The 55,046-nt window shown below is 63.1% G+C and carries 61 protein-coding genes and 1 pseudogene (2 of these 62 cut by a window edge); 39 read left to right on the top strand and 23 right to left on the bottom strand.

Annotated elements, in window-relative coordinates; all coding sequences use genetic code 11:
- Both EN862_RS01495 and EN862_RS36015 read right to left on the bottom strand, forming a co-directional pair.
- Window positions 1-322 carry the start of a nucleotidyltransferase gene (locus EN862_RS01495; protein ID WP_127864131.1) on the bottom strand. Its footprint begins 485 nt before the window's first position, so only the first 322 of its 807 coding nucleotides appear in the window; the start codon lies at window positions 320-322; its stop codon lies off the left edge, out of view.
- A gap of 118 nt (window positions 323-440) precedes the next feature.
- Complete coding sequence (locus EN862_RS36015; RefSeq protein ID WP_189400996.1) at window positions 441-602, bottom strand: hypothetical protein; 162 nt, start codon at window positions 600-602, stop codon at window positions 441-443.
- Between the two features lie 281 nt (window positions 603-883).
- Here EN862_RS36015 and EN862_RS01490 point away from each other — a divergent pair, with 281 nt between their 5' ends.
- Entirely contained in the window at window positions 884-1,282 is a 399-nt protein-coding gene (locus tag EN862_RS01490) for a gamma-glutamylcyclotransferase family protein (RefSeq protein ID WP_245519468.1), read from the top strand.
- 231 nt (window positions 1,283-1,513) lie between these two features.
- Here the strand turns inward: EN862_RS01490 and EN862_RS01485 are convergent, their stop codons facing one another.
- Window positions 1,514-1,780, bottom strand: a complete 267-nt coding sequence (locus EN862_RS01485) for a hypothetical protein (RefSeq protein WP_127877176.1) — start codon at window positions 1,778-1,780, stop codon at window positions 1,514-1,516.
- 546 nt (window positions 1,781-2,326) lie between these two features.
- Window positions 2,327-2,716 (bottom strand): response regulator, encoded by a 390-nt coding sequence (locus tag EN862_RS01480; protein ID WP_189400999.1) that lies wholly within the window; start codon window positions 2,714-2,716, stop codon window positions 2,327-2,329.
- Between the two features lie 109 nt (window positions 2,717-2,825).
- On the opposite strand from EN862_RS01480, the gene EN862_RS01475 reads away from it, so the two are divergent.
- Together EN862_RS01475 and EN862_RS01470 are read left to right on the top strand one after the other, a co-directional pair.
- Window positions 2,826-3,569 (top strand): Crp/Fnr family transcriptional regulator, encoded by a 744-nt coding sequence (locus EN862_RS01475; RefSeq protein WP_127864128.1) that lies wholly within the window; start codon window positions 2,826-2,828, stop codon window positions 3,567-3,569.
- On the top strand, window positions 3,569-4,657 hold the full coding sequence (locus tag EN862_RS01470) for an HWE histidine kinase domain-containing protein (RefSeq protein ID WP_127864127.1): 1,089 nt from the start codon (window positions 3,569-3,571) through the stop codon (window positions 4,655-4,657). Before EN862_RS01475 ends, EN862_RS01470 begins: the two co-directional genes overlap by 1 nt.
- Before the next feature lie 178 nt (window positions 4,658-4,835).
- On the opposite strand, the gene EN862_RS01465 is transcribed toward EN862_RS01470, so the two are convergent.
- From EN862_RS01465 to EN862_RS01455, 3 genes are all read right to left on the bottom strand, one after another.
- Window positions 4,836-5,777 carry a hypothetical protein gene (locus EN862_RS01465; RefSeq protein WP_127864126.1) on the bottom strand — a complete coding sequence of 314 codons (942 nt, stop codon included), beginning with the start codon at window positions 5,775-5,777 and terminating at the stop codon, window positions 4,836-4,838.
- 399 nt (window positions 5,778-6,176) lie between these two features.
- The gene (locus EN862_RS01460) at window positions 6,177-6,773 is read right to left on the bottom strand and encodes an isochorismatase family cysteine hydrolase (protein WP_245519467.1); all 597 of its coding nucleotides are present in this window, start codon (window positions 6,771-6,773) and stop codon (window positions 6,177-6,179) included.
- A gap of 5 nt (window positions 6,774-6,778) precedes the next feature.
- Window positions 6,779-6,994 (bottom strand): hypothetical protein, encoded by a 216-nt coding sequence (locus EN862_RS01455; protein ID WP_127864125.1) that lies wholly within the window; start codon window positions 6,992-6,994, stop codon window positions 6,779-6,781.
- A 504-nt stretch (window positions 6,995-7,498) separates the two neighbouring features.
- On the opposite strand from EN862_RS01455, the gene EN862_RS01450 reads away from it, so the two are divergent.
- From EN862_RS01450 to EN862_RS01440, 3 genes are read left to right on the top strand one after another with little or no spacing between them, the layout of a single operon-like run.
- Window positions 7,499-8,182: a DUF4142 domain-containing protein gene (locus tag EN862_RS01450; protein WP_245519466.1), complete on the top strand. Its 684-nt coding sequence runs from the start codon at window positions 7,499-7,501 to the stop codon at window positions 8,180-8,182.
- A gap of 14 nt (window positions 8,183-8,196) precedes the next feature.
- The gene (locus EN862_RS01445; protein WP_127864123.1) at window positions 8,197-8,796 is read left to right on the top strand and encodes a hypothetical protein; all 600 of its coding nucleotides are present in this window, start codon (window positions 8,197-8,199) and stop codon (window positions 8,794-8,796) included.
- A 49-nt stretch (window positions 8,797-8,845) separates the two neighbouring features.
- Entirely contained in the window at window positions 8,846-9,058 is a 213-nt protein-coding gene (locus EN862_RS01440) for a hypothetical protein (RefSeq protein WP_127864122.1), read from the top strand.
- Here the strand turns inward: EN862_RS01440 and EN862_RS01435 are convergent.
- The 4 genes and pseudogenes from EN862_RS01435 to EN862_RS37495 all read right to left on the bottom strand — a co-directional run bounded on the left by EN862_RS01435 (window position 9,052) and on the right by EN862_RS37495 (window position 13,254).
- Window positions 9,052-9,345 (bottom strand): hypothetical protein, encoded by a 294-nt coding sequence (locus tag EN862_RS01435; protein ID WP_127864121.1) that lies wholly within the window; start codon window positions 9,343-9,345, stop codon window positions 9,052-9,054. The genes EN862_RS01440 and EN862_RS01435 overlap by 7 nt on opposite strands.
- 251 nt (window positions 9,346-9,596) lie before the next feature.
- Window positions 9,597-11,711 (bottom strand): catalase, encoded by a 2,115-nt coding sequence (locus EN862_RS01430; RefSeq protein WP_127864120.1) that lies wholly within the window; start codon window positions 11,709-11,711, stop codon window positions 9,597-9,599.
- Window positions 11,712-12,058: 347 nt separating this feature from the next.
- Window positions 12,059-12,247 (bottom strand): hypothetical protein, encoded by a 189-nt coding sequence (locus EN862_RS01425; protein WP_127864119.1) that lies wholly within the window; start codon window positions 12,245-12,247, stop codon window positions 12,059-12,061.
- A 110-nt stretch (window positions 12,248-12,357) separates the two neighbouring features.
- Window positions 12,358-13,254, bottom strand: a pseudogene (locus tag EN862_RS37495) (alpha/beta hydrolase).
- Between the two features lie 148 nt (window positions 13,255-13,402).
- Here EN862_RS37495 and EN862_RS01415 point away from each other — a divergent pair.
- The 4 genes from EN862_RS01415 to EN862_RS01400 all read left to right on the top strand — a co-directional run bounded on the left by EN862_RS01415 (window position 13,403) and on the right by EN862_RS01400 (window position 17,899).
- The gene (locus EN862_RS01415; RefSeq protein ID WP_127864118.1) at window positions 13,403-15,163 is read left to right on the top strand and encodes a thiamine pyrophosphate-dependent enzyme; all 1,761 of its coding nucleotides are present in this window, start codon (window positions 13,403-13,405) and stop codon (window positions 15,161-15,163) included.
- 11 nt (window positions 15,164-15,174) lie between these two features.
- The gene (locus EN862_RS01410; RefSeq protein WP_127864117.1) at window positions 15,175-17,166 is read left to right on the top strand and encodes a protein-L-isoaspartate(D-aspartate) O-methyltransferase; all 1,992 of its coding nucleotides are present in this window, start codon (window positions 15,175-15,177) and stop codon (window positions 17,164-17,166) included.
- 53 nt (window positions 17,167-17,219) lie between these two features.
- Window positions 17,220-17,423: a hypothetical protein gene (locus EN862_RS01405; RefSeq protein ID WP_127864116.1), complete on the top strand. Its 204-nt coding sequence runs from the start codon at window positions 17,220-17,222 to the stop codon at window positions 17,421-17,423.
- Between the two features lie 167 nt (window positions 17,424-17,590).
- Complete coding sequence (locus tag EN862_RS01400) at window positions 17,591-17,899, top strand: hypothetical protein (protein WP_127864115.1); 309 nt, start codon at window positions 17,591-17,593, stop codon at window positions 17,897-17,899.
- A 597-nt stretch (window positions 17,900-18,496) separates the two neighbouring features.
- Here EN862_RS01400 and EN862_RS01395 read toward each other — a convergent pair.
- Window positions 18,497-18,808, bottom strand: coding sequence for a hypothetical protein (locus tag EN862_RS01395; protein ID WP_127864114.1), 312 nt, complete (start codon window positions 18,806-18,808; stop codon window positions 18,497-18,499).
- Window positions 18,809-18,968: 160 nt separating this feature from the next.
- Between EN862_RS01395 and EN862_RS01390 the strand changes: the two genes are divergently transcribed.
- Complete coding sequence (locus EN862_RS01390; protein WP_127864113.1) at window positions 18,969-19,172, top strand: DUF2934 domain-containing protein; 204 nt, start codon at window positions 18,969-18,971, stop codon at window positions 19,170-19,172.
- A gap of 8 nt (window positions 19,173-19,180) precedes the next feature.
- A complete protein-coding gene (locus EN862_RS36010; RefSeq protein WP_189401002.1) occupies window positions 19,181-19,318 on the top strand; it encodes a hypothetical protein in 138 nt (45 codons plus the stop codon).
- Window positions 19,319-19,439: 121 nt separating this feature from the next.
- Here the strand turns inward: EN862_RS36010 and EN862_RS01380 are convergent, their stop codons facing one another.
- Together EN862_RS01380 and EN862_RS01375 are read right to left on the bottom strand one after the other, a co-directional pair.
- A complete protein-coding gene (locus EN862_RS01380; RefSeq protein WP_127864803.1) occupies window positions 19,440-20,042 on the bottom strand; it encodes a diguanylate cyclase in 603 nt (200 codons plus the stop codon).
- Window positions 20,043-20,052: 10 nt separating this feature from the next.
- Window positions 20,053-20,247: a hypothetical protein gene (locus tag EN862_RS01375; protein WP_127864112.1), complete on the bottom strand. Its 195-nt coding sequence runs from the start codon at window positions 20,245-20,247 to the stop codon at window positions 20,053-20,055.
- A 247-nt stretch (window positions 20,248-20,494) separates the two neighbouring features.
- Here EN862_RS01375 and EN862_RS01370 point away from each other — a divergent pair, with 247 nt between their 5' ends.
- The gene (locus tag EN862_RS01370; RefSeq protein ID WP_245519463.1) at window positions 20,495-21,070 is read left to right on the top strand and encodes a response regulator; all 576 of its coding nucleotides are present in this window, start codon (window positions 20,495-20,497) and stop codon (window positions 21,068-21,070) included.
- A 69-nt stretch (window positions 21,071-21,139) separates the two neighbouring features.
- Here the strand turns inward: EN862_RS01370 and EN862_RS01365 are convergent, their stop codons facing one another.
- Together EN862_RS01365 and EN862_RS01360 are read right to left on the bottom strand one after the other, a co-directional pair.
- A complete protein-coding gene (locus EN862_RS01365; RefSeq protein WP_127864110.1) occupies window positions 21,140-21,571 on the bottom strand; it encodes a hypothetical protein in 432 nt (143 codons plus the stop codon).
- Window positions 21,572-22,095: 524 nt separating this feature from the next.
- The gene (locus EN862_RS01360) at window positions 22,096-22,290 is read right to left on the bottom strand and encodes a hypothetical protein (RefSeq protein WP_127864109.1); all 195 of its coding nucleotides are present in this window, start codon (window positions 22,288-22,290) and stop codon (window positions 22,096-22,098) included.
- Window positions 22,291-22,687: 397 nt separating this feature from the next.
- Between EN862_RS01360 and EN862_RS01355 the strand changes: the two genes are divergently transcribed.
- From EN862_RS01355 to EN862_RS01345, 3 genes are read left to right on the top strand one after another with little or no spacing between them, the layout of a single operon-like run.
- Window positions 22,688-23,743 carry a chemotaxis protein CheB gene (locus EN862_RS01355; protein WP_127864108.1) on the top strand — a complete coding sequence of 352 codons (1,056 nt, stop codon included), beginning with the start codon at window positions 22,688-22,690 and terminating at the stop codon, window positions 23,741-23,743.
- A 37-nt stretch (window positions 23,744-23,780) separates the two neighbouring features.
- The gene (locus EN862_RS01350; RefSeq protein WP_189401005.1) at window positions 23,781-27,269 is read left to right on the top strand and encodes a CheR family methyltransferase; all 3,489 of its coding nucleotides are present in this window, start codon (window positions 23,781-23,783) and stop codon (window positions 27,267-27,269) included.
- Window positions 27,270-27,308: 39 nt separating this feature from the next.
- Window positions 27,309-27,680 carry a response regulator gene (locus tag EN862_RS01345; RefSeq protein ID WP_245519462.1) on the top strand — a complete coding sequence of 124 codons (372 nt, stop codon included), beginning with the start codon at window positions 27,309-27,311 and terminating at the stop codon, window positions 27,678-27,680.
- Between the two features lie 24 nt (window positions 27,681-27,704).
- Here EN862_RS01345 and EN862_RS01340 read toward each other — a convergent pair whose 3' ends face one another.
- Together EN862_RS01340 and EN862_RS01335 are read right to left on the bottom strand one after the other, a co-directional pair.
- Window positions 27,705-28,067 (bottom strand): response regulator, encoded by a 363-nt coding sequence (locus EN862_RS01340; RefSeq protein WP_189401008.1) that lies wholly within the window; start codon window positions 28,065-28,067, stop codon window positions 27,705-27,707.
- Between the two features lie 297 nt (window positions 28,068-28,364).
- The gene (locus tag EN862_RS01335) at window positions 28,365-28,859 is read right to left on the bottom strand and encodes a hypothetical protein (protein WP_127864105.1); all 495 of its coding nucleotides are present in this window, start codon (window positions 28,857-28,859) and stop codon (window positions 28,365-28,367) included.
- Window positions 28,860-29,070: 211 nt separating this feature from the next.
- Between EN862_RS01335 and EN862_RS01330 the strand changes: the two genes are divergently transcribed.
- Complete coding sequence (locus tag EN862_RS01330; protein WP_127864104.1) at window positions 29,071-29,388, top strand: hypothetical protein; 318 nt, start codon at window positions 29,071-29,073, stop codon at window positions 29,386-29,388.
- Between the two features lie 260 nt (window positions 29,389-29,648).
- Here the strand turns inward: EN862_RS01330 and EN862_RS01325 are convergent, their stop codons facing one another.
- A complete protein-coding gene (locus tag EN862_RS01325) occupies window positions 29,649-29,957 on the bottom strand; it encodes a hypothetical protein (RefSeq protein ID WP_245519461.1) in 309 nt (102 codons plus the stop codon).
- 44 nt (window positions 29,958-30,001) lie between these two features.
- Between EN862_RS01325 and EN862_RS01320 the strand changes: the two genes are divergently transcribed.
- Window positions 30,002-30,787, top strand: coding sequence for an SDR family NAD(P)-dependent oxidoreductase (locus tag EN862_RS01320; protein ID WP_127864103.1), 786 nt, complete (start codon window positions 30,002-30,004; stop codon window positions 30,785-30,787).
- An 87-nt stretch (window positions 30,788-30,874) separates the two neighbouring features.
- On the top strand, window positions 30,875-32,053 hold the full coding sequence (locus tag EN862_RS01315) for a zinc-dependent alcohol dehydrogenase (protein WP_127864102.1): 1,179 nt from the start codon (window positions 30,875-30,877) through the stop codon (window positions 32,051-32,053).
- Between the two features lie 364 nt (window positions 32,054-32,417).
- On the opposite strand, the gene EN862_RS01310 is transcribed toward EN862_RS01315, so the two are convergent.
- On the bottom strand, window positions 32,418-32,690 hold the full coding sequence (locus EN862_RS01310) for a hypothetical protein (RefSeq protein ID WP_127864101.1): 273 nt from the start codon (window positions 32,688-32,690) through the stop codon (window positions 32,418-32,420).
- Between the two features lie 189 nt (window positions 32,691-32,879).
- Here EN862_RS01310 and EN862_RS01305 point away from each other — a divergent pair, with 189 nt between their 5' ends.
- From EN862_RS01305 to EN862_RS01265, 9 genes are all read left to right on the top strand, one after another.
- Window positions 32,880-33,986, top strand: a complete 1,107-nt coding sequence (locus tag EN862_RS01305) for an SDR family NAD(P)-dependent oxidoreductase (protein ID WP_127864100.1) — start codon at window positions 32,880-32,882, stop codon at window positions 33,984-33,986.
- The gene (locus EN862_RS01300; protein WP_127864099.1) at window positions 33,983-35,056 is read left to right on the top strand and encodes an NAD-dependent epimerase/dehydratase family protein; all 1,074 of its coding nucleotides are present in this window, start codon (window positions 33,983-33,985) and stop codon (window positions 35,054-35,056) included. The genes EN862_RS01305 and EN862_RS01300 overlap by 4 nt, the downstream gene beginning before the upstream one ends.
- Entirely contained in the window at window positions 35,053-36,345 is a 1,293-nt protein-coding gene (locus EN862_RS01295) for a TIGR04295 family B12-binding domain-containing radical SAM protein (RefSeq protein WP_127864098.1), read from the top strand. The genes EN862_RS01300 and EN862_RS01295 overlap by 4 nt, the downstream gene beginning before the upstream one ends.
- Window positions 36,330-37,430, top strand: a complete 1,101-nt coding sequence (locus EN862_RS01290) for a glycosyltransferase family 4 protein (RefSeq protein WP_127864097.1) — start codon at window positions 36,330-36,332, stop codon at window positions 37,428-37,430. The genes EN862_RS01295 and EN862_RS01290 overlap by 16 nt, the downstream gene beginning before the upstream one ends.
- A 2-nt stretch (window positions 37,431-37,432) precedes the next feature.
- On the top strand, window positions 37,433-38,560 hold the full coding sequence (locus EN862_RS01285; protein ID WP_127864096.1) for a glycosyltransferase: 1,128 nt from the start codon (window positions 37,433-37,435) through the stop codon (window positions 38,558-38,560).
- Window positions 38,557-39,651 carry a glycosyltransferase gene (locus EN862_RS01280; protein ID WP_127864095.1) on the top strand — a complete coding sequence of 365 codons (1,095 nt, stop codon included), beginning with the start codon at window positions 38,557-38,559 and terminating at the stop codon, window positions 39,649-39,651. Before EN862_RS01285 ends, EN862_RS01280 begins: the two co-directional genes overlap by 4 nt.
- Window positions 39,648-40,757, top strand: a complete 1,110-nt coding sequence (locus EN862_RS01275) for a glycosyltransferase (protein ID WP_127864094.1) — start codon at window positions 39,648-39,650, stop codon at window positions 40,755-40,757. The genes EN862_RS01280 and EN862_RS01275 overlap by 4 nt, the downstream gene beginning before the upstream one ends.
- Before the next feature lie 23 nt (window positions 40,758-40,780).
- On the top strand, window positions 40,781-41,815 hold the full coding sequence (locus tag EN862_RS01270) for a UDP-glucuronic acid decarboxylase family protein (RefSeq protein ID WP_127864800.1): 1,035 nt from the start codon (window positions 40,781-40,783) through the stop codon (window positions 41,813-41,815).
- 80 nt (window positions 41,816-41,895) lie between these two features.
- Window positions 41,896-42,081, top strand: a complete 186-nt coding sequence (locus tag EN862_RS01265; RefSeq protein ID WP_127864093.1) for a hypothetical protein — start codon at window positions 41,896-41,898, stop codon at window positions 42,079-42,081.
- A 15-nt stretch (window positions 42,082-42,096) separates the two neighbouring features.
- On the opposite strand, the gene EN862_RS01260 is transcribed toward EN862_RS01265, so the two are convergent.
- Window positions 42,097-43,830, bottom strand: coding sequence for a hypothetical protein (locus tag EN862_RS01260; RefSeq protein WP_127864092.1), 1,734 nt, complete (start codon window positions 43,828-43,830; stop codon window positions 42,097-42,099).
- Between the two features lie 154 nt (window positions 43,831-43,984).
- Between EN862_RS01260 and EN862_RS01255 the strand changes: the two genes are divergently transcribed.
- From EN862_RS01255 to EN862_RS36005, 11 genes are all read left to right on the top strand, one after another.
- Window positions 43,985-45,088 (top strand): inositol-3-phosphate synthase, encoded by a 1,104-nt coding sequence (locus tag EN862_RS01255; RefSeq protein WP_127864091.1) that lies wholly within the window; start codon window positions 43,985-43,987, stop codon window positions 45,086-45,088.
- A complete protein-coding gene (locus tag EN862_RS01250; RefSeq protein ID WP_127864090.1) occupies window positions 45,085-45,681 on the top strand; it encodes a histidine phosphatase family protein in 597 nt (198 codons plus the stop codon). Before EN862_RS01255 ends, EN862_RS01250 begins: the two co-directional genes overlap by 4 nt.
- 15 nt (window positions 45,682-45,696) lie before the next feature.
- A complete protein-coding gene (locus EN862_RS01245; protein ID WP_127864089.1) occupies window positions 45,697-46,797 on the top strand; it encodes a glycosyltransferase in 1,101 nt (366 codons plus the stop codon).
- The gene (locus EN862_RS01240) at window positions 46,797-47,600 is read left to right on the top strand and encodes a nucleotidyltransferase family protein (protein ID WP_127864088.1); all 804 of its coding nucleotides are present in this window, start codon (window positions 46,797-46,799) and stop codon (window positions 47,598-47,600) included. Before EN862_RS01245 ends, EN862_RS01240 begins: the two co-directional genes overlap by 1 nt.
- A 2-nt stretch (window positions 47,601-47,602) precedes the next feature.
- Window positions 47,603-48,364, top strand: a complete 762-nt coding sequence (locus EN862_RS01235; protein WP_127864087.1) for a TIGR04290 family methyltransferase — start codon at window positions 47,603-47,605, stop codon at window positions 48,362-48,364.
- Window positions 48,357-49,292: a beta-xylosidase gene (locus EN862_RS01230; protein WP_127864086.1), complete on the top strand. Its 936-nt coding sequence runs from the start codon at window positions 48,357-48,359 to the stop codon at window positions 49,290-49,292. The genes EN862_RS01235 and EN862_RS01230 overlap by 8 nt, the downstream gene beginning before the upstream one ends.
- 18 nt (window positions 49,293-49,310) lie before the next feature.
- Entirely contained in the window at window positions 49,311-50,372 is a 1,062-nt protein-coding gene (locus EN862_RS01225; protein WP_127864085.1) for a glycosyltransferase, read from the top strand.
- Window positions 50,372-51,364: a GNAT family N-acetyltransferase gene (locus EN862_RS01220; RefSeq protein WP_127864084.1), complete on the top strand. Its 993-nt coding sequence runs from the start codon at window positions 50,372-50,374 to the stop codon at window positions 51,362-51,364. Before EN862_RS01225 ends, EN862_RS01220 begins: the two co-directional genes overlap by 1 nt.
- A gap of 20 nt (window positions 51,365-51,384) precedes the next feature.
- On the top strand, window positions 51,385-52,275 hold the full coding sequence (locus tag EN862_RS01215) for a methyltransferase domain-containing protein (RefSeq protein ID WP_245519460.1): 891 nt from the start codon (window positions 51,385-51,387) through the stop codon (window positions 52,273-52,275).
- A gap of 75 nt (window positions 52,276-52,350) precedes the next feature.
- On the top strand, window positions 52,351-52,569 hold the full coding sequence (locus tag EN862_RS01210) for a hypothetical protein (protein ID WP_127864082.1): 219 nt from the start codon (window positions 52,351-52,353) through the stop codon (window positions 52,567-52,569).
- 462 nt (window positions 52,570-53,031) lie between these two features.
- Complete coding sequence (locus tag EN862_RS36005; RefSeq protein ID WP_189401010.1) at window positions 53,032-53,199, top strand: hypothetical protein; 168 nt, start codon at window positions 53,032-53,034, stop codon at window positions 53,197-53,199.
- A gap of 7 nt (window positions 53,200-53,206) precedes the next feature.
- Here EN862_RS36005 and EN862_RS01200 read toward each other — a convergent pair whose 3' ends face one another.
- Complete coding sequence (locus EN862_RS01200; protein WP_127864080.1) at window positions 53,207-53,767, bottom strand: sigma-70 family RNA polymerase sigma factor; 561 nt, start codon at window positions 53,765-53,767, stop codon at window positions 53,207-53,209.
- A 155-nt stretch (window positions 53,768-53,922) separates the two neighbouring features.
- A protein-coding gene (locus EN862_RS01195; RefSeq protein WP_127864079.1) for an APC family permease crosses the window boundary here: on the bottom strand, window positions 53,923-55,046 show its 3' portion. 802 nt of this gene lie beyond the right edge of the window; the window shows 1,124 of its 1,926 coding nt (coding positions 803-1,926); its start codon lies beyond the right edge, outside the window — the gene reads right to left on this strand; its stop codon occupies window positions 53,923-53,925.

The raw sequence follows: 55,046 nt of genomic DNA, 5'->3' as shown, positions 1-55,046 counted from the left end.
AATGCGGGCCCTCGAAGACCTTGCCCAGCCAGCGGTCGTCCTCGATCTCGACGGCGTAGCCGATATCCTTGAAATGGGCGAGGATGCGTGGGCAATCGCCGGGCTTGCAGAAGATGTCGAGGTCCTTGGTCTGGCGCACGACGCCCGTATAGGCACTTACCGCATAGGTGCCGGCAACCAGAAAAGGAATGTCGGTGGCGGCGAGCTCGCGGATCGCATGCGTGTAGAATGCCTCCGCCTCCGCACTCTTCAGCGTCGGCTCCGCCTTTGCATCGATCACCGGCAGCGTCGCCAGCACTCCCGGCAACTCGTCGTTGGCCATCAACCGTTTGCTCCGGCTTTTGATCCTCATTCACATGTTTCGATAAACAGCGGTAATCCGGCGTTGTTCCGCGCTCTACGTCACGCTTTTTGTGACGAGCTTCGCCAGGACAGAGGCGCTAGTCGCCTTCCTCCCGGTACAGGCGTTCGACCGCCCGGTCGCTCTCGCGCCGTTCCGCCGGTCCGCGGCGACGGCGGGTGAGAAGAACGTAGACAATCACGAGCAAGAGAATGAGCGGACCGCCCGCGACGACGATGAACCACAAGACGGTGCCTGACATTGATCTTCCTTCCCGGATCGAAGGCTGTGCTTCCGCAAGCAGTGTCGCCGGTGGTGCTCTAACCGGTGAAAGGGTCAAATGTTCCGCTGTCGGAACGGCGTTACCTCGGGGGGTGTCGGCGGCTAGGGCCGGATCGGCAGGCCATATCGACCAAGCTCGGAACCCTGACGCCATGTTCTGCGGCGCTGGAACATAGTGGTGGCGCAAGGGTTGGAGATCAAAGCAAGATCAAGGCCGAGTCCACCGTCAAAACCCGTCCGTTGAGAACGTCGAGTCGATCATTGGCTGAGAACGTGTTCGTGTTCGGCACTTTGAAAAGAGGCTTTCCGCTCCACGATGAAGGCTTATCGAGCGCGCAATTCATCGGCCCGCGCCGGACCAAACAGCGATATCCGATGCTGATTGCAGGGCCGCGCTTCGCTCCAATGATGTTCAATGAGCCCGGAAGCGGCCTTCATGTCAGCGGCGAGCTTTATGCCCTGGATGAACGCGCTCTGGCGAAGCTCGATAGCATTGAGTCCGTTGGCAAGCCGGGGAACTTTCGCATTCTGGTCGAGGTCGAACCTCTCGCGGGCGGGCCAGGCACGCTGGCATTTGCCTACATGAAATCTCGCAGCCTTGCTGATCCGATCCACTCCGGATTGCTCGATCGCTATGAGGATCGGCGTTTCACTCTGTAGGATCCTGCCGGCCGCATAGCAAAGCCCGGCCTGCGATTTCGTCCGAGACACAGGAGTGCAGGCCGGGCCTAGCCTAAGTGAGGGGACAAAGGCCAACCTATGTTGCACAAGGATGGCGCCGCTACCTTAACATGGGTTGCTGATGGCAGCGGCAATTGCGCGCTCCTGTTTTGGGCGAAATGGTCAGCGGAGCGATCGTGTGCTCAGAACGCAGCAAGACAGCTATCACGGCTAATGGTTTTCTGTTTGCCCGCTGGCCGGGTGCTGCAACGCTTGCTTGACGGCTTCAATCAACGCCGGTGGGCAGGGTTCGCCTTCGTACAGATCTTCGTAAAGCGACCGGACTATGTCCTCTATCGGCACGGACGGATCGGACTGCAAGAGCTCGCGCGCAACAGCCTTGATGTCGGAAAAGTCATAGCCATTGGGAGCGGTTACCATTTCGGCTCTTCTTATCGCTTGGCTGAGCGCCTCGCGGGCGACCCAGGCGCCATTCAAGCGGGTCCGCCGGGCGACGCTCAAGATATCTGCGCCCGGCGCAGGTCCCCGACAATAACGCAGGTTAAAGCGACTCTTTCCAGGCTCGGATAAATTTCGGCCCTGGCTTACAAGGTGGTAGCAACCAAAGAGAGCCGGAGGGCCCGCCTAACTCTACCCCCAGGCGAGGCGGGCCCTTTCTTGCGATCGGGTCCTGACCGCTCCGAAGCTCAAAAAAATTTCCACCTGTTTTCATGGGTTAATGCGTGGCCGCGAGGCGGGGCGCAATTGTCGGCTGCGAAGCCAACAAAAGCGCGGCTAAGGGAGGTTGCGGCGTGATCAAATATCATCCTGTGCGGCTCAACGAACTCATCGACCATTATATGGAAACGCGTTCCCCTCACCGATCGCCGGTGTCTGTGGCCGCGGCGACCAGAGCAATCCTGACAGTGATGCCGGACTGCTTAGTCGAGAGGCCGCAGTTGAGCAACATGATCGCGCGATCGGCCGTCAGGCATGGCCACGCCGTAAGCTTCGATTTGATGGCTTAGTCCGGTACCAAACCCATCATCGACCGCCAAGGATCGGCAGTGACTTGCGCGTCAACTCCAGAAGGTGGCGCGCCAGTTCCGTTGCGTCGCAAGGTTTTTCGAAACTGCGGATCTCGGCAAAGCGTGGCGGAATGGCGGCGGCGTCGTAGCCGGTGGCGAACACAAATGGAAGCCGCCTGGCCAATAGCGCGTCGGCCACGGCAAAGTCGATGGCGCCAGCCAGATCAAGATCAAGTATGGCGGCGTCGACGTGATCCAGGTCTAGGGAATGCAAGGCCTGATCGCTGGTCGCGAAGGGACCGATGACCGTCAGACCAAGCCCCGAGACGGCTTTTGTGATATCCTCAGCCAGAAAATACTCGTCTTCCATGATCAGAACACGAGCGCCGGCGACTTTCTCATCCATGGCAAGCCTCCCGAAGGCAGCCATTTGATACGTCTTACGCAGTCCGACATTAACATAGGTAAGGTCGCTTCCGCATCATTGTGTGTATCACGGGGTCAAGAGGACTGGGATGAGGCGACCTCTGATCCGCAAGCTTGAGAAATTCACGCGGCTTTCGCGGGCCGACAAGGAGATGCTGGTCAGAATTGCGGCGCAACGTGTCCGACGCTTCGCCGCGCGAGAAGACATCATCCACGAAGGCGAAAAGCCTGAATTCATCAATCTGATCAACGAGGGCTGGGCCTGCCGCTACAAGACCCTCGAAGACGGGCGGCGGCAGATCATTGCTTTCTTCCTCCCCGGCGATCTGTGCGATCTCAACGTCTTCATCCTCAAGGAAATGGATCATTCGATCGGTGCGATCACGCCGGTCTCGGTCTCGGAGATTTCGCGCGCTGCCTTCGACGAGATGATGATCGGACATCCGCGCATCACTCAGGCGCTGTGGTGGGAATCGCTGGTCGCGGCGGCGATCCAGCGCGAATGGACGGTCAATCTCGGCCAGCGCGATGCGCTTGAGCGGATGGCGCATCTGCTGTGCGAACTGTTCATCCGGCTGGACGCCGCCGGCTGCACAAGCGACAGCAGTTGCGAATTCCCGTTGACGCAGACGGAACTGGGCGAGACGCTGGGCATGTCGACGGTTCACGTCAATCGCACGCTGCAGGAATTGCGTGCCTCGAACCTGATCGTGCTGAAGGACAGGACGCTGACCATTCCAAATCTTCAGGCCCTGCAGGATGTCGCGCTGTTCAATCCCAACTATCTGCATCTCGATCGCGAAGGCAGGCATCTCGATGCCAACGAGGAGTGATGTCCAAGGGCCCGCCCAACAAGCCGCTTGAACCCGGTCCGGCAGATGTCAAAGCAGCACTGCGCGGGCATCCGCGTGCCGAGGACCGCCGGAGCGAAAGCGGAGAGATCCTGCGCGGTTTCGCGGATGCCACTTCCGACGTGCTCTGGGTCCGCAATGCAGACACGCTGCAGTGGGAATACCTGGCGCCCGCCTTCGACGCCATCTACGGGATGAGCCGCCAAAAGGCCTTGGCCGGCGACAACTTCGCCACCTGGATCGACCTTATCGTGCCCGAGGATCGCGAGCATGTGCTCAGCCAGATCGAGTGCATACGCGACGGCGAACGCGCAACCTTCGAATACCGAATATGCCGGCCGGCCGACAACGAGATACGCTGGCTGCGCGATTCCGGCTTTCCGATCTGCGATGAGGCGGGAAAGCTCGCTCATATCGGTGGCGTCGGCCAGGACATCACGCACCACAAGCAAGCCGAGGAACAGCAGCAGGCTCGCTTCGCCGGATTGCAGCATCATATGCGCAACACGCTGGCCGTGATCCGCTCGATCGTGCGGCGTACGATGGAGAAAAGCGAATCCCTTGACGAAGCCGCGGCTCACCTGGAAGGTCGCATCAACGCTTTCGCCCGCGTGCAGGCGGCGATCACACGCCATCCGTCGATCGAGATCAACCTTGCATCGATAGTCGCCGACGAATTGCGCGCCGCCGGGGGCCGCGAGGGCGACAACCTGACGATCGAGGGCCCGCCGCTGACGCTCGCCCCCAGGGCCGCCGAGACGATGGGCCTAGCCATCCACGAATTGGCAACGAACGCATTGAAATACGGAGCGCTTGCAAGCTCGAGCCGGACTGGCCGCATCGACATCGAATGGCGTTTGGAGGAAGACCTGCTCCGCTTCGTGTGGGCTGAGAGCGGTGTTGACGATCTAAGACAGACCGAACGGCGCGGCTTCGGATTCGAGGTGCTTGAGCGGACCTTACCTTACGAGCTCGGAGCGACGGTGGACTTGCGGTTCGCTCCGAGCGGTCTCAATTTCAAGGCTGCCGTCCCGCTTCGGGCCCTTAGAGCAATTTCAGGAAAAGTGTGAGCGGCTTCCGCTGGAAATTGCGTCAAAAGACAGAGATAGAGTGGGTTCGCCGGTTCCGTGAAGCGGCGGACCACTCTAAAGCGGGTCGCAACCTGTCAGATTCGCCCCATGCGCTTAGGTTTTTTGATTTACGCATGTCTTTATCCCGAAACCGGTTCTCTCTTTCGGGAGACATGCTTTAGCCGACGGCGGTCGTAACCGGCCGGGAGTTGCTCCGCAAATAGCCCGCCTCGTCCTCGTCTCTTTGGCGGCCCCCAAGCACTCCGGCGACTGCAGCAATGAACGCACCGATCACCAGCGACAGCGCGCCAACCAGTGCAGCGGTAGCGCTCGCCTTGCGAGCTTTGTCGGCGGCGGCCTTGGCTTTGTTCTTGGCATCCTCGACCTGCGCCAGAACCTGGTCGACCCGCTTCTGCGCCTCAGCCTGAGGGAGGCCAGTGCGGGATGCGACGAGTTGGGCTAGATACGCCTTGTCTTCCGGGCTCATTTCGCCGTTCGCAGCGCTGATTGTCAGTATGCGTGCTGCCTGCGCTGCGGGGTCCGCGTTGTTCTGGGGCGTTGCCGCCGCTGTAGGCGCGGCCGTGTTGCCGGCCGGCCGGAAGAGTGCGTCCACGAAATAGCCGGCGAGATCGTTAGCGGACGGAGTTTGCGCCGAAGAAGCCTGCGAAGCCGCACCGGCGGCCGCGCCGCTCAGCAAACCAGTCGTCGCCTGGACGCCCGTCCCCGCGATTCCGGAGACCGCCGAGCCGAGGACCGTGGCCACGAGCAGCGTAGCCAGGGCCCAGGCCAGGAATCCATGCGCGGTGTCGCGGAAATACACCTCGTCGGTGTGCACGTTGACCCACTTCGTGCGAAGCCGCCCGGCGACGTAGCCGCCCAACGCAGATGACAGCCATTGCACGACGACCAGCCAGACCGCGGTCGACACCGCAAATGTCGTCAGGGTAGGGCTACCCCATGGCGACATCATCGCCAAACCGAGTCCGGAACCGACAAGCATGAGGATGACGGTCAAAGTGGCCGCCGCAAAAGCGCCGGCCACGATTGGTCCCCAATTGACGGCGGAGGATGATGTCTCAATCGTTGCGGGTTCGTCCATTGTCGAATAGGCGTCGGTCATCGTCGGCTCCTAACGTGCGAAAAGCATCAAAAGGATGATGATCGGAATTGGAACGCCAAGCAGCCAGAGCAGAATACCTCGTCCCATTTCGTCCTCCTGCAAGTAATGTTCGAATGCTTGTACCTAATTCCCGGATCTCGCTTTCGTTCCGCCTGAACTACGTCTTTCAATCAGCTGTTAAACTCAGGGCCTGACGCGAACGCCATCACGGCTCGCAAATCTTGGACCGACGGAAGGCTCGCCCGCAAAAGGGGGTGAACGGGCGAGCCTTTCGATAGGACGCCTGACGCCCAAGGCGGCGCATTCGGGACGAGGAACGCACCGGCGCCGACCGAACTAAGAAAATAGCGAGATGTTCCGAACGAAAGCAGTGCGCTGGTCGGGGGCGCCGCCTCTCCGCTATCGCCAGCACTCGAGGATGGCATCAACCGGCGCGACCTCGACATGGTGGGAGTACCGCTTGGTGAAGAGCTTCAGGATGTTTTCGTAGGCCTCATCGGATGCGCTGCAGATGGCGTCCTCCGCGAGGATCGTTCGATAGCCCAGATCGATGGAGCCAAGCAGGGTCGCCAAAACGCACATATCGGCCTCACCGCCGCTGACGATGACCTCCTCGACGCCTTCGGACTGAAGCACGCCAGCCAGTTCGCCGCTCAGCCACGGCGAATAGATCGGCTTGTCGAACACGCGCGCCGGCGGAACATGGACGGCAAGCTCGGGCAGAAGTTCGACCATCTCCTTGCCCGCCCTTGCAATCGTCATGTCCGCCCAGTGCTCATAGTATTGTCTCCATCGGCCATGACCCTCGCCGGGATTCCGCGCGGGGATGAACCTGGTGAAGATCGTGGCTTCGGGTCGCTTGCGGACCAGCCTCTGAACTTGTGGCAGGATCACGGGCAGCCATTCGACAGCCCAAGGCATGGGCGGCATGAACATCTGCTGCATGTCCACGCAAATGTGGACGGCTTTCGCCGAGATCGGTGAGAGTGCGGTCAAGGCCATCACACCGCGGCGCATTCGATATTGCCAGATGCAGTTCGCGTGTCGAATTCCTGCGTCAGGCTGGACTCTTTGATGCGACATGCCAGGGCACGCATTGCGCGTGCGACGGGATACATCTTGATGCGTTCGAACTCCCTCGCTTCCGCCTCGGCGAGCGCCGCGCATCGTTCGCGTTCGGCGATTTCAGGACAAAGATTTTCGGCAGTGTATTCCATGTTGGATTTCTCCATCGCATTGTCTGCCGCTAAACTCCGATTAAAGTCCTCCGTTCCATCAAGGTAAGCGCTTGCCGTGCTTTTCGAAAAGCGCTCGCGCTGGCCGGCCTCGATTTGACAAGACACAATAACAAATGATGTTTTTTGGCCGCTCCGCGGCAAAATTCTTTGAACGTTTCGCCCGCTACAAGGTTTGTTGCCATTACCGGCATCATCAAGAAGGGGGAGATCGTGGACAAGGATAAGACGACGCCCCCCTCTCCAAGCTCGCCGGAGCCAGAGCCACGTGGCGGCCGACGCTGGCTGATTTGCCGTCCAGGCAACTTCCCGCCGAGCGGATTCAATCCAAATCCGCCTGGCCGGCCGGGCGATTTCTATCGGGCCAAGGAAACGAGGTCCTTGGGGAACAAAGGGCCGGAATGGTGGTTCGGTGCCACCAAGACAAAGGAGCCTTGCCCCATGAGCATGCGGATATCCCTTATCCCATCGGCGACTGCCTTATTGATGCTCGCCCTTCCGGCCCTCGCGGCCGATGACGCCCAGACCTTCGTCAACAAGGCTGCAATCGGCGGGATGTTCGAAGTGGATTCGAGCAAGATCGCGCAGGACAATGCGAAGGATCAGCAGATCAAGGATTTCGCCAAGCGCATGATTGCCGATCACGGCGCGGCGAACGCCAAATTGCAGAAGATCGCCGGCGAGCAGAAGCTGAAGGTGCCCACGCAATCCGATGCCGAGCATAAGAGCGATCTGGAACGGCTGCAGAGCACGACAGCCTCGCTGGACCAGCCTTATGTCGAGATGCAGCGCAAGGCGCATGCGGATGCGGTCGGCCTGTTCGAGGCTTACGCCAAGGAGGGAGATAATCCCGCTCTCAAATCCTTCGCGGCGGAGACGTTGCCGACACTGAAGATGCATCAGGACATGATCGAGAAGATCGCCGCCGCCAGCGCGAGCATGCCGGCGGTCAAATCGGCATCGACGCCCAAGCCACCTGCTCCGGTCCCCGGCGCGAACAGCTTCACGGAAGCGCAGGCGAAGACGCGCATCCAGGATGCCGGCTATGCGGACGTCTCCGCCCTCGCCAAGGACGAGCAGGGCATCTGGCGCGGCCAGGCGACGAAGGACGGCAAGGGCACCTCGGTTGCCCTCGACTACCAGGGCAACGTCTTTGCCGGCCAACAATAGACAGGAGAACCGACATGCAAACGATCACCGCGCTGTTCGACGACTATGACGAAGCCGCTGACGCCGTGGGCGCGCTGGAGTCCATCGGCGTTCCGACGTCGGACATCAGCATCATGGCCAACAATGCCCGCGGCTGGTACCGGAACACGCAATCGCCCGCAGCCGAGGATGCCGCCAGCGGCGCCGGAATCGGCGCGGTCGTGGGCGGCGCCGGCGGCCTGGCGACGGGCCTGGGCGCCATGGCGATACCGGGCGTGGGGCCGGTGGTCGCGGCCGGCTGGCTGGCGGCGACAGCCGCGGGCGCCGTCGCCGGAGCGATCGTGGGCGGCGCCGCCGGCGGCATCGTCGGCAGCCTGACCGACGCCGGCGTGCCGGAGCAAGACGCGCATGTCTATGCCGAAGGCGTCCGCCGTGGCGGCACGCTGGTGACGGCGCGTGTCGAGGACGACCTCGCCGCTGAAGCCGATGAAGTTCTCCGCAGCTCCGCGTCGGTCAACATCGCCGACCGCCGCAGCGAATACCAAGCGGACGGGTGGGCAGAATTCGATCCGGCTGCCGGGGACTATTCGGCCGACGAGGTCGAGCGCGAGGCCGCGCGACGGCGGCAAGCATGAGCGTCGTCAGCGCCTGCGGCGCAACGGCAAAGCCCGTCAGGAGTTCGGCATGAAACGGGTGCTTTTGCCGCTGCTACTGTTGCTGGTGGTCATGGCGCTTTGCTACTGGGCCTTCGTTGAAGTCGGCAGCGGCTCATCTTCGGCGCCATGGAAACGCACATCCGAACAAAACCAGGGCGGGAATGCGCCGCAGGATACCTCGCCAGCAGCCGGCATCACGAAGAACCCTCAGGATGCCAGCAAGATGCCGCGCGTTCAGTAACCGGCGATGTCCTCAGTTCCCGGATCACTACGCGGGACGAATTCGTTGAAGCGGCTGGGGCTGCCCTCCGCGGTCATGTCCTGGTGGACGAACGCCAGGTTGTTGTCGTCCAGGACTTTGAAGAAATCTTCCCATTCGATCGGCCTAAGATCCTCATCGCCCTCGCCGAAATCGACCCGCAGCGTCGCGGCCTTGCCCGGCGCCGCGACGACGGCAGGCCTGCCATGGCGCGCCTCGATCCACGCTCGGATCACTTCGTGATTTGAGGTCGTCATAGCCTCGCTCATTGCGGCCTCCTGTTTGACGGTTCCCCTCTCTCGAAAGGAACCCCGAAGATATCCCGCTTGTTCCCGGGGGGTTCCAGCGCGCGGAATATCCCCAGACGAAGAAAGGCCCGCTGCCTGCATGTGGCAACGGGCCTTGATGGGTCTTGATGGGACCCCGGATCGCTGGAGGGAGGGCGATCTTCTCTCGAACAGGCAGGCGTTCAAAATGTTCCGTCAAAAGTCCTTTGTTTCTAGCTGGTCGGATGAACACCTCAGAGTTTGACGGCGCCTTCCCTCGCCCAAAGCCGCAGCTTGCGGCAAGCCTCGACGAACGGACGCGCGGAACTGCCGCCTGTGAGCTCGATGAGCCCCTCGTCCGCATCGGCCGCTACCCCGGCGCTTGACAGCAGAGGTCCGGCGTCCGCGACGAAGCCAATGAACTTCAGGTGCGCAAAGGCGTCGGACACGAAGTCCTTTGCCGCAGCATCCCGGGACAGCATCTCGGCGCCTTCCTGGGAAACGAGCAGCACCACCGCATCGAAAAGAACCGACGGTCCGCCGTCGATCATGTGGTTGGCTCCGATCCAGCTGCCATCGCCGGCTTCGACACCGCCCACCCGGCGCGCCACGATTTCCACCTTGGCGCCTTCCGCTTGCGCCGCATCCCGTATCGCTTGCAGAAGGCCGGAATCGATGCCGTCGCTGACGAGCACGCCGATCTTGCGGCCCTTGAAGCTGTCCGGCCCGTTGTTGACGATGCTGAGCGCGGGCGACGGGTCGAGGTCATCGCGCGTCGGCACGGCCGCGTCGGCAGGCGCCGGCATGGTCTTGATGCCGAGCTTGTCGGCAACCGTGGTCGCCAGCGTCTCGTCGATGTTGAGCAGATGGGAGATCATCCGCTCGCGGATGACCGGCGTCTCGACCTTGCTCAGTTCGAACGTCAAAGCCATTGCGATGTGACGCTGCTCGGGCTCGGTCTGGCTGATGAAGAATTGGCGGGCCTGGCTGTAGTGATCGGCGAAGCTCTCCGCCCTTAGCCGGACCTTCTGCCCCTCCTCCGCATCGGCAAAGGAGCGGAAGCCTTGGCTAGGCGACTCACGCGGCCCCTCGCCCCAGGAGTTCGGCTGATAGTTGGCGCGGCCGGCCGGATTGCGCATCGCCATGTGGCCGTCCTGCTGGAAATGATGGAACGGGCATTTCGGCGCGTTGATGGGAAGGTGGGTGAAGTTGGGGCTGCCGAGGCGTTTGAGCTGCGTGTCGAGATAGGAGAAGTTGCGTCCCTGCAGCAGGGGATCGTTGGAAAAGTCGATGCCTGGCGGCACGTTCTGCGTCATGAAGGCAACCTGCTCGGTCTCGGCGAAAAAGTTCTCAGGCATGCGATCGAGGACAAGCCGCCCGACCGGGATCGGCTCGATGATCTCCTCGGGAATGATCTTGGTCGGATCGAGGATGTCGAAGTCGAAACTGTCGGCGAAATCCTGGTCGAAGAGCTGCACGCACAGCTCCCACTCCGGAAAATCGCCGGACTGGACGGCGTTCCAGAGGTCGCGGCGGTGGAAATCGGGATCGGCGCCGTTGATCTTCACGGCCTCGTTCCAGACCACCGACTGCATGCCCAGCTTCGGCTTCCAGATGAATTTGACGAAGGTCGATTCATCCTTGGCGTTGACGAGACGGAACGTGTGCACGCCGAAGCCCTGCATGAACCGGAACGACCGGGGAATAGCGCGGTCGGACATGATCCACATGATCATGTGCATCGATTCCGGCGTGAGCGAGATAAAATCCCAGAAATTGTCATGCGCGGATTGGGCCTGCGGGAACGCCCTGTCCGGTTCCTCCTTCACGGCATGGACCATATCCGGAAACCTGATCGCATCCTGGATGAAGAAGACCGGAATGTTGTTGCCGACGAGGTCCCAATTGCCCTCCTTGGTGTAGAGCTTCACGGCGAAACCCCGCACATCCCGCGCCAGGTCGAAAGACCCTTTGCTGCCGGCGACGGTCGAGAAACGAACGAACGCGGGTGTCTTTTCGCCGGGCCGCTGGAAGATATCGGCTTTGGTGTACTTGGCGAGTGACTCGTAGGTCTCGAAGAAGCCATGGACTCCGTAGCCGCGCGCGTGGACCACGCGCTCGGGGATGCGCTCATGATCGAAATGGAAGATCTTTTCGCGGAAATGAAAATCCTCGATCAGCGTGGGACCACGCTCGCCGATCTTCAACGTGTTGTGGTCATCAGCGATCGGCGCGCCAAGCGCCGTCGTCTGCACCTCGACCTCGCCTTCGGCCACCTGATGCAGCTCGCCGCCACTGCCGCGGACAAGTTCCTGGTCATGAATCTCAGCCACGGCTGTAGCGTCGGCCGGGGAAGCTTTCTTCGGCATTGTCGTTGTCCCTTGTGCTCGCTGAAATGATGTTGCCGAACGAGCAATCGGGGCGAATGTTCCAGCCGGTACAGCGGGGCATGTCCCGGCTTGAGCTATCTTGGAACGGCGTCCGATCCTTCCTCTGCTCCGCTTGACTCGGAACGGTCCGGCGTTACTCGCGAGGATGCACGAGCGAGCATGTCTCTCGGTGCCGGGATGCGAGATTTTCGGCGCCACCAGCGCGGCAGGAACTCAGCCATCAGGCTTTGAATAAGGCTCTTCATCCGATTGCCCATGGAAGGTTTCACAGGCGAACAGATGCCAGCCCCAATTGTTCCGGGTCGGCGCGATGTCGTCGGTGAAAATCAATTCGGACGGGACTTGCGCGCTCGCAACGCGATGGCGGCGTCGAGCTTTCGCGCCAGTTCGAGCATTCGGGAAGGCGCGTCCTCGACTGTCAGCGCCTCCAACGCCACGGTCGTCTCGCGTTCCGGCGTTGTCGCCTCGGAGAATTCCTGTTCCGATGTCAGTGCTTCACGAAGCTTCCGTGCCACGGCCGGACCCTAACATGGGTTAATGCCTCCCCACTAACCCACTGATGGAGAAAAAGTTCCTGCTGCGCCCGTCCGCTGGAACGGCGAACTTCCTTCAACGCTGCTTTCGCTTATTGCCTGCCGAACTCGAGCAGAAATCTCTCCAATCCCTCCCGAACCTGTGCGGGCGCTTCGCGAGTTGGGAAATGACCGACACCCGGCAGCAGCACGCGCTCATAACCGCCGGTAAAATACGGCTCCTTGCCTTTGGACGAATCCGGCAGAACGACGCGATCGTCATCGCCATGAAGGACCAATGCCGGCACCGAGATGATCTCCGCCTCAATTTGTTTGCGCGCGAGTTCAGCATAGCGCGGGTCGGGATCCGCCTCCCCCCAGCGCACGCGATAGGAATGCAGCGTCACATCCGGCCAGTCCGGATTTGCGAAAGACTTGGCCACACGCTCAAACAGATCGTCGTCGAACCAGCCTGGCGGGCTCCAGCTGTCCCACTGGAACCGCGCGAAGGAGCGACCGTGCTGTCGCACGAACTCCTCGCCGCGCCCGGTCGCCATGAACCACTGATACCAGAAAGCTTTCGTCTGCTCCAAGGGCGGCGTCGGAGGCGGGCCGGGCTGCCACCCCAGCGAAAGCGCCGCGCAGCATGTTATGCGCTGTGGAAAGACGGAGGCGAGCAGTTAGGCGATACGCGCGCCCCAGTCATGGCCGACAACCGCGAACCGTTCGAGGCCGATGGCGTCGGCAAAGTCGAGCGCGTCCTGCGCCATGGCGGCGATCTCGCCTGAGCGCATCGTTTCATCGGAGTGGAACGAGGTCTTCCCAAATCCGCGTAGCCATGGCGCGAAGGTTCGGAAGCCCGCAGCCTGAAGCGATGGCGCCACATCCGCAAACGTCGTCGGGTCATCCGGCCAGCCATGGAGGAGCAGCACAGGCGGGCCGTCCTCGGATCCACCGCTCCGATAGGCGACGCGCAAAAGCGAAGTATCGCAGAAGACAGGTTCTTCCATGGACGCCTCCTCACGGGCACCACATTGCAGTGGCCGCCCAACCCGGCGCAATCGGGTTTGTTCCGTTTCGCCATGAGAGCCCGCTTCGATCCGGCGAGGGAACCAACCGCAGCCTCGCTGGTTCGGGACCCAACAGCGGAGCCTCGCCATGCCTAATGCAGCCGAAATCCTCGTCGAGACCCTGATTGCCTGGAACGTCGAAGTCGTGTTCGGATTGCCCGGCGACGGCATCAACGGCGTCATGGAGGCGCTGCGCAAGAACCAGGACAAAATTTCTTTCGTTCAAGTGCGGCACGAGGAGTCGGCCGCGTTCATGGCTTGCGCCTACGCGAAATGGACAGGCAGGCTCGGCGTATGCCTCGCGACGTCCGGGCCCGGCGGTACTCACCTTCTCACCGGTCTCTACGACGCAAGGCTCGACCAAGCGCCGGTGCTGGCGATCACCGGCATGCAGTTCCATGACCTGATCGAGACTTTCACCCAGCAGGATGTCGATCTCACCCGCGTCTTCAACGACGTCAGCGTCTACAACGCCCAGGTCTCGGACGCGGCGCATATGGAGAACGTGGCGAGCCTCGCCTGCCGCACGGCGCTCGCCCGCAAGGGCGTCGCGCATCTTTCGATCGCCAGCGATATCCAGGAACAGCCCGCCGACGCGGCCAAGCGATCCAAGCGCAACCGCCCGGCGCACACGCCGCAGGACATGTTCGCCCCCCACTGCGTCGCGCAGGATGCGGAGTTGGACAAGGCCGCGGCCATCCTCAACGACGCCGGGCGCGTGGCGATCCTTGCGGGACGCGGAGCGATCGGGGCGGCGGCTGAACTCGAGGAAACTGCGCGGCTGTTGCATGCGCCGATCGCCAAGGCGCTGCTTGGCAAAGCCGTGCTGCCGGACGATCATCCCTACACTACGGGCGGCATCGGCATTCTGGGCACCTTGCCTTCGCAAGAGGCGATGGAGACGTGCGACGCCGTCCTCATCGTCGGCTCGACCTTCCCTTACATCGAGTATTATCCGCAGCCGGGCAAAGCGCGTGGCGTGCAGATCGATTGTGACGCGCAGCGCATCGGCCTGCGCTTCCCCGTCGAGGCCGGTCTGGTTGGCGACGCGGCCGAGACCTTGCGCGCCCTGAACCAACGGCTGCAGCAGAAGGGCGACGGTGCTTTCCTGGCAACTGCACAGAGTTCGATGCAGAAATGGCGCGAGATGATGCGCCAGTCCGAAGATGGCTTGGCCCATCCGCTCAAGCCGCAACGCGTCGCGCGCGCCTTCGGCGAGCGCCTTGCCGAGAATACGGTGCTGGCGACCGATTCCGGCCAGAACACGGAACTTGCCGCGCGCCATGTCGATCTCCGCGCGGGACAGGCCTTCGGCGTTTCCGGCGCGCTCGCCTCCATGTCCTGCGGTTTGAGCTATGCGATCGCGGCCGGCATTGCCTTTCCCGGTCGTCCGGTCGCGGCGATCGTCGGCGATGGCGGGCTTGCCATGCAGCTCGGCGAGTTTTCCACGGCGGTGCGTTACGGGATCCCGCTGAAAGTCCTGGTCATCAAGAACAACATGCTGAACCAGATCGCCTGGGAGCAGATGATGTTCCTCGGCAATCCCCAGTTCGGCTGCGAATTGCAGCCGATCGATTTCGCCAAGGCCGCCGAGGCGATGGGCGGAAAAGGTTTCAGCATCGAGCGGGCGGAGGAGGTCGAGCGCGTGCTCGACCAGGCTTTCGCCACCAGTGGGCCGGTGATCATCGAGGCGCTCGTCGACGCCTATGAGCCGATGATGCCGCCGAAAATGCCGTCCGATTACGCCAAGAACTTCCGCAAGGCGCTGCCGCAGACTCCGGGCCGCGACCTTATTGAGGAAAACGTCTCCCGCCAGCCGACCAAGGCGATGATGGACGCAGGCGAATAGAGGGGATTCCGATGCTTGATCTTTCCCGCGAGCGTCGTCGGATGGTCGATGTGCATCTCAGCCGGCGCGGCATCCATGATCGGGAAATCCTGGCAGCGATGCGAGAGGTTCCGCGGGAAGTCTTCGTGGACCCAGGCTACGAGGAATTCGCCTATGAGGACGGACCGCTGCCGATCGCGGAAGGACAGACGATATCGCAGCCTTACATCGTTGCCTTCATGCTGGAGATGGCGGAGATCGGCCCAGGCGATCATGTGCTCGAGGTCGGCACAGGATCGGGCTATGCGGCCGCCGTGATGAGCCGCATCGTCGACCATGTCTACACGATCGAACGCCATGCGCCGCTTGCCGAGACCGCACGGCGGCGCTTCCAAAAACTAGGCTACGGCAACATCGAAGTTCGGATCGGCGACGGCACCAGAGGCTGGCCCGAAGCCGCACCCTTCGACGCCATCGTGGTGGCCGCGAGCGGACCGGGCGCGCCGCTGGCCTTGCAGCAGCAGCTCGACGTCGGCGGCAGGCTGGTCATTCCGGTGGGCGACGATCCTGACGAGCAGCGCCTGCTCAAGGTGACCCGCACGGGCGCATCGACTTACAGCGAGGAGGATTTCGGCGGGGTGCGCTTCGTCCCGCTCATCGGCGAACAGGGCTGGCGAGAGGAAAGCCGTCCGACGACTATCCGCGCGGTTCCACTGGCGCGCACGCGCAGCCTGCCGGAGATGATCGCGGCGGCCGCCGAGCCGCTTTCCGACTTCGACGACCCTGCGTTTGCCGAACCGTTCGACCGTTTCGCGGACCGGCGGATCGTCCTGCTCGGCGAATCCAGCCACGGCACCTCCGAATTCTACCGGGCGCGCGCTGCAATCACCAAAAGGCTGATCGAGAGGCACGGCTTCACCATCGTCGCGGTCGAGGCCGACTGGCCCGATGCAGCGGCCATCGACCGCTATGTCCGCGGCCGAGGCGCCTCGCCTGGCGCCGACCAGCCGTTCCGGCGCTTTCCAACCTGGATGTGGCGCAACACCGATGTCGCAGCATTCGTGGAATGGCTGCGCGAGCACAATGACAAGGTCAAGGCGCTGCAGCCTGAGGCAGGCTTTTATGGCCTCGACATCTACAACATGCGCGGTTCGATCGCCGCCGTCCTGGAGTATCTCGACCGCGTCGACCCGGAAGCGGCAAGGGTTGCGCGGGAGCGCTATGGCTGCCTGACGCCATGGCAGACCGAACCGTCGACCTACGGTCGTGCCGCGCTGACCAAGGGCTACCGCGAATGCGAGAAAGCGGTCCTCGAGCAGTGCCGCGACATGCTGGCGAGGCAACTCGATCATGCCGGCCGGGACGGCGAGGAACTGTTCGACGCCGCGCAGAATGCCCGGCTCATCGCTTCGGCGGAGCGGTATTACCGCGTCATGTATTATGGCGGACCGCAATCCTGGAATCTGCGCGACACGCATATGTTCGAGACGCTCGAACATATTCTGGGTGCACGCGGCCCGAGTGCGAAAGCCATCGTGTGGGCGCACAACTCCCACATCGGCGATGCGCGTTACACCGAAATGGGAATCTCGCGCGAGGAAGTGAATATCGGCCAGCTCTGCCGGCAGCGCTTTGGCGATGCCGCGGCGCTCATCGGTTTCGGCACGCACACCGGCACGGTCGCCGCGGCGACCGACTGGGACGGCGAGATGGAAGTTAAGCCGGTGCGGCCATCGCGCGAGGACAGCTACGAGCGGCTCTGCCACGAAGCCGGCATCGAGCGGTTCCTGCTTGATCTCGCACGCGATCCGAAGCTGCGCGACCGGCTGACCGAGCGCCGCCTGGAGCGGTTCATCGGCGTGATCTACCGGCCGGAAACCGAACTGCACAGCCACTATGCCGACGCTTCGCTGGCGCGTCAGTTCGATGCCTTTGTCTGGTTCGATGAGACCAGCGCGGTCACGCCGCTCGGACCAGAACACGCCGCTGAAGGCATGCCGGAAACTTATCCGTTCGGCGTCTGACGCCGGAACATTCTGCGCCGCTTCCGGTTCGAAGGAGATAACGAGGAACGACCATGAGCGGAAACCAGCACCCGAAATCGAAAAAACCTAGCGATGCAGATATGAGCAATGATCCCGGCATCGGAACCTCCAAGGGCACCATCAAGGAAGGCGACGAGCTGGAGCATGGCGAGAACACAATCGAAGGTGATGTCGAGAACGACACCAGCGACGCAGGTGGCATCAACCCTCGCCAGAAGATCCGAACGAACAAGTAAATTTCTCAGGCCACAGCAACAAATCTCACAAACCGCTTTGTGCATCTTCTTTGTCAGAGGCGAAATTTATAAAAAGGTCGGCGTTTTCTACGAATTTCATCGGAACATCCGGTTTAATTTCTTGTTGAATTATATCGCAATCAGGCGATCAACAGGAGATACTTACCATGATAAAACTTCTTTCCGCATCGGTTCTTGCAGTTGTCCTGGCGACTTCCGCGATGGCGCAAACGAGCGGCTCGGGCAACGGCACCAACGGCACCGGCGCTACCACAGGCACCACTGGCACCGGGGCCACAACAGGCACGGGCAACACCAACGGCAACGGCACGGTCGATCCAAACGCCACCAACAGCACGAACGGCACCAAGTCCAACGGCGCAAACGACCGGTGCAAGGACGCCGCCGGCAACGACATCGACAACAACACAGCCAGCGGCAACACGACGTCCAACGTGCAGAATTGCAACAAGTAAGCTATCGGCCTCTTGCACGGCCTCGAAGGCCCGCCTTTGTGAGGGCGGGCTTTTTATCTTTCTCCCTTTCGGTCAAGCCGCTACAGATCACATCCCGCGGTCCGGAACGTAAAGGCAGAAAGAGCGCGGGGATCTGTTGTCGCCCCCCGGCTTGCATTCGTGGAAATGTTCGTCACGCGATCGCTTGATGCGATGGTCGCTATAGGGGATCAACTCGCCGGTCGACAGCTGGTAACCGTTTTTCGTCTCTTTCACATCCGAAGGCGGTGCCTGATAACAATCCACCCCAGCGCAGCAGGAAGGGTCATACTGCCAGCCCGCCGGCGCCTGGTGCGCCGATGCCGGGACACAGAGGAGGCTCCCCAGGACGCATGCGGTCAGAGGGAGCAATGCGCGCCGTCGAAGCGAATGTAGCCTATCGCTCGATGTCCGTTCCCGCAGATGTTTCCTCGACGCTGTCTGGTTCATAGCCGATCCGTCGTGGTTCGGATGCTCCGGACGGCTCCAGAGCCTCACAATCCGCCGCCGGGTCGTCGCCGGCGGCAGTCCCCGAACTTAGAAGTCATAGCTATGTTCCACAGAGGTCCGCGGCGCGGTTCATTCCTTCACATAGGCGCCGGGCTGACGGCCGCTCCTGGGCGCCTTGGCGTCCTTGGAACGCTCTGCGACTGCCGGGCCAGCGCCTGAGCTCTTTTCGATGGCCGGGCTTGGCGTCGGCTGGCGCGGCGGATTGCGGCCTTCCGACTGATGGGTCTTGTCCTCGACCTCGCCCTGTTTGCGGCTGAGGCCCGGATCGACGTGAGGTCTTTCGTTGCCGGCGGCGTCCTGGGAAAATTGGTCGCTCGGATCCGGATCGGCGTTCGCCGGATATTTTGTGGCGCCTGTCTCGCGGCGGTTCTGATTGTTCATGGCTGGTCTCCATTTTCTCAATGGAGAAGTAACACCGGCGCGAAGGCGACGTTCCCGACCCGGCACCGTACACGGCACCTAAGTTTCGAGTCGGACGGAACAAAGCTTTCGGCAATCAATTAGGCGCGGGCAGCCAGATGAGGCGCGAAGGAGGCTCGTCATGGACAGGGAAGAACGCATCAGGCAACGCGCCCACGAGATCTGGGAGCGGGAAGGCCGCCCCGAGGGACGCCAGCAGGAACACTGGGATCAGGCCGTCCAGGAGATCGAGTCGGAAGGTTCGGAGGCCGAGCGCGGTCCGGTGGCGCCCGATCCCCCTGTTGGGATCGGCTCGGACCCAGCCGCCAACAGGCCAGGCGGCTGAGGTTGCGGATGCGTCATATCACAATTGCGCTCGGCGTTCTGTTGGTCATTCTGATCGCCATCTGGGTTTGGGTTGGCCAGAATGACGGGCGCCCGGCTGGCGGTGCCCAGCAGCCCTCGCCGCACGCGATCGACCAGAACGGCTAAAGCGCGTCGCGTCGAAACGGATTCGCGCGACGCGCTTTAAGTCTTTGTTTTGATGCATGTCGTTCTCCCAAAACCGCTGCGCACTTTTGGGCGACATGCATTAAGCAGAGGACGGCTCGCCTCATCGCACCGTGGTATCGCCGGGCTCGTGCCGCCTGGCCTTGGCGGGCACGAGCCGGCCCGAATTGGCGCGCAAGCCTCTGAGGAACTCCTCCACATAGGGCAGCAGTTCAAACAGCGCGATGACGACCATGACGATGGCGACATATGCCACCGGCAGTTGCTCCTGCTTCCAGGTCAGGTCGAAGCGAGCTCTTTCCGTTCCGGCGCCAAACAGCGCCAGGAATTGCCCCCAATGCAGCGCCACCACGATGACCAGGCCCATCAGCGGGATCATCTCCAGGAAGCTGTGCACATGCTGCTCGATCGGGCTGACCGTGCGCGCCGTGGTCGCGTAGCGCACGTCCCACATCGCTGTCGCTTCATGGACGAAAAAGGTGACGATCATCACGGCGATGACCAGGGCATTCACCTCGAGGAACATTGCCGCAAGCAGCGGGATCCCGACCTCGGCGAACATCAGCAGATGGATGAGCGATTCCTTCGCGCCGGTGGTGGATTCTATATGGGTCGCACGGTGGCAGAGCCAGTCGGCAAAACCCGCGATTAGCCAGACCGGCAAGACGAAATACATCAGGATGAGGACCATCGGATCGTCAAGCACGACTGCCCCCCTATCTATCGCCATTGTCCGCGTCCCGCTTCAGCTTTGCCGCCTCGCGATCGAGCACGTTCGGATCGTTTCCGTATTTCAGGATCAGCGCCAGCGCCAACCCGCTTGGAATTCCCGCTCTTTCCGCGAGGTCGCGGACACGTTCGGCATTCTCACGCTCGTGGTCGTCCTTGGAGGCTTCGCCTTGCGATGTCATGGTCCTGGTTCCCGGCCAAGTCCCGCCTCGTGCCGAACCGCAGGCCGGCGGAATGGTTCCATGCCTGCCGGATCGCATCGAAGCGCATGCGGCGAACGGCCGGAACGGTTCACCCGTCGCTGCGTTCTAACATCTGGCTTCCCTGCTGCCTCATTGTCATGCGCGCCGATGTCGGCGCGCCTTGCCTTAGGTTGCGGTTATGCGAACTGAAGGAGCTCGTGTGCGAAACCTCAGGGGACTTCACCTCTTGATCGCCGAGGACGAGTGGCTGCTCGCCAGCGATCTGGCGACCTTCTTCGCAGACATGGGCGCGATCATCCTGGGACCGGTGGCGACGGTGGAGCAGGCCGGACGGCATGCCAAAGCAGCCGAGGCCGCGATCCTGGACATCGACCTGCACGGCCGCAAGATTTTTCCGGTGGCGGACGAACTGATGCTGCGCAACGTGCCCTTCGTGTTCTTCAGCGGATATGACGACATCGCCATCCCCGAGCATTTGCGTTTCGCGAGCAGCCTGAGCAAGTCCTCGAACCGCGTCACCCTGGTCGATGCGCTGTTCCCGCCGGAGCCCTCTGCAGAGCCAGCGACCGTCGCGCAGCCGATGTCCGCGGCGGAGGACGTCGTCGCGCTGCTGCCCAAGCTCCGGCTCACCGCGCGCCTGCTGCTGGACGATGCCGGGGCCTCCGACCGCCTTGTCGAGCACACTCTGGAACAGGCGCTTGAGGACATCGACAAAAGGCCCGAGGACTCGTCCATCGCGGACTGGCTGAACGCCATCATGCGCAGGATGGCGCAGTGGCGCGGAGCTTCTCTTCTGCACTGATCATCTCTGCACTGATCGCCGGGCAGCCGAGCCGCCGGCGACCTGCGCTCGCCGGGCGACCAGCGCGTCTCAATGCGTGAATCGGCTTCTGAGCCAGGCGAGGATCCGGCTGCCTCTCACGATCCGGCGCACCCGCGCGGCGGCCCAGCTGGCCTGCATCGTCGCGCCGGCATGGCAGCTGCAGACGACGTCATGCAATTGCCAATCGGACAGTTCGAAAAAGCGCTTCGCCTCGCCATAGGTGTCCGATTGCAACCCGGCCGCTCGCAGCAGCGGATCATCGAAGGCAACCGCGAGCGCCGAGCCATCCGCCCGCACCCGTTCACGGACGCCGGGATCGACATATTCGGTGCCGGTCAGCGCCGAGAGGCAGCGCTGAGGATTGCGGTCGAGCAGTTCCGCCCACCGCTCGATGCGCTGCCTTCTCGTCGCAAGGGGAATCAAGCCGAGCCGGTCGACGACTGCCACCGATTGAAGTTCGTATGAGGTCTGATGCTTCATTGCTGTCTCCTGTGGTTGTGGCGGCGACATCTGCACGGCGGCGCGGCAGGTCCTGCCGGGGCCTGAAGCCCACGCCTGCGAGGGACAGGCGTGGGCCGACCAGCTGTTGCCCACCCGTCTTCACCAAACGCCTTGGAACGGCGTCTGAGGCGAACCCGAACTGCCAGCGATCTCCTATGTTCCAGCCATTCTGGCCCAGGGAGCCGGATGACGAGGTTGAGGCCATCGGCTGGGTCTCCTGAGCAGCCGAGCCCAGCGCGAAGGTGTGAGCTCGCACCGCCCGATCAGTCGACAAGATCGCGCGCCCGGCCCGGCCAGCTCTTTACGAGAAATGTCACAGCGGAATTAGCGCCGCCGTTCGTCGCCCGTTTCCTTGGCGTGCCGCAGAAGGTTCGAGACGTTATGAGCCGCCGCGCGCGGGCTGACTCATGCCTCAAAGTAGTCCTGATTCGGTCGCTCTCTGCCCGCAGGCTGTTTGCCCGTGCAATAGCTGCTTCGCTTGCCGCGTATTTCTTATCCATGGGCTAAATCCTGGTCACCTTGTCGAGGCCAAGCCGCGTCTTCTGTGTTTCGGCGTAGCTCTCAGCATCGGCTTCGCAGTCGAAAGACCGGACCACGGTGACATGGCCCGGTTCTTCGATCATCACGTGCCATTCGGCACCGGCTTCCGCCAAAGTCACCGCTTTCTCAGGGGCGATGGGATGGCCGAGTCTATGCATCTGCCGTTCTCGCGAGGGCAGCGACCGCCGCTGCCGGAACGGCGGAAGGTCAAGGATTGTTTCCCCGCTCGCCTTAACATGTGTTTACATCACGCAAAGAAAGACCCGTCGCCGGGGGACGAAGCAGCGACGGGTCCTCGCACGGACACCTGGAGCGGACATGACCGCAGCGCCCTAAGCGCGCATGCTGGTGTTTGTTCCAAAAGAAACCCGGCCGACACACTGGAAAAGCCGGCGAACGGCTGCATCGCCGAACGACTCACAGGCACGAGAAGCAGCAGCAATGGAACATTCGCGCGGATTGCATTGTTAAACACCTGACCGGTCGCTGAACCGCGATGGCGCCATCACCGCAACGGAACGGTTCTTACAGCCCAATCTGGAGGCTCGTCGCGGAATGGCCCGTTCCACAAGCCCAGCGAAAAACCACAACATCATCGTCATCGGCGCGTCGGCCGGCGGTATCGAGCCGTTGAAGCGCCTCGTCGCCGATCTGCCCGCCAACCTGCCGGCGGCCGTGTTCGTCGTGGTGCATGTCGGCCAGGTCAGCTATATGGCAGAGATCCTCGACCGCGCGGGCACGCTTGAAGCGCAGCCGGCCAGGAACGGCGCGGCGTTCAGGATGGGCTGCATCTATGTGGCGCCACCCGGCTTCCACCTTCTCCTGCATGACGGCCATATGATGCTGCGGCGCGGTCCACGCGAAAACCTCGCCCGGCCGGCCATCGACCCCTTGTTCCGTTCGGCGGCGCTGAGCTACGGCGCCAGCGTCATCGGCGTGCTGCTGTCGGGCTCGCTTTCCGACGGCACCGCCGGGTTGAGGGCCGTCAAGGCCGTCGGCGGGCTGGCGGTCGTCCAGGACCCCAACGATGCGCTGGTGCCGGCGATGGTTGAAAGCGCGCTGCATTTTGTCGAGGTCGACCACTGCCTGCCGGCGGCGAAGCTCGGGGCTTTGCTGGCAAAGCTCGCGGCTGAGCCCGCCGGCGAAACGTTCGCAGCCCCATCGGCGGTCAGACTGGAGGCGGCCATCGCAGCGCAGGAGCATTCGACCATGAAAGATGCGGATCGACTTGGCGAGTTGTCGGTGTTTACATGCCCGGAATGCCACGGGCCGTTGTGGGAGATCGAAGACGGTGACATGCTGCGTTATCGGTGCCATACCGGGCATGCCTTCACCGCCGACGCCGTGATGGAGGCGCAGGCGATCGAAGCGGACGAGATTCTGTGGAGCCTGCTCCGCTCGCACCAGCAACGGGCGGCGTTTGCCAGGCGGATGGCGGATCGGGAGCGGGCAAGGCACCGCTCCGAACTCGCCGCCGAAATAGGCAAGCGGGCTAAGGACTATGAAGCGGATGCCGCCGTGATCGAGCGGATCCTCGAAAGCAGACGGGTTCAGGTAACGGGCAATGGCGAAGGCGGGGCGGAACGGAAACACACGCAAGGCAAGGGCTAGTTCGCGCGAAGTTGCGAAACAGCCCGCGCCCTTTCCCTTGGTCGGCATTGGCGCATCGGCGGGCGGCATCGCGGCGCTGCAGAAATTCTTCCCCGAGGTGCCGGCCGACAGCGGCTTTGCCTATGTGGTGATCCAGCATCTCGACGCCGAGCACGAAAGCGTGCTTGCCAGCATCATCCAGCGCTCCACCGCGATCGAAACCCAAACCGCCGCCGAGGGCATGGAGATCGAGCCCGACAAAATCTACGTCACGCCCCCGGGCGTATCGGTCGCCATACGTGACCAGCGCTTCCACATAGCCAAGATGGCCGCGACACGCGCCAGGCGGACGCCGATCGACGATTTCTTCACCTCGTTGGCACAGGAGCAGGCGGAGAATGCGGCAGGCATCATCCTGTCCGGGACGGGCAGCGACGGCACGATCGGGCTCAGGGCCATCAAGGAGCGCGGCGGCCTTACCCTGGCGCAGGAAAGTGCCGAATATGACGGCATGATGCGCAGCGCCGTCCAGAGCGGCCTGGTCGACATGGTGCTTCCCGCCGAGGAAATGGCGGCCAAGGTGATCAGCTATTTCCGCCACTCCAATCACACCGAAAGCGAGCGTGACCGCCGCAAGCGCGATGTCGCCGAACAGCTTTCGCGCATCGCGGCGCTGCTGCGCGTGCGGACGGGCCACGATTTCAGCGGTTACAAGGACAACACGATCCTGCGCCGCATCCAGCGCCGTATGCAGGTGCTGCAGATCGACGACCCGGCCGCCTTCTACGAGCGCCTGCGCGACGAACCGCAGCAGGTCGATCTGTTGTTCCAGGACCTGCTGATCGGCGTCACCAGCTTCTTCCGCGACGAGCACGCCTTCGATGTCCTGGAAAGGCTGGTCATTCCCCGGCTGTTCGAGAGCCGCAAGCCCGACGAGACGATCCGAGTATGGGTGCCGGGCTGCGCCACGGGCGAGGAGGCTTATTCAATCGCCATGCTGTTGAAGGAGAGCGCGCCCCGCGGCGCCGCCTCGCCCAATCTGCAGATCTTCGCCACCGATATCGACGAACGCGCGCTGGAGGTGGCACGCGCCGGCCGCTATCCGGCGACGATCGCGACGGACATTACGCCGAAGCGGCTCAAGGAGTTCTTCTCGCGCGAGGACGGCACCTACCGCGTTTCGGCCGACCTGCGCGAAGTCTGCCTGTTTTCCTCGCACAATCTGTTGCGCGACCCGCCCTTCTCCAAGCTCGACCTGGTCGCCTGCCGCAACCTTCTGATCTATATGGGCCCGGAGTTGCAGGAAAAGATCGTTCCGATCTTCCACTACGCCCTGCGCAACAACGGCTATCTCTTCCTCGGATCCTCGGAGAACGTCACGCGGCACGCTCGCCTGTTCTCCACCGTCGACAAGACGAGCCGCATCTTCCAGAAGCGCGGCGGGGTCACTCCGCACCGCCTGCCGGAATTCCCCCTCGCTGCCGCAGCCAGGCAGATAGCGCCGAATGCGCGCCAGCGGGCGACGAACGGAACTTTGCAGGAGGTGGCCGAGCGTGTCATCGTCGAGCGCTATGCGCCGGCCTATGTGGTGACCAACGCGGCCGGCGAGCTGATGCACAGTTCGGGCGGCACTGGAAAATATCTCGAGCTCGCCGCGGGCGCTCCCGACCACAACGTCTTTTCCATGGCAAGACGGGGGTTGCGCATGGATCTGCGCGCCGCGCTCCACAAGGCGGCCAGCACCGGCCAGGTGGCGATCCAAAACAAGATCAGCATCGGCACCAATGGCGGCCGACAGACGATAAGCCTGGCCGTGCAGCCGTTGCCCTCCGACGGCTCGGCGGACCCGCTCTATATGCTCGTCTTCCGCGACATCGGCGGCATCAAGGCGGAGTCGGAAGACGAGCCCGTCCATACTACCGACGATGTCGAAAGCGCCAATGTCAGCCAGCTTGAAAGGGAGTTGAGAGAAACCAAGGAGCGGCTGCAGATCACGACCGAGGAGCTCGAATCCTCCAATGAGGAGCTGAAATCCTCCAACGAGGAATTGTCCTCCATCAATGAGGAGTTGCAGTCGTCCAACGAGGAATTGGAAACCTCGAAGGAAGAGCTGCAGTCGATCAACGAGGAACTGCAGACGGTCAATGCCGAGCTCAACATACGCGTCGACGAGCTCAGCCGCGCCAACAACGACATGGCGAATTTGCTCGAAAGCACGCAGATCGCCACCGTGTTCCTCGACCGCGACCTCTGCATCAAGAGCTTCACGCCGACCGCCCGCGACCTTTTCCGCCTGGTCGAAAGCGACGTCGGCCGGCCGCTGGCGCATGTGCGACCGCGCTTCCCCGCCGACGGGCTGCAGGCTGACATGGAACAGGTGCTGCTGAGGCTGGGCACGATCGAGCGTCAGGTCGAGGGTACCGACAGCGGCCGGCGCTACATCATGCGCGTGCTGCCCTATCGCACCGTCGACAATGTGATTGCCGGCGTCGTGGTCACTTTCGTGGACGTCACCCAAATAGCCCGGGCGGAGGAAAAGATCGGCGTGCTCTCGCACGACCTGCGCAACCGCGTCGAAAGCCTCGAGACCCTGCTCGATCTGGTGCCGGTCGGCATCTTCATTGCCGAAGACGGCGACGGCGCGGAGATCCGCGCCAACCGCCGCGCGGTGGAGCTCGCGGGGCAACGCGCCACCGGCGACAAGCTGATCTCCGTCCCCGCCGTCCTGCCGCTGACACTCAATGGCGCCAAGGTCGACGCCGACGAGCAGCCTCTGATGAAGGCAATGCGCACGGGCAGGGCTATTCCGGGCTATGAAGCGCGGATTCTGCGCGAGGATGGCTCTGGCATCGACGTGATGATGTCGGCCAACCCGCTGTTCGACGAAACCGGCAAGGTGCGCGGCGCGATCGCGGCGCTGGTCGACGTCTCAAGCCACAAGGAGGCCGAGCGCAGTCAGGAAAGGCTGCTGCATGAACTGCAGCACCGCGTGAAGAACATTCTCGCCACCGTCACCGCGCTGACATCGCGCATGGTGCGCACGGCGGGCTCGGTGAGCGATTTCTCGACCTCGTTCCAGCAGCGGCTGCAGGCGATGGGCCGGACCCACGAAGTGCTGTCTTCCTACAACTGGACCGATGCCGATCTCGAGCAGTTGCTGCGGGCGGTCCTGTCGCCCTACGCCAGCAAATCGCGCAGCAATATCGTCATTCGTGGAAAGCCTTTGCAGCTCGGCGCAAGCGTGGCCGCGACGCTCGGCATGGTGGTCTTCGAGCTCGCCAGCAATGCGGCGAAATATGGCGCGCTCTCGACCGAGGAGGGCCGGGTCGAGGTGGCGTGGAACACTGACAAAGCTGGCGTCCTGTCCATCCACTGGCGGGAAGTCGAAGGTCCTGCCGTCAAGGAGCCGCCGCAGCGGAATTTCGGAACAAGCTTCATCCAGCAAAGTTTAGAATATGAGCTGGGAGGCAAGGTCGCACTGAGATTTGAACCCTCGGGACTGGAATGCGATATAGAAATTCCGTTGGCGTCAGCCGCCGGCAGATAGCATTCTCGCTGCGTGTTAGGAATGAACACAAATACACCCTTGTCGGGTCTCAATGTCCTTGTGGTCGAGGATGTGTTTATGCTCGCACAAGATCTTGCCGACCAGTTGGCGGAAGCCGGATGTACCGTTGTGGGACCAGCGCCTACCGTTCGACAAGCGCTGGATCAAATCGACGGCATTGCCTTGGATGGCGCCTTGCTGGATGTGAATCTTCGCGGCGAGCGAAGCTTTCCTTTGGCCGAGCATCTGGCGCGCGATGGCGTGCCTTTCATTTTCCTCACCGGCTACGACAGCGCCACAGTTTTTCCCGACAGGTTTCGCGACACGCCGAAGCTGACCAAGCCGGTCGACTACGGTCTGCTGATCGAGGCGGTGTCGCGGTTCCGCAAGGGTGACGCCGCGCCAGGCTGAATGGGCTCGTTGAATTGAGCTCGTCTATGGTCCGGCGCGATTCCCTACCAGTTGGCTCGCCAGTTCGATCAGATGCCGGATCGGCGCCGGTTTCGGCACATAAGGCGCGCCGTGGAAGATCGGCGACTGGAATTCCGGATCATAGCCCGAATGGACGAGGAAAGGCACGCCCGCTTCCTTGAGGCGGGCGGCTGCGGCGCCGCGCTGGCCGTCGAGCAGCTGGATGTCGATGATGGCCAGGTCCGGCTTGTTGTCGTCAAGCCAAGCCGCGGCGGCCCGCTCGGACGCCACGCAGGCCACCTCGAAACCGCGCTCCTTCAGGCCATTCGCCACGTCCGACGCGATCAGGTACTCGTCTTCAATGATCAGTGCCAGGGGCGCTGCCATGGCGACCTCCTCTGACAGGCGCATCCCTTCCGGACCCACGGCTGATCATACGCCGCCGGCCAGGGAAACGCACCACGCTTTGCTTCGAAGCGGTTTCGGGGTCCCCAACAGGATTAGGACCGGCCTGGTTCAAGCCCGTCTCCTGATGAAGCCCGATCACGTCGGGGTGGGACAGGGGCGCGCGGGCCTGAAGCAGACGAAGAAACTCAGGTCTCAGCCCGTCGCCTCGTGAACTTGCAAGCGCATGCAGTGACATGAGGGAATGCATCATATTACCTTTCACAGATGCCGCCTCCCTCACATCGCGGCGGTTGCCCTTTCCTGCCTTGCTTCTTCGAAATCGACGGACACGACGACAGCGCCGTCGCCGCCACGAACCCGGACCGCCCAGCCGTCCTGACCGGGTTCGGCCGCATCGTCGAGCAGATCGATCGCCGAGCGCAGCGCTTCGTGACGAACAGCTTCGAGGTCGGGCAACTCGACGCCCTCGAGCCGCCTCACACTGCCATCCTCGCGATATTCGAATGTATACGGACCCTGGCCTGTATCGTCTGGCCGCTCGTCGGCAGGCCGTCCCGCGTCCGCCTTTCCGTCCGACCCCTCTCCTTCTGCCGGGTAACCGAACGCCGCGCACTGAAGCATCATCTCCCTGGCGCGATCGACAAGGGCGGCATCGCCGAGCAACGGGTCGGACACGACCATGGTGACAGCGATATTCTCCCCGCCCTCGCCAACAAACTCGACTGTCGCGCCTTTGGGACTTGCATGGATCGTCGTGTCGAGAACTTGCATTGCTGCCTCTGTGTCCTGGTATCGAGGATAGAAAGCTCCCCTGATCCCGAAAGTTCCGTCCGAGTTCAGGAATCGAATTCCGAAGCCAGACCGGCCGCTCGCGCAGCATCCGCTAGGCATGCGAAGGCGGCTGCATGAATCCATTCCTTCATTGAAGGCCCGGTTGGAACAGCGGGGCCGCATGAAGGTTTGGGAACAAAGGAGGCGCCGAATGTCACCCAACCCACGCACACCGGCCGAGGCGCGCGGCGAAATCCAGGCCGGCAGGACGCAGGACAAGACCCCAGGGTTCGACCCGGCGGCAGCACCGCAGGAAGCAGACGCCGAGGCGGGTGATGTCCCGACCTCCGCTACGCCGGCGGCGACGCGCAAACCGAACTTCACCAACCAGGCGAGCTTTGCCAACGCGATGCGACCTCCGGAGAACGCGCCCGACCTTGAGCCGCACAGGAACGGGCCGGTCCTGGTCATCGTGGCGCTGGTCGTCGTGGCCGCAGTCGCCTTTCTGTTCGCCGCATCCTTCCGCTAGGAAGGAACATCATTCGCCGTCCCAGGTTTGACAGCCCAAGGAGGTTCAAGGAGATTAAAGGAGGTTATCGCGATGCCGAGCTTGAGAAGTCTGTTTCGCCATCTGTGGCGCTGGAAAGCACAGCCTACGACGCACCCCTCTCCAGTGGACGCCATTGTGCGGGTGCTGCGCGAAGCCGAGAAGCAACACGGATCCCGGCGGTCGGAATGACAAAGCATGCTCACGGTTAGTGTCTCCGGAGGATCGAGCGATCGCCGGAGTCAATCCTCGTCAAAGATATGCTCGTGGATGATGCCCAGGATCTGCAGCTTCACCGTTTCTCGCGCTTCGGGCTTCACGAACGGCATCAGCAGATCGACCGTTTCCTCCACCCGTCGCGGCAGGTCGGCGCTCGGATCGCTCAGATAGCTTCCATGGGCATAGACGTTTTCGGTCAGCCTCTTGTTCAGGTCGGAAAAGAGTCCCATCGCCATTGCTCCTTTGCCGATCCAACAGCCGAGCGCCCGCGCGGTTCCCCAGGCAACCGCATTGCAATCGGCCGCACCGAATCCTCGCTGCGCGAGGAACATTCGGTCCAACCGGATGTTCGGCCGAACCACGCAGGAGGATCGAAATGGAAAACGGCAAACTGGCAGCCGTCACCGGCGCATCGAGCGGCATCGGCAAGGAGCCCGCGAAACTCTGCGCCAAGGACGGCTACGATCTGGTCGTCGCCGCCGATGAGCCGGCCATCGAGCAGGCCGCCGAGGCGCTCCGATCGCATGGCGTCTCGGTCGACGCGGTGGAGGCCGACCTTGCAAGCGAGGACGGCGCCGACAAATTGATCGCCAAGATCGGCGCTCGCGACATCGATCTTCTTTTCCTCAATGCGGGGCGCGGCCTGGGCCGGGGCTTTGTCAACCAGGATTGGGCCGAGGCGCGCCGCGTCATCGACACCAACATCACAGGCACCGTCTACCTCGCCCACAAGCTCGGCCGCAAGATGATGGAGCGCGGTCGCGGCCGGATCCTGTTCACCGGCTCCATCGCCGGCTTCATGCCGGGCACGTTCCAGGCCGTCTACAACGGAACCAAGGCCTTCATCGATTCCTTCGCCATCGCGCTGCGCCACGAGCTAAAGGACAGCGGCGTGAGTGTGACCGTGCTGATGCCGGGCGCGACGCAGACGCGCTTCTTCGAGCGCGCCGACATGATGGACACCGAGATCGGCGTGCAGGAAAAAGACAATCCCGCCGATGTGGCCAGGGACGGCTACGACGCCATGATGGCCGGCGAGGAGCAAGTGGTCAGCGGCTGGAAGAACAAGATGCAGGTTGCCGCCGCCCATGTCACGCCGGCCGGCACGCTGGCCGAACAGCACCGCAACATGGCCGAACCGGGTTCGGCGAAGAATGGCTAAAAACGCGGGCTCTGATCCGGGAACATTCCAGCTCAGCGTCAGTTCGGCCCGACCTCTTGGCACCCACAATTCATAGGAACAATCCCGATGAAAGCCCTGACATGGCACGGCAAAGGCGACATTCGTTGCGACGAGGTCGCTGATCCAGCGATCGAGAACGACCGCGATATCATGATCAAGGTGACCTGCTGTGCCATCTGCGGCTCCGACCTGCATCTGATGGACGGCTACATGCCGACGATGAAATCGGGCGACGTGCTGGGCCACGAGACGATGGGCGAGGTGGTGGAGGTCGGTCGCGCTCACACGAAGTTCAAGAAGGGCGATCGCGTCGTCGTGCCCTTCAACATATCATGCGGCGAGTGCTGGTTCTGCCGGAACGGCCTGTTCTCGCTCTGCGACCGGTCGAATCCCAACGCCGAGCAGGCCGCCAAGGTCATGGGCCAGTCGCCCGCGGGCCTGTTCGGCTATTCGCATCTGGTCGGGGGCTATTGGGGCGGTCAAGCGGAATACCTGCGCGTGCCCTTTGCCGATGTGGGTCCCATCAGGGTGCCTGACGGCATCGATGACGAGCAGGTGCTGTTCCTCTCCGATATCTTTCCCACCGGCTACATGGCGGCCGAGAACGCCGGCATCCAGGAAGGAGACACTGTCGCGATCTGGGGCTGCGGGCCGGTCGGCCAGTTTGCAATCCAGAGCGCCTGGATGCTCGGCGCCGGCCGCGTCATCGCCATCGACAAGGTGCCGGAACGGCTCGCCATGGCGCGCGACTACGGCAAGGCGGAGACGCTCGATTTCAGCAACTCCGATATTTACGATGCCCTCATGGCAATGACCGGCGGTCGCGGCCCTGACAGCTGCATCGATTGCGTCGGCACCGAGGCCGATGCCACCGCCACGTCCGATTCCATCCTCGATAAGGCCAAGGCCACCGTGTATCTCGGCACCGACCGGCCGCATGTGCTGCGAGAGGCGATCTATTGCTGCCGCAAGGGCGGCACGATCTCGGTGCCCGGCGTCTATATCGGCCTGGTGGATCACATTCCGTTCGGCGCGGCGATGAACAAGGGGCTGACATTCCGCATGGGCCAGACCCACACCCACCGCTATCTCGAGCCGCTGCTGCAGAAGGTGCTAAGCGGCGAGATCGACCCGTCCTTCGTCATCACCCACCGCGCCGGTCTGGAGGAAGGACCTGAGCTCTACAAGACATTTCGCGACAAGCAGGACGGCTGCATCAAGGTGGTGATGCGCCCACACGGCTGAATCGCGTCAAACATAGAGGTTCGCAATGGCTCGACCGAAAGACACCTCCTCCAAGCCCGCAGTGAAGTCGCCCGACCCCGAAGGGCTCCCGCATCCGCGCCGAGATGCGCAAGACAGCGATGCGGGCGCGAAGCCAACGACCCCGAAGACCGCCGGCGGCCCGGAGCCCCCGGCCTCGCCCCTCGACAGCCGTGTTGCAAACCGAAATGCCGGCCGCCGGCGCGAGGCCGGGCCGACGCCCAAGCCAACGGATAAGCCGCTCGATTGAGCCGCACGAACATATCGGCAGTCTGACCGCCTGCCGCGGCGCCGTTGCAGGGGCCATCTCTCTCCAACGGCGCCATGACACCAGCTTTTCGAGCAGCTAGTTCTTCTGGTTGCGCTCGACGAATTTGTTGAAGCGGCTCGTTCCGCCTTTGCCGGCTTCATCCTGATGCAGGAAGGCGAGATCGTTCTCGTCGAAAATGCGGAAGAATTCGTCCCACTCGATCGGTTCCAGCGTGTCTTCGGGCTCGCCGAAATCGATGCGCAGAATGCCGCCCTTGCCTTTCGTGCGAACGACGGCCGGCCGGCCATCCCGTTCTTCCACCCATTTCCGGATCTCGTCGTGATTGGTGGTCGTCTTGGCCTCGGACATGGATTTCCCTTTCTCGCAGCGGGGATTGGTGAGCGGTCCTAACAGCAGCCAACAGGCAATGTTCCAGCGGGTTGCGCAGCCCACGTCCGAGCTGCGTGACCTCCGGCGGCGGGAACTTTGTTGAAGCAGGGAACAAACCTTTTACCGCGCAGTTCGGGGCGCCGAAGCAAAATCCGCAAGGGAGTCATCGTGAAACGCGTATTGGTTACGGGAGGTTGCGGCTTCATCGGCCGCCACGTCGCCCAGGAACTCACTAACCATGGCTATCAGGTGCGCCTGCTCGACGCGCTCGTCGATCAGGTGCACGGCGCCGAAGCCATCAATCTTCCGACCGGAGCCGAGCTGATCAAGGGCGACGTGCGCGATCGCGACGCGGTCGCCGAGGCGGTTTCGGATATGGACGCGGTCATCCACCTGGCGGCCGAGGTCGGCGTCGGCCAGTCAATGTACGAGATCGCCCGCTATGTCGGCACCAACGACCTCGGCACGGCGGTGCTGCTCGAGGCACTCATCAAGCATCCGGTCGAACGGATCGTCGTCGCGTCCTCCATGAGCATCTATGGCGAAGGCCTCTACCGTACCGCGGAAGGCGAGCGGATCGACAATGCGCGCCGCAAGCCCACCGACATCAAGGACGGCCTGTGGGATCTCAGATCGGCGTCGGGCGAAACCCTGTCGCCGGTTGCGACCGACGAGGAGAAGCGGCCGGATCTCGCCTCGATCTACGCGCTGACCAAATACGCGCAGGAGCGCGCCGTGCTGATCTTCGGCCAGGCCTATGGCATCGACGCCGTGGCGTTGCGCCTCTTCAACGTCTTCGGCGCCGGACAGGCACTTTCCAATCCCTATACCGGCGTTCTCGCCAACTTCGCCTCGCGCCTCGCCAACGGCAAGCGGCCGACGATCTTCGAGGACGGCGAGCAGAAGCGCGACTTCGTGCATGTGCGCGATGTCGCCACCGCGTTCCGGCTGGCGCTCGAGCAACGCCAGGCCGCCGGGCATGCCATCAATATCGGCAGTGGCCACGCTTATTCGATCAGCGAAGTGGCCCGTGTTCTTGCCAAGGCGATGGGCGTCCCCAAGCGCCCGCCTGAAATCCTGGGCAAGGCGCGCTCCGGCGACATCCGCAACTGCTTCGCCGACATTGCCAAGGCGCGCGAGCTGCTCGGCTTCGAGCCCAGGCATCGTCTGGAAAATTCGCTCGGCGAATTCGCCGCCTGGGTTCGCAACAGCGTCGTCATCGATCGAGGCGCCGACATGCGGCGCGAGCTGGAAGAGCGGGGATTGGTCTCATGACCCGGACGCACCGTCACGCTCGCAAGGCGCCCGTGGCCGTTATCGGCGGCAGCGGTTTCATCGGCTCCAATCTCGCCGACAGCCTGCTGTCTGACGGGGAAACAGTGCTGGTCGTCGACAATCTCAGCCGTCCGGGTGTCGATCAGAATCTCGACTGGCTGGCGCAAAAACATGGCGAGCGGCTGAGTGTGGACATCGTCGACATTCGCGACGCCAGCGCGCTGGCCGCGGCCTTGGCGCCGGCCAAAGCGATTTTCCATCTGGCTGCTCAGACCGCAGTGACGACCAGCCTGACCGATCCCGCTGAAGACTTCGACGTCAATCTCAAGGGCACGTTCAACGTGCTGGAAGCGGCTCGCGGCAGCGGAACTCCCGTGGTCTTCGCCAGCACCAACAAGGTCTATGGCAGCCTGCCCCAGGTCACGGTGCGGCAAGCCGACGATCGCTATGAACCGTTCGACGAGGAGGTGCGTACGAGCGGTGTCGATGAGAAGGTCGGCCTTGATTTCTGCACGCCCTATGGCTGCTCGAAGGGCGCGGCCGATCAGTATGTGCTCGACTATTCCAAGTCCTATGGCTTGCCGACGGCGGTGCTGCGTATGAGCTGCATCTACGGGCCGCGCCAGTTCGGCACCGAGGATCAGGGCTGGGTTGCGCATTTTCTTCTCAGCGCGCTGTCCGGCCAGCCGATAACCATTTACGGCGACGGCAAGCAGGTGCGCGACATCCTGCACGTGTCCGATGCCGTGGCCGCCTATCGCGGCCTGCTCGCAAGGATCGAAGACCTCAAGGGCCAGGCGTTCAACCTGGGCGGCGGCCCGCGCAACGCGGTCAGCTTGCGCGTGCTGCTGGCCGAGATCGCCGACATGACCGGCAGCGACATCGCGATCCGCCACGATCGCGAGCGCGTTGGCGATCAGCCCTTCTTCGTCGCCGACACGCGCAAGCTGCAGGCCGCGATCGGCTGGCAGCCGCAGGTCGCCTGGCGCGAAGGCGTCTGCGATCTCGCCAGTTGGTTGCTGCGGCATCGGCTCCAATCGCGCCCGCAAGCTACGAGGTACGTCGCATGAAGGTAGCCTTGGTCAATCCGTTCTGGACCTATGAGCACAGCATCTATTTCGGTTGCCGCCAGCCGCATCTGCCGCTGGAGCTCGGCTATTCGAAGGCAATGCTGGAAGCCGAAGGACACGATGTCCTGATGCTGGACGGACAATTGCAGAACCTCGACAACGCGGCGCTCGCTGAGCGTGTGGCGTCATTCGCGCCGGATATGACCGTCGTAACCACCGCGCCGACCTATCTGTTCTGGCGCTGCGCGCCACCGGAATTGCGCGTGCCTGGGGAATTCCTCAACCATCTCGCCGGGCGCGGCGGGCGCACGGTGGCGGTCGGACCGCATGGCTCGGCGACGCCAGCCCCCACCCTGCGCAAGCTCGGCGTCGATGTCGTCGTGCGCGGCGAATGCGAGGAGGTCGTGGCGGAGCTCGCACGGCAAAGCGACTGGAGCAAGGTTGCGCATACGGCCTGCCTCCAAGGCAACGGTCTCGCCTGCAATAGCGGCGTGCATGCCAGTTCGTTCGTCGATCATCCGGCGCTCACCTGGCCGTCCGACTGGATCGCGGCGCACGGCCACCACCACCACAGGTTCGATGCCGTCCAGAAGGGCGCCGGCGCCGAGGTGGAGGCCTCGCGCGGCTGCCCCTACAATTGCAGCTTCTGCGCCAAGATCGATTTTCGCGATGCCTATAGGCGCAGGAAACACGATGCCATCGTCGCCGAGATCGACGGGCTGATCGCACAACGGGTCGGCTACATCTATTTCATCGACGAGATCTTCTTGCCGCAGAAAGCGCTGCTGGAGGCGCTGGTCGATCGCGACGTCCAGTTCGGCGTCCAGACGCGCATCGACCTGTGGAAGCCGGAATTGCTGGAACTGCTCGGCGCGGCCGGCTGCGTGTCGATCGAGGCCGGCCTCGAAAGCCTGACCGTCGAGGGCCGTGCGATGCTTGCCAAGCGCTGCCGGCTGGACACCGAGGATCTCGCTGCGCTTCTCATCGACGCCCGCCGCAACGTGCCTTTCGTCCAGGCCAATCTGATCGGCGTGGTCGAGGACGATCCGGCGCTGGTGGATTATTGGCGCAAGCACCTCATCGATCACGGCGTCTGGGCCAACGAGCCCGTGCCGCTCTATCCTTATCCGAGCTCTCCCAGCTACCGCGAACTCTGGGGCGAACCCGACGACCTCGCCTGGGAGCGCGCGCATGAGCACTACCTCGCCTCCTTCCGCTCCTTCAGCGACATCCAGGACCAGCGCCCGCATGCACTGGCTGAGTTGGAGTCCTCATGCTGCAATCATTGATCCATCGTCCGCGGCGCATCCTGATGACGACCGACGCCGTCGGTGGCGTCTGGCGCTATTGCCTCGACCTGGCGCGCGAGCTGGCGGCCGGCGGCGACAGCATCGTGCTTGCCGGGCTGGGGCCGGAGCCTTCTCCGGAGCAGGCGCGGGAGGCGCGGTCTTTCGCCACGCTGGTTTGGCTGAAATGCCCGCCGGACTGGATGACGCGCGACGAAGACGATCTCCGCCGGTTGCCCGGCGAGTTGCAGACCCTTGCCGAGACCTATGCGATCGATCTCGTCCATCTCAATGCGCCGACGCAAGCGGCCGGGCTCGATCTGGCACGTCCCATCGTCGCGGTCTCGCATTCATGCGTGGCGACATGGCTGCACGCGGTGCGTGGGCAGGCGCCGGCGGACGGTTGGTCCTGGCAGCGAGATCGCAACAGGGCCGGATTCGATCGCGCCGACGTCGTTGTCGCTCCGAGCCGAAGCCATGCCGAGATGCTCCAAGCTTGCTACGGCGCGATCGCTGGGTTGGGCCTCGTCCATAATGGCGCCCTGCCCGGCCCGAGGCCGGGACCCCGCGAGCCTTTCGTCTTCGCTGCCGCACGCTGGTGGGACGAGGGCAAGGATGCGGCATCGCTCGACGCCGCCGCCGCGCTCTGCGACTGGCCCGTTCAGGCCGCCGGTCCGCTCGCCGGCCCCGACGGACAGCGCGCCCGTTTCGACAACTGCGTCTCGCTCGGTTCAATCGACCACCGCGAGGTTCGCCGCCTGATGAGGCGAGCTGGCATCTTCGTTTCAACTTCCATCTACGAGCCTTTCGGGCTGGCCGCCCTAGAGGCCGCGCTTTCGGCCACGCCGCTGGTGCTCGCCGATATCGCGACCTACCGCGAGATCTGGGATGGCGCGGCCATGTTCTTCAATGCGCGCGATCCACATGCGCTGGCCGGTTGCATCGAGAACCTGTCCCGCGACGAAAGCTTGCGGCGCAAGCTCGGCAGGCGCGCCGCGCGGCAGGCACGCAAATTCTCGCTGGGCAAGCAGGTGAGGATGATGCGCGACATCTACAACCGGGCGGCGCTGACCGCAGCGGGGCGTTGACCATGCGTTTTCTGTTCTACACCCATTCGGCGGTTTCCGACTGGAACCACGGCAACGCGCATTTCCAGCGCGGCATCATGCGCGAGCTCGTCGCGCGTGGTCATGGGGTGGCCGCGCTGGAGCCCGCCGACGGCTGGAGCCGGTCGAACCTGCTCGCCGAGCAAGGCCCCTTCGCCGTCGAGCGCTTTCGCAAGGATTTCCCGGAACTAATGGTGGCCGCCTACGATCCCGGCTTTGAGCACGAAGCGTGGCTCGCCGGCGCGGATGTCGTTATCGTCCACGAATGGACGGACAAAGACCTTGTCGCGCGTATCGGACGGGCGCGAGCCTACTGCAATTTCACACTCCTGTTCCATGACACCCATCACCGCGCCGTATCGGCGACCGAGGCGATCGCGGCGCTTCAGCTCGAGCATTATGACGGGGTTCTGGTCTTCGGCGAAGTGCTGCGGGAAAGCTATCTCCGCGCCGGCTGGGGCAGACGGGTCTTCACCTGGCATGAGGCCGCGGACGACCGGCTGTTCAAGCCGTTGCCCGAGATCGACCGTGAGTCCGATCTCGTCTGGATCGGCAATTGGGGCGACGACGAACGCAGTGCCGAGATCGCCGAGTTCCTGATCGAGCCGGCGAGAGCGCTTGGACTGTCGGGAACCGTGCACGGCGTGCGCTATCCGCCGGATGCAATCACCGCGCTCGCGGATACCGGCCTGCACTATGAAGGCTGGATCGCAAATGCCGATGTGCCGAAGGCCTTCGCCCGGCATCGCGTCACTATGCACATCCCGCGCAGGCCCTACCGGGAGAGCCTGCCGGGCATTCCCACCATTCGCATGTTCGAGGCGTTGGCCTGCGGCATTCCGCTTGTGTCTGCGCCATGGGCGGATGTCGAAGGGCTGTTCCGCGCCGGAACGGATTTCCTCTTCGCCCGAAACGGCGCCGAGATGCGAGGTCACCTCCGCGACCTGCTGAGCGATCGCGAGCTTGCGGAAGCGCTGGCTGCATCGGGCCTGGAGACCATCCGTGCGCGGCACACATGCCGACACCGCGCCGACGAATTGTTCGCCATCCTCGCCGCATGCGGCAATCGCGACGCGACTGAAATCAAAACTGCAACGGAGGCCGCCGCATGAAAATAGCCTTTTACGGATCGAGCCTCCTGTCGTCCTACTGGAACGGCGCGGCCACTTATTATCGGGGCCTGCTCAAGGCCCTGTCGCAGCGCGGCTATGACATCGTCTTCTATGAGCCCGACGTCTATGACCGGCAGAAGCATCGTGACATCGAGGCGCCGGACTGGTGCAGCGTCGTGGTCTACGAGCCGACAGCGCATGCGCTGATGCAGGTCGCCTCGCGCGCCGCGCAGGCAGACATCGTTGTCAAGACAAGCGGTGTCGGCTTCGAAGACGATGCGCTGCTGCAGGCAGTCCTCGACAATGCCCGCCCAGAGGCGCTGACCGTGTTCTGGGATGTCGATGCGCCGGCGACGCTAAGCGAATTGCGCAACGACGCCGACCACCCGTTGCATGAGGCCCTGAAGCGAATCGGCATCGTGCTGACTTATGGCGGCGGCGACCCGGTCGTCTGGGATTATCGTGCGCTCGGCGCCGCGGAATGCGTGCCGATCTACAATGCGCTCGATCCTGAGACGCATCATCCCGTCGCAGCAAATCCGCGCTTCGCCTGCGACCTGGCCTTCCTCGGCAATCGGCTGCCCGACCGCGAGGCGCGCGTCGACGCCTTCTTCCTCGACCCGGCCCGCAGGCTCGGCGGCCAGCGCTTCCTGCTTGGCGGCTCCGGCTGGGACGACAAGCCGCTGCCGGCGAATGTTTCATGGCTGGGGCATGTCGGCACCAGCGATCACAACGCCTTCAACGTCACGCCGAAGGCCGTGCTCAACATCAGCCGCGACAGCATGGCGGCCAACGGGTTTTCGCCCGCGACACGCGTCTTTGAGGCGGCTGGGGCCGGCGCGTGCCTGCTGACCGACGCCTGGCTCGGCATCGAGTTGTTCCTGACCCCTGGCGAAGAGATCCTGGTCGCGCGTGACGGCGCCGATGTCGCCGAAATCATGCGGACGCTGACGCCGCAACTGGCGCAGGCGATCGGCGCGGCAGCGCTGCGGCGCGTTCTGGCGGAGCATACCTACACGCTGAGGGCTCGGCTGGTGGACGACATCTTCAAGGCGCATTTCGAGCGCCGCGCAATGGAGGCTGCGGAATGACGAAACCGCTCGACATCGTTTTCCTCGGACTTTCCCTGTCTTCGTCCTGGGGCAACGGCCATGCGACGACTTTCAGGGGACTGCTGCGTGCGCTTGACCAGCTCGGCCATCGCGTCACCTTCTTCGAACGCGACGTCTCCTGGTACGCGCATCACCGGGACCTGCGCGACCCCGATTTCTGCGACTTGCGCTACTACGAGACGGTCTCGGAGCTGCGCCGCAACCACAGGCAGGAGCTGCAGCGCGCCGACGCGGTGGTGATAGGTTCCTTCGTGCCTGAAGGCAGGGCGATCATCGACGACCTTGCTTCGCTGTGCACAGGGCAATTCTGCTTCTATGACATCGATACGCCGGTGACGCTGGCGCGGGTTGCCGAGGACGACTGCGACTATCTTGCCCGCCGGCAGATTCCCTATTTCGACGTCTATTTCTCCTTCACCGGCGGACCGACGCTGGAGCGGCTAAAGTCCGAGTTCGGCGCGCGCCGGGCGGAGGCGCTCTATTGCTCCGTCGATCCAACGCGGCATCGTCGCACCAGACACGCCGTCGAATGGGACCTTGGTTACCTTGGCACCTATAGCGCGGATCGGCAGCCCTCATTGGAAGCGCTGCTTCTGGAGCCTGCGCGGCGCCTGCCTGACCGCCGCTTCGTCGTGGCCGGCTCGCAATATCCCTCCGACATCGCCTGGCCGGACAATGTCGAGCGCATCGAGCACCTGCCGCCTTCCGAGCATGCCGCCTTCTACAGCCGCCAGCGATACACATTAAACCTTACGCGGGCGTCGATGATCGCGGCCGGATGGTCGCCCAGCGTGCGGCTTTTCGAGGCCGCTGCCTGCGGCACGCCCATCATAAGCGACCGCTGGCCTGGGCTTGACGATTTCTTCCCCGGACCGGCGGTCGAGACGGCGGCCAGCGCTGGAGATGTAGAAGAGATCCTCACCGCCAAATCCGAGCGGGCAAGGCTCAACATGGCCAGACTGGCGCGCGAGGCGGTGCTTTCAAGACATACCGCCATGGCAAGGGCACGTGAATTCGTTTCGGCGCTGACGCCGTCCGTCGGGACGCGTCCGGCGGTCGATCTGGACGTCGAAAGTGCAGCATGAGCGGCAGACAGGAGACCATCGAGATGCGGCGATCGAAAAGGGTTGAACAAACACGGACGGCGCTTGTGGCCGGCGGTGCCGGTTTCCTCGGTTCGCATTTATGCGAGGCGCTGCTACATAACGGCTATCGCGTGATCTGCGTCGACAATTTCCTTACCGGTAGAATGGAGAATATCAGTTCGCTGGTTGGCCAAGCGCGCTTTCGACTGATCGAGCAGGATGTTTGCGTCCCGCTAGAACTCGGTGAACCTGTCGATCGCGTTTTCAACCTCGCCTGCGCGGCATCGCCGCCTCGCTATCAGGCCGACCCGATCCATACCACGCGCACCTGTGTCATCGGGACCCTCAACCTTTTGGAGCTCGCTGCCAGCAACGGCGCCCGCTTCCTGCAGGCATCGACAAGCGAAGTCTATGGCGATCCGGAACAGCATCCGCAGCGCGAGGACTATGTCGGTCACGTCAACTGCACCGGACCGCGAGCCTGCTACGACGAGGGCAAGCGCGCCGCTGAAACACTATGCTTCGACTATCTGCGCGCCGAGATGGCCGATATTCGCGTCGCCCGAATCTTCAACACCTATGGACCCAGGATGGACCCCGCCGATGGCCGCATTGTCTCCAATCTGGTCATGCAGGCGATCGAGAAACGGCCGCTGACCATATTCGGCGACGGCCGACAGACCCGCTCCTTCTGCTATGTCACAGATCTGGTCGAGGGATTGCGACGCCTGATGGATGTCGATCCCAACCCCCGCCAACCGGTCAATCTCGGCAATCCGGGGGAGTTCTCGATCCTCGAACTGGCAAGACTGGTACGCGAGCTGACCGGCACCAGATCGCCCGTGAAGTTCCTGCCGCTGCCTGAGGACGATCCGCGCCGGCGGCGCCCCGACATAGGCCGCGCAAAGGCGCTTCTCGGCTGGTCGCCCAAGGTGCCTCTCAGGCAAGGCCTGCTGCAGACGATCCTCTACTTTTCCGGGATGGACGATCTGGCGATCGCGCGCGTCGCCGCGATCGATACAGCGGGTCCGGGAAAGCTCCAGAACTTGCAGCTCTGAAGCAGCGGCATCTTTTCACCTGGGCGGAACAACCAATCGATACCGCGGTTGGGAATGACAACCGCGATGGAGGAAGAGCTGTGCAGCCGAAGCGATCAGTCAACGACATCGAGCAGATGGCGGCGGCGGAAACCGCCGCATTCCTGCGAAGAGCTTCCATCACTTATCTCGAGTGCTGCGTCAGCCTGATGATGACGCATCTGCGACGGGAGGAAGTAGCAAGCATCCTGGAGCAGGAAGCCGACATGCTGCGCAGGCTGGACTGAGTCCAGGCTTTGCCTTCAACAGCCCAGAAGCCGGACAAGCCCGGCTTTGTAACGTTCGACTATGTGCGTGGCACGCATCCGCTCCCGCTCGTCGGCCGATTGCCCAGCAATCGTCCAGAGACCAAGCTGAAACGCGAGATAGCAAGGCTCGAAATGGTCGACCAAGGCCCTGTCGATCGATGTCGCCTGCTCGATGCAGATTACCAGCTTAGAAAGCTCGGCGGCGGACAGGTCGTGTTCGACCCGCGCGCCCGCGATGTCCCATTCTATGCCCTCGCAGCCGACAAGATCATGCGAGCGGCAATGATCGAGCGCGTCCGTCTTGACCAGGGATCCACCGGGAAGGACCAGAAACTCCCAAGGGTGCAGCCGTCCATCGATCTCGACCCGGCGCGTTGGACGCGGTGATGGCTGGCAGGCAAACCAGTTCTGCAAGGCGTGCGCAAACTTTTCCCCCAGCGCTTCCTCGCAGTTTTGCACCGCCATGTGTGCGAGCTGGTCCAACGACGCGCCTGCCTCGTCGGTCTGCAGCCTGGCAGCGCGCCAGCCGAGGTAATGCCCAAGCCATTCGATCAGCAAATCCCTTGCCGGCCCTGCCCGGTCCAGCCTGCCGGCATCGATCCAGCGCTCGACCAGAAAACCGTGGCAGAGGCCGGCAGGCTGGGCGCCGAAGCCGGCTTCGTGGAGTGCCTTGGCCGTGCGCAGCTTGCGACGTCCAGTCTCGCCAAGGCCCGCGAACTTGACCAGCCAGCGTTCGCCGCCGGACGAAGCGATGAATTTGCGCCGCTCGAACGCCGGAAATGCAGGCGGCCAGGCGCCTGTCGGCACAGAGAGACATTCGCGCCACGCCCCGCCGGAAATCTCATGAAGCTCAACATCGGTCTTGCCAAGCAGATGTCTTATCCAGTCCCGCAGCCGGGGGGCGACCGCGCCGTCGAAGGCATCTTCGAACCCCGCGACGTGGCTTTGGCACTGCGACAAGGCAGCGACGGTTTCGGCAGCAGCCTGCGCGCCCGGCCCCCCGCGGTGGCTCGGGAAGAGATGAATGCGCTCCTGGTCGATCCCGTTCCGGCGAAGCCAGGCAATGACGGCATGAAATGAGCTACCGGAGAGACCCGGGCCCTCATCGACGACAGCAAATTTGGCTTGCGGTCTGTCGCGCCAAGAGCCGAGGAGTTCGGGCGCGGCGCTAATGTGTCGGGAAAAAGGATGGCCGATCGGCCGTACGCTGATAGGCGGAGGCGCATGCAGGGCGGCGGCGACCATCGCCGCCAGGCCGAGACCGATGCTGCGGATGCCGATGACGCATGTGTTTGCGTCCAGGCCCGACCGCAACGCCGCAAGCAGATAGGTTTCCGGGTAGAGGGCGTACAACGCATAGCCTTCGGCCGGGCCGGTGGTTATTGCGCTGCCGCAGTCGCTGGCGGCAAGCTTTGCAAGCAACGACGCATCGAGCTCTCCGCTTCGGGCAAATCCTTGTTGCCAGGACCGCAGCACTTCCAGCGACAAGTCGACGAGGATTTCCGAGCCCAGCTTCTGCCCCGACGAACTGGTATCGACGCCTCTCGTGTCGAATTCCGCATCGGCAAGGCCCTGGAAGAGTTCAGAGGCGGTGACGAAAAGATCGACTAGAGCGGCGTGACGTTCGAGGCCCGCAGGCAGATCGCCAATTGCTTGAGCCGCGGCCAAGACAGCCTCCCGGAGCTGTTCTGCGCTATGCGTTCGCTTGTGGTCGCCGAAGACGATCATACGGCTCCTGCCTGGCTGTCTGGCCGCCAACGCGAAGCGGCGACTGTTTGATCCGCATCAGGCTCAGCAATTTTTCGCGGCGCGAAGGAACATTCGAGGCCGCTCCCGGTTCGGCGCCGAGGAACTTACCTCCAACCAAAGAGGCCGTGGTTTCGTGACATCGAAGAAAGTTCGTATCGGCATCGTCGGCGTAGGCAATTGCGCATCATCCCTTGTGCAAGGTCTCTCCTACTATCGCCACGCCAACGGCAACGAGCCGATCCCCGGACTGATGCATGCCGATCTCGGCGGCTATCATGTCGATGATATCGAGGTGGTCTGCGCCTTCGATGTTGCGGAAAACAAGGTTGGGCGCGATGTGGCGGAAGCGATCTACACCGCGCCCAACAACACCTTCCGTTTCGCCGACGTCGCACCGACCGGGGTCCACGTGGATCGCGGCCCGACGCTCGACGGCATCGGCAAATATCTCCGCGATACGATCGAAGAGTCGGACGAACCGGTCGCAGACGTAACCGCACGGCTCAAGGAAAGCGCGACCGAGGTGCTCATATGCTATCTTCCGGTCGGCTCCGAAGAGGCCGCGCATTTCTATGCAGAATGCGCACTCGATGCCGGCTGCGCCTTCGTCAATTGCATCCCTGTCTTCATCGCTTCGAGGCCGGAATGGCGCCGGCGCTTCGAGGAACGCGGCCTTCCCCTGGTCGGCGACGACATCAAGAGCCAGGTCGGCGCAACCATCGTGCACCGGCTGCTCGCCAATCTCTTCCGCGAGCGCGGCGTGCGCATCGACCGCACCTATCAGCTCAACTTCGGCGGCAACACCGACTTCCTCAACATGCTCGAGCGCGAGCGGCTGGAATCGAAGAAGATCTCGAAGACGCAGTCCGTCACCAGCCAGATCGACGTCCCGCTTGAAGCCGGCAACATCCATGTCGGACCCAGCGACCACGTCCCGTGGCTGACCGATCGCAAATGGGCCTATATCCGCGTCGAAGGCACCACCTTCGGCGGCGTGCCGCTCAATGCCGAGCTCAAGCTGGAGGTTTGGGATTCGCCCAATTCGGCAGGCGTCGTCATCGACGCCGTCCGCTGCGCGAAGCTTGCCCTCGACCGCGGTATTGCCGGCGCGCTCACCGGCCCCAGCAGCTACTTCATGAAGTCGCCCCCAGAGCAGTTCACCGACGCAGAAGCGCGCCTGCGCACGCTCGCCTTCATCGCCGGCAATGACGAGCCGATGCTGGACGCCGCCGAATGACCACCACCTTCTTTCTCATCCGCCACGCGGCGCATGATCATGTCGGCTCGTACCTGGCCGGGCGGCTCGAGGGCGTTCGCCTGGGCGAAGCCGGCCAGGCGCAAGCGCTGCATCTCGCGCGGCGGATGGCGCGGGAGCCGCTCGCCGCGATCTTGAGCAGTCCGCGCGAACGCACGCTGGAAACAGCGAAGCCGATCGCCATCGCTTGCGAGATTGAGAAGATCGCGATCTGCAAGGAACTCGACGAGATCGACTTCGGCGAATGGTCCGGCAAGACTTTCGAAGAACTGAACGGCGACGCAAGCTGGCGGCTCTGGAACGACCAGCGCCAGAGCGCCCGGACGCCGAGCGGCGAGACCATGCTGGACGTGCAGCACAGGATGATCGGCCTGATGGACGCGCTGCGCGAGAATGGACAAGGTCAGTGCATCGCGCTTGTCAGCCATGCCGATGTCATCAAGGCGGCCGTCTGCGCGATCCTCGGCCTGCCGCTCGGCGATTGCTTCCGCTTCGACATCGCGCCGGCCTCCATCACAACGGTCGTCCACGGCGACTGGGGTTCCAAGCTGATCCGCTTGAATGAAATCGCCTGACGGGAGCGGTAACCGATGCGCATGGTCATTTTCGGCCTCACCGTTACATCCTCGTGGGGCAACGGGCATGCCACACTCTGGCGCGGGCTGATTGGCGCTCTGGCGCCGCTTGGCTGGTCGATCAGCTTCTTCGAGCGCGATACGCCCTACTACGCCGGCGCCAGGGACATCGACCGCTTGAGCGGCGGCGATGTCGTTCTCTACCCGGATTGGGAGGATATCCGCCAAGAGGCCGAGACCGCCATAGGGCAGGCCGACGTGGTCATCGTCACCTCCTATTGTCCTGATGCCGTGGAGGCCTCGCGGCTCGCCAACGACGGCTGTCGCGGCCTGAAAGTGTTCTACGACCTCGATACACCGGTGACGCTGGCCAACATCGAGCGAGGTGATTACCCGGCCTATTTCGAGCCGGAAGAATTGCGCGATTTCGATCTGGTCCTGAGTTATACCGGAGGGCCGGCGATCGACACACTGAAGCGCATTCTGGGCGCGCGCCATGTTCTACCGCTTTACGGCCATGTCGACCCCAACCGGCACCGGCCGGCGCAGCCAAGGTCGGAGTTTGCCGCCGACCTGTCTTATCTCGGGACCTATGCCGAGGACCGGCAGGCGGCCGTGGAACGGCTGTTCGTCGCTCCAGCGGCCAGACTGCCGAACCGCCGTTTCGTCATAGGCGGGGCGCAGTACCCGCAGGACTTCCCCTGGAGCAGCAACATCTATTTCGTCAGGCACCTGCCCCCCGCCGACCACCCGGCCTTCTTTTCCTCCTCGCGCCTGACGCTCAATGTCACCCGCGAGGCAATGGCGCGACAGGGCTGGTGCCCGTCAGGCCGTCTGTTCGAGGCGGCGGCGTGCGGCGCCGCCATCATCTCCGACGACTGGGCCGGCCTCGATAGCTTCTTCACGCCCGGCAGCGAGATTCTGTTGGCGCACAGCACCGGCGACGTCGTTGCCGCGCTTGACCTGTCGGAGAACGAGATCGCGACTCTCGGCCGCCGCGCCCGGGAGCGCGTTCTCGACGAGCATACGTCCGCGCATCGCGCCGCCGAACTCGACCGCATCCTGAACGACGCTTTCGCGTCCATGTCGAGGGGCACAATGGAGGAAGCTGTCTGATGTTGGGCATCGTGCCTGCCGCGGGCCGCGGCAGCCGCATTCAGCCGCTGGGTTTCTCCAAGGAGTTGCTGCCGGTCGGCAGCCGGCTCGACGGCCAGACCGAGCGTCCATGCGCGGTGAGCGAATATCTGGTGCGGCGGATGGTCCGCAACGGTGTCGACCGCATCTGCTTCATCATCGGTTCGGGCAAGTCGGACATCCTCGAATATTACGCCGCCGGCTACGACAATGCCGCAGCGATCTTCGTGGCGCAGCCTTCCCCAGTTGGACTCTGTGACGCGATCTTCCGCGCCGCACCGCTCGTGACGCCGGAAGAAACGGTCCTGGTCGGCCTGCCGGATACGATCTGGTTCCCCGAAGATGGCTTCTGCCGCCTGGCCGACGACCGGCTGTCCTTCCTGATGTTTCCGGTCGATCGCCCGGAACTGTTCGACGCCGTCGTCCTCGATGGGAACGGGCGGGTCGAGCAGATCCAGGTCAAGCAAGCTGACGCCGCAACGAACTGGGTCTGGGGCGCCTTCAAGATGCCGGGCCGTATCTTCCATCAACTGGCGGCCCTGTGGCGCCAGCGCGACGGCGTCGACGAGTATTTCGGCACGCTGGTCAACGCCTATCTCGCCGGCGGAGGCGAAGCTTACGGCATCAAGGCGGGGACGGCCTATGTCGATGTCGGTACCTTCAACGGCTATCGCACGGCGCTCAGGCTGCTCGAAGGCAACGACGCCATCGATGACGGGCCCCTGCCGACATTCGCATCGCAGGATCGCTCGCCAATGCCAACCGTTCCAGGCGAAGGAGCTTAGCCATGCTGCATTCCAGCACGGAAATACGCCGCCGCATCGACGCATTGGGGCCGTGGTTTCACAATATGGAGCTTGCGGGCGTGGAGACCGCTCCGGATCATTTCCTCGGCAACTACCCGATGATGAAATGGCGCAAATTCGCGGATGCCATTCCGACCGATCTTTCGGGCAAGTCGGTGCTCGATATCGGCTGCAACGCCGGCTTCTACTCGATCGAAATGAAGAAACGCGGCGCCGATCGCGTGCTTGGGATAGACTTCGACCAAGCCTATCTGGCTCAGGCCCGCTTCGCCGCCGAGATCGCCGACTGCGAGATCGAGTTCAGGGAACTGTCGGTCTACGACGTCGCCTCGCTCGGCGAGCGCTTCGACATCGTGCTGTTCATGGGCGTGCTTTACCACCTGCGCCACCCGCTGCTGGCGCTCGACCTGATCCGCGCGCATGTCGCGAGCGACCTGATGATCTTCCAGTCGATGCAGCGGGGCAGCAACGAAGTCCTGCCGCTCGAACAGAACTACCATTTCTGGACACGCGACCTCTTCGATCAGCCCGAATTTCCGAAACTGCACTTCATCGAGCATCGCTATGCGGATGACCCGACCAACTGGTGGATTCCGAACCGTGCCTGCACCGAAGCGATGCTGCGCAGCGCCGGTTTCGACATCCTGCTCCACCCGGAAGACGAGGTCTATTTCTGCCGCGCGTCAGGCGAACCGACCGGCAGCGCCGCCGTCTATCCTTCGACAGGAGAGACCAATGATTGAAGCCGCCATGATCTGGAACGAGCCCAACAACAAATCGCACTGGGACCCCGACCTCGATCCGGACTGGAGCCGGTTTGCCACAATGGCGACTCTGGCGGCCGATGCGATCGGCCGGGAAAATCCTGCCATCACAAGAGTGCTCGGCGGCATTTCGCCGATCGATGCCGGCTTCATGACGCGGATGAAGGAATTCGGTGTCCTGGACCATGTCGACGCAGTCGCGGTGCATGGCTTCCCGCTCGACTGGAACCTTTGGCAAATTCACGAGTGGCCCCACAAGCTCGGAGAGATCGCGACAGTCGCCGACATTCCGGTGTGGGTCAGCGAAGTCGGTGTCTCGACCTTCGGTGCCGAGGAGGTGCAAGTCTGGGGTTTGCGCCGGACGGCGGAGCTTTTGCTCGGACTTGCGCCACGCGTGCAGTGGTACAGCCTCTATGACCTGCCGCGTTCGTGGGAGGCGACGACGCGCCATCGGGAAGCGGAAGGTTCGTCCTATTACAGGCATTTCTACATGGGCCTGCTTCGCGAGGACGGCACGCCCAAGCCGGCCCTCGAGGAATTCGTGCGCCACACCCCGCAAATGGGCTTGGTGCAGTGGTTCCATTACGAGGATCCTCGGCTGGACGACGCTGTTGCCTGGATGGAACGTCTCGGTGTCACCCATCTGCGCACAGGCCTGTCCTGGGCCGACAGCTTTCGACCGAATGCGCTGGACTGGTTCGACCGCCAGATGGAAGCGCTGGCCGACTTCAACGTCACCGTCACCTTCTGCTTCACGCCGGAACATCGCGGTCTGCAGCCTCATCACACCAGCCCGCCTCAGATCCCCGAGGAATTCGCCGAGTTCTGCGCGGCGATGATCCGGCGCTACGCTCCCGCGATCGGCGACGATATGGCAGCAGCGCAACGTGTGTCGGCGGCGTGGTGAGGCCCGGCTCGATCAGCGATGACACTGACTGTCCTCAACGTCGCCTATCCCCTCGCGCCCGTCGGGCCGGATGCGGTCGGCGGCGCCGAGCAGGTGCTGTCGGCGTTGGATCGGGCGCTGGTCGAGAAAGGCCACCGTTCGATTGTCGTCGCCTGCCACGGCTCGAGCACGGCCGGCGTCCTGGTGGAGACACAAGCCGAAACAGGTGTGCTCGACGAGGCGGCGAAGGACCGAGCTCATCAAGCGCATCGCGATGCGATCGCGGCCGCCCGGGCGCGCTGGCCCATCGATGTCGTTCATCTCCACGGGATCGACTTCGATGCCTATCTGCCTTCCGACGGCCCTACCCTGGTGACACTGCACCTACCACTCGACTGGTACCCGCCCGAGGTGCTGGCGCCGTCACGCGAGGACTTGTGGCTGCATGCAGTCTCGCAGGCGCAGCACTGGACGGCGCCGACAGGGTCGAGGCTTGCGAAGCCTATTCCAAACGGTGTTGATATCGAGGCGCTGAACCAGCCCCGGTCGCGGCGCAATTTCGCGCTGCTGCTCAGCCGCATCTGTCCCGAAAAGGGCATCCATCTCGCAATAGAGGCCGCCAAGCGCGCTGGCATGCCTCTGGCGATCGCCGGCCAGGTCTATCCATACGAGACCCATCTGCGCTATTTCGCCGACGAGGTCCGCCCTCGGCTCGATCGACAGCGGCGCTTTCTTGGACCACTGGGCTTTCTGGCCAAGCGGCGGCTGCTCAATGCCGCCCGCTGCCTTGTCATTCCCAGCCTTGCCCCCGAAACAAGCTCACTTGTCGCGATGGAGGCGCTTGCCTGCGGCACACCGGTCGTCGCTTTCCCGAACGGCGCCCTTCCCGATGTCGTCCAGCACGGCAGGACCGGTTTCCTGGTCAATGACGTCGAGGAGATGGCGAAGGCCATTGTCGCTTCCGGAGCCCTGGACCACGAGGCCTGCCGGGCCGAGACGCGTCGCCGCTTCTCGCTTGAGCGCATGATCGCATCCTACATGGATGCCTACGCAGCGCTGGCAAAGCTCGGCAGCCGTCGCGCCTTGCTGGGAACCGGCTGATGGGCGGTCTGCGCACCGAGATCATTCGTGACGCGACAGCATTCGAGGACCTGGAGCCGCATTGGTGGCGACTCTGGCGGCGGAGCATCTCGGCCACGCCGTTCCAGTCTCCCGCCTGGCTCATTCCGTGGTGGCGGACATTCGCGCCCGGCGACCTTGCGGCCATTGCCGTGTGGAATGGAGACGCCCTCGCCGGCCTGGCACCGCTCTATGTCGAAAGCCATGATCGCGGCCAGCGCCTGCTCCCCGTCGGCATTTCCCTGAGCGACTACCTCGACATCTTGTGCGTGCCGGAACTGGAGGCGGAGGCTGGCGCCGCCGTTGCCGACGCGGTGCTCTCGCTCGAATGGTCGCAATGGATCCTGCCCGACCTCCCGGCCGATGCCATGTCGCTGAGTCTTGAGCTGCCGAATGCGCAAGAGTGCCGGTCGATGGCGCACGCCGCCTGTCCCGTGCTGCCGCTCGACGGCGATCGAACCCTGGCCTGCTCGGTTCCCGGGAGACGAAGACGCCAGTTGCGCCGCGCCGAGCGGGCTGCCCGGCGAAGAGGCGCCGTTGTGATCAGCCGCAGGGAGCCGGAGCCGCAGATGTTTCTCGACGGGCTGATCCGGCTGCATGGCGCGCGCTGGGCCAGCCGTGGCGGGGGCGTGCTGTCCGACATCGCTGTGGAATTTCATCGCAGGGCTCTGCCGCGGCTTGCCGGTAGCGGCATGGCGCGCTGCCTGACGATCGAGATCGGCGATGCCGTCGTGGGTGCCTATTACGGATTCCATCACCGCGACCGGGCCTATGCTTATCTCGGCGGTTTCGATCCAGCCTATGCCGAGGAAAGCCCCGGCGCGATTCTGATCGGCCACGCTATATCGGAAGCTACCAACGAAGGCGCGCGCGAGTTCGATTTCCTGCGCGGCCGGGAAGGTTACAAATATGGCTGGGGTGCAAAAGACCGCTGGACGGCACAGAAGGTCTGGACCCGGAGCGCGCCGCGGTGACGATCGCGAGGCAAACCGACGTGATCGCCAGACGCCTGCTACGGGATTGCAAGGCCGACGGCCTATCCGTCGACAACGCGCTGGCGAGATTGGCCATCCATATCGACAAGACGATCAGCGCGGCGCAATTGGCCGATGTCGCAGTGGACATGCGCCCGAGCCATAGCCCCGGGCGATGCTGGCTGCAGGAGATCGCCACGATGCTGCGTGACAAGGCCGACGCCTTCGACGCCGTCCGCAGGGTCGCTGCCTGCGTGTCGCATGACCGCGCCAACGGCGAAACACCCGCCCTGACCGTCGAGCGGCTGGCCGGCGGATTCGATCGGGCGGCCGCCATATCTCCGGCCGCCAGCGTGCAGCTGTCGTCGCTGGGCGACGAGGACAGGCTGTCGGCCACAACCGGCGAGATTGCGTTGTGGCTGGAACGGCAAGGCATGCTCGGCACCCGCGAACGCATATTGGACATCGGCTGCGGCATCGGACGCCTCGAACATGCGCTTTGCGCCATGGCGGGATTTGTCGTCGGCATCGATATCTCGCCAGGGATGATCGCCATCGCGCGCCAACGATGCGCCGGCGTCGCCAATGTGGAATTCCGCCTGACCTCGGGCCTGGATCTCGGTGACTTTGCCGATCAAAGCTTCGACGGCGTGGTGGCCCTCGACAGTTTTCCTTACCTAGTGCTTGCCGCTGTTGCCGAGCGGCATTTCGGCGAGATCGCGCGCGTGCTGCGGCCGGGAGGAATGGCGGCAATCCTCAACTATTCCTATCGGACATCGCCGGACATCGATTCCAGCGATATCAACCGTCTTGCCCATGCATATGGCATGGACATCTTGGTGGACGGCGAAATGCCTTTCGGCAGTTGGGACGGCACGGCCTTCCTTATCCGGCGTGGCGGCGGAACATAACGGGCGGGCGGCAGTTCGGTCGCCGAGCAGTTTCACGCAGGCAGCTTTCACGCAAGCAGACCAGGGAGAAGAACAATGGCGACTGGCGGCAAGAAGCATATGGGCCGCGGCAGTCAGGGCAAGGGTTCCGGCACCGGAGCGAAGACGACGCTCGCAAAGAACATGGTCGGCGAGAACGAGGTCCTGTCCAACCGGGACAAGAAGCAGCATACGGAGGAACGCGGCCTCGACGGCAACCGAATCAAATCCGATCAGTACCAGGACCACGCGGCGAACCGTCTGCCTAAGGAATGAGTGCATGCTCGTGGATCGCCTTTTGCCCCGAGTCCGAAGACTGCGATCCGGAAATCCCACAGCTTGCGGCGGGCGCCTTGCAAAGGCCGGTCGGGTATGCCTCAGTGAGATCTGAAGGGGCCTCTATTGTTAAGAGAATGCGATGTCTCGCCGGAGCCAGCGCGATCTATGCGCCCAGGCAATCCAGAGCCTGGATCAGGAGATCGCGTCCCTGTTGACCGCCATCGAGCGGGAGAAGGTCCCTGACCGGCTGACTAGGCTTGCACTCGAACTGCAGAACGCACTGATCGAAAAGCGCAAAGGCGATATGACGACTGAGCGCGGTTGAAGGTGTCGCGGCAAGGATGCGGCATTCCTCCGAGACCGGCCGAAGGGCATTGGCAGGGCCTGCTGTCGCTGGCCAACTTGATCGATGGAACCTTAACATATGTGAATCGTTGTAGCCGGTTAGGAGTCATCCCGATGGCGCAGGATGGCAGAACTCCGGAAGTGGACGAACTCGTTCGGCGGCTTGTCGCAACGACGGGCATCACCGAAACGCAGGCGCTTGAACTTGTTGCCTTGCTCGGCTTGAATTGGGCTTCGTTGATGAGAGAGGCGAAAGTCCTGCAAGCAACTCAGCGCCGGTAGGCTGGCTTTAGCGCCTTGCGCCTTCGGTATCCCAATGGTCGTCCGAAAATTGACGTCGTCGCTCGATCAGTGCCTGCGGCGAGCTTTCCCCGAGAAACTCCAACACACCGGCACGGGCACGATTGAGACGGCTTTTGACAGTGCCGACAGCGCAACCGCATATCTCAGCGGTTTCTTCGTAGCTTACGCCCAGCACGCCGATCAGCATCAAAACCTCACGCTGATGGGACGGGAGCTTCTGGATGGCTTGATGCACTTCCCTGCTCTGCACGGACCAATCCTGGGATGGCTCCGAGATCGGTCGGCTGGAGGCGCAGTCAAGCAGCCCGGGCGCCTCCCTGGCGGCTGCCTTGACACGCGTGTAGTGCGTGTTGCGCATGATCGTGAAGAGCCAGGACTTCAGCCGCGTGCCCGGCTCGAACTTGTCCAGGTTGGCAAGCCCCTTGGTCAATGTCTCCTGCACGAGATCGTCGGCGTCGTCGGGCACCCGGCAGAACGTTCGGGCAAAAGCCCGCAAGGCAGGAATGAGATCGACGATGGAGATCTCACCGGCGTCAGGGTTCGACAAATTAGGCTCTCTGGGTGACAATTTTGCGGGCCTAGCAAGCAGGAGTGGATGAGATGCAGACTAGGGAGAATGCCTGAGAAAAAGGAACGTTCCTGTTTTCCATCGCTCGGCCGAAACTTTTGGCTAAGCGGCTCGATCGGAGGAAGCGGCAACATTCAGTGGGTCGCTTCGATCCTCGGCTCCTCGATATACCAAGGCATGGAAATGATCACGATGTCCGATCCGCCAAACTCGAGCAGTTTGGCGTGCAGTCGGCGAGCGCGATGGGTGTGCAGGATGTACTGCCACCAATTGGGCGGCACGACCTCCGGGAGCAGCACCGCAATGGTGCGGCCACCGAACTCGACTCGCAACACCCTGATCTCCTTCAGCAACGGCTCGGACATCAGCCGGTAGTCGGCATTGAGGAGAACCAGGCGGGGTGGGCGCAGGCCAGCGGCCTTCACCGGCGCCTCCACATCCTTCGACCACCTCCCGCGAATTGCTCGCTCTTCATCGCTCTCTTCGCCCGACAGGCGCGCGACATGGACGGCAATGACATCTTTCGACAACTGATAGGCAAAGCTGAGCGCCTTGTCGGCCATCCTGTTCCACTGCTGGGTCACGACGAGAACCACAGGCGGTTGCGTGTTGCTGAGACTGAGCTCTCCGGGCTCGCGCAAACCGGCCTCGAGGTGGTCGTAATAGCGCCGCACCAGCCGCAGGAGGACGATCACCAGAGGAATGACGATCACCGTTATCCAGGCCCCTTCCCTGAATTTGGCGATGACGATCACGACGAGCGCCAGGGCGGTGATGGCGCCGCCGAGCGCATTGACCGCCAGATGCATACGATGACCTGCGTGCTCCGGACCCTTCTCCGTGCGCCGCGCTCTCACCCAATGCAGCACCATGCCGGTCTGCGACAGCGTGAAGGTCAGAAAGGCGCCGATGGCGAAGAGCGGGATCAAATGGTCGGTGATGCCGCCAAACACCACCAGCAGCAGCCCCGTGGCAAAACCGAGGTAGAGTATGCCGACAGAGAAAACCAGCCGGCGGCCGACCATTGCAAAGGGCCTGGGAAGATACCCGTCTTCAGCCACCATGCGGCAAAGGCGGGGAAAATCGACGAAGCTGGTGTTGGCTGAAAGCGCGAGCACGCAGAGCAGGCTGCCGATGGCGACGTAATAGAAAATACCGTCGCCCACCACGGCATGCGCAAGCTGCGAAAGCACGCTCTGATAGCCGTCCTTCTCCTGGTCCATCGCGCCAATGCGATAGCGTGCCGAAAGGAAGGCGA

It is taken from the genome of Mesorhizobium sp. M2E.F.Ca.ET.219.01.1.1 (assembly GCF_004016445.2).
Taxonomy (GTDB): domain Bacteria; phylum Pseudomonadota; class Alphaproteobacteria; order Rhizobiales; family Rhizobiaceae; genus Mesorhizobium.
The sequence above is the reverse complement of the archived record's forward strand: the minus strand, read 5'-3'. Positions and strand labels throughout refer to the sequence as shown.

Coding starts and splice junctions, on each gene's coding strand:
- EN862_RS36015 (WP_189400996.1), bottom strand. CDS start 602: ATGTCAGGCACCGTCTTGTGGTTCATCGTCGTCGCGGGCGGTCCGCTC.
- EN862_RS01480 (WP_189400999.1), bottom strand. CDS start 2,716: ATGGATGAGAAAGTCGCCGGCGCTCGTGTTCTGATCATGGAAGACGAG.
- EN862_RS01475 (WP_127864128.1), top strand. CDS start 2,826: ATGAGGCGACCTCTGATCCGCAAGCTTGAGAAATTCACGCGGCTTTCG.
- EN862_RS01470 (WP_127864127.1), top strand. CDS start 3,569: ATGTCCAAGGGCCCGCCCAACAAGCCGCTTGAACCCGGTCCGGCAGAT.
- EN862_RS01465 (WP_127864126.1), bottom strand. CDS start 5,777: ATGACCGACGCCTATTCGACAATGGACGAACCCGCAACGATTGAGACA.
- EN862_RS01455 (WP_127864125.1), bottom strand. CDS start 6,994: ATGGAATACACTGCCGAAAATCTTTGTCCTGAAATCGCCGAACGCGAA.
- EN862_RS01450 (WP_245519466.1), top strand. CDS start 7,499: ATGCTCGCCCTTCCGGCCCTCGCGGCCGATGACGCCCAGACCTTCGTC.
- EN862_RS01445 (WP_127864123.1), top strand. CDS start 8,197: ATGCAAACGATCACCGCGCTGTTCGACGACTATGACGAAGCCGCTGAC.
- EN862_RS01440 (WP_127864122.1), top strand. CDS start 8,846: ATGAAACGGGTGCTTTTGCCGCTGCTACTGTTGCTGGTGGTCATGGCG.
- EN862_RS01435 (WP_127864121.1), bottom strand. CDS start 9,345: ATGAGCGAGGCTATGACGACCTCAAATCACGAAGTGATCCGAGCGTGG.
- EN862_RS01430 (WP_127864120.1), bottom strand. CDS start 11,711: ATGCCGAAGAAAGCTTCCCCGGCCGACGCTACAGCCGTGGCTGAGATT.
- EN862_RS01415 (WP_127864118.1), top strand. CDS start 13,403: ATGCCTAATGCAGCCGAAATCCTCGTCGAGACCCTGATTGCCTGGAAC.
- EN862_RS01410 (WP_127864117.1), top strand. CDS start 15,175: ATGCTTGATCTTTCCCGCGAGCGTCGTCGGATGGTCGATGTGCATCTC.
- EN862_RS01405 (WP_127864116.1), top strand. CDS start 17,220: ATGAGCGGAAACCAGCACCCGAAATCGAAAAAACCTAGCGATGCAGAT.
- EN862_RS01400 (WP_127864115.1), top strand. CDS start 17,591: ATGATAAAACTTCTTTCCGCATCGGTTCTTGCAGTTGTCCTGGCGACT.
- EN862_RS01395 (WP_127864114.1), bottom strand. CDS start 18,808: ATGAACAATCAGAACCGCCGCGAGACAGGCGCCACAAAATATCCGGCG.
- EN862_RS01390 (WP_127864113.1), top strand. CDS start 18,969: ATGGACAGGGAAGAACGCATCAGGCAACGCGCCCACGAGATCTGGGAG.
- EN862_RS36010 (WP_189401002.1), top strand. CDS start 19,181: ATGCGTCATATCACAATTGCGCTCGGCGTTCTGTTGGTCATTCTGATC.
- EN862_RS01375 (WP_127864112.1), bottom strand. CDS start 20,247: ATGACATCGCAAGGCGAAGCCTCCAAGGACGACCACGAGCGTGAGAAT.
- EN862_RS01365 (WP_127864110.1), bottom strand. CDS start 21,571: ATGAAGCATCAGACCTCATACGAACTTCAATCGGTGGCAGTCGTCGAC.
- EN862_RS01360 (WP_127864109.1), bottom strand. CDS start 22,290: ATGCATAGACTCGGCCATCCCATCGCCCCTGAGAAAGCGGTGACTTTG.
- EN862_RS01355 (WP_127864108.1), top strand. CDS start 22,688: ATGGCCCGTTCCACAAGCCCAGCGAAAAACCACAACATCATCGTCATC.
- EN862_RS01340 (WP_189401008.1), bottom strand. CDS start 28,067: ATGGCAGCGCCCCTGGCACTGATCATTGAAGACGAGTACCTGATCGCG.
- EN862_RS01335 (WP_127864105.1), bottom strand. CDS start 28,859: ATGCAAGTTCTCGACACGACGATCCATGCAAGTCCCAAAGGCGCGACA.
- EN862_RS01330 (WP_127864104.1), top strand. CDS start 29,071: ATGTCACCCAACCCACGCACACCGGCCGAGGCGCGCGGCGAAATCCAG.
- EN862_RS01325 (WP_245519461.1), bottom strand. CDS start 29,957: ATGTTCCTCGCGCAGCGAGGATTCGGTGCGGCCGATTGCAATGCGGTT.
- EN862_RS01320 (WP_127864103.1), top strand. CDS start 30,002: ATGGAAAACGGCAAACTGGCAGCCGTCACCGGCGCATCGAGCGGCATC.
- EN862_RS01315 (WP_127864102.1), top strand. CDS start 30,875: ATGAAAGCCCTGACATGGCACGGCAAAGGCGACATTCGTTGCGACGAG.
- EN862_RS01310 (WP_127864101.1), bottom strand. CDS start 32,690: ATGTCCGAGGCCAAGACGACCACCAATCACGACGAGATCCGGAAATGG.
- EN862_RS01300 (WP_127864099.1), top strand. CDS start 33,983: ATGACCCGGACGCACCGTCACGCTCGCAAGGCGCCCGTGGCCGTTATC.
- EN862_RS01295 (WP_127864098.1), top strand. CDS start 35,053: ATGAAGGTAGCCTTGGTCAATCCGTTCTGGACCTATGAGCACAGCATC.
- EN862_RS01290 (WP_127864097.1), top strand. CDS start 36,330: ATGCTGCAATCATTGATCCATCGTCCGCGGCGCATCCTGATGACGACC.
- EN862_RS01285 (WP_127864096.1), top strand. CDS start 37,433: ATGCGTTTTCTGTTCTACACCCATTCGGCGGTTTCCGACTGGAACCAC.
- EN862_RS01280 (WP_127864095.1), top strand. CDS start 38,557: ATGAAAATAGCCTTTTACGGATCGAGCCTCCTGTCGTCCTACTGGAAC.
- EN862_RS01275 (WP_127864094.1), top strand. CDS start 39,648: ATGACGAAACCGCTCGACATCGTTTTCCTCGGACTTTCCCTGTCTTCG.
- EN862_RS01270 (WP_127864800.1), top strand. CDS start 40,781: ATGCGGCGATCGAAAAGGGTTGAACAAACACGGACGGCGCTTGTGGCC.
- EN862_RS01260 (WP_127864092.1), bottom strand. CDS start 43,830: ATGATCGTCTTCGGCGACCACAAGCGAACGCATAGCGCAGAACAGCTC.
- EN862_RS01250 (WP_127864090.1), top strand. CDS start 45,085: ATGACCACCACCTTCTTTCTCATCCGCCACGCGGCGCATGATCATGTC.
- EN862_RS01245 (WP_127864089.1), top strand. CDS start 45,697: ATGCGCATGGTCATTTTCGGCCTCACCGTTACATCCTCGTGGGGCAAC.
- EN862_RS01240 (WP_127864088.1), top strand. CDS start 46,797: ATGTTGGGCATCGTGCCTGCCGCGGGCCGCGGCAGCCGCATTCAGCCG.
- EN862_RS01235 (WP_127864087.1), top strand. CDS start 47,603: ATGCTGCATTCCAGCACGGAAATACGCCGCCGCATCGACGCATTGGGG.
- EN862_RS01230 (WP_127864086.1), top strand. CDS start 48,357: ATGATTGAAGCCGCCATGATCTGGAACGAGCCCAACAACAAATCGCAC.
- EN862_RS01225 (WP_127864085.1), top strand. CDS start 49,311: ATGACACTGACTGTCCTCAACGTCGCCTATCCCCTCGCGCCCGTCGGG.
- EN862_RS01220 (WP_127864084.1), top strand. CDS start 50,372: ATGGGCGGTCTGCGCACCGAGATCATTCGTGACGCGACAGCATTCGAG.
- EN862_RS01210 (WP_127864082.1), top strand. CDS start 52,351: ATGGCGACTGGCGGCAAGAAGCATATGGGCCGCGGCAGTCAGGGCAAG.
- EN862_RS36005 (WP_189401010.1), top strand. CDS start 53,032: ATGGCGCAGGATGGCAGAACTCCGGAAGTGGACGAACTCGTTCGGCGG.